We start from the raw sequence: 52,867 nt of genomic DNA on the forward strand, positions 1-52,867 counted from the left end.
GGCCGGTCCCTGCCCGGCCAGGGCGACGTTGAGTTCCACGCCGTTGACGGGGATGCGACGGAGTTCGGGCACGTTCCACCTGTCCAGAGCCGGTAACCATTGGTGACAAGCAAACGGTAGGCGACTACGCTTTCCCGCAGAAGAAGGCACTTTCCCGTCAGGTGGTGAGCTCCAGGTGACTACGGCCAGGCGAGGGAACGTGTTCCAGCCGCAGTGCCCGACGCGCCACCTGCTCGACCGCATCGGCACGAAGTGGACCTCGATGGCGGTCAAGGTGCTGGCCGAAGCGGCACCCGGCGAGCTGCGCTTCAGCCAGCTGCGCCAGCGGATGCCCGGCATCTCGCAGAAGATGCTCTCCGTCACCCTGCGCAGCCTGGTCCGCGACGGCCTGGTTGCTCGACGCGTGGAGCCGACCGTGCCGCCGCGCGTGTTCTACCGGCTCACGGCCCTGGGCCTGTCACTCGACGCGCCCCTGGCGGCCCTGCGCACGTGGGCGGAGGAGCACATGCCGGAGATCGAACGGAACAACCACGCCCACGACGCCCAGGAAGCCGACTGACCGCCGGACGTCGTTGATCATCCTCGTGGTACTTTTCCCCTGGCAGCCCGCACGCGCTTGCCCCGGACGAGATGTGCGCCGTACCCGGCCCGCAAAGACGACGCACTCGAAGGAGCCGTCATGGTCGCGGGCACGTCCCTCATCGATTTCACCGAAGCCACGCCGCGTCCCCGCGCGCTGGACGTCCGCTGGATCCACGGCTCGCCGTCGGCCAAGCACAACACCGACCCCGACATCCAGGTCCACGCCTACGACGAGCACACGTTCATCCTCCGCCAGAACATGGCGATCGACTACGAGGCGCCGTTCCTGTTCCTGCTGTTCGGGAACGAGCGCGCGGTGCTGATCGACACCGGCGCCACCGCGTCCGCCGAGTACTTCCCCCTGCGCCGGGTCGTCGACGAGATCGTTGACGGTTGGCTCGACCAGCACCCCCGCGAGCGGTACCACCTGCTGGTGCTGCACACCCACGCGCACGGCGACCACGTCGCGGGCGACGGCCAGTTCGCCGACCGCCCCGACACCACGCTGGTCGCCGGGGACCTGGCCACCGCCTGGGAGTACTTCGGGTTCGCCGAGGACCCCGACGCCGTGGCGCGGGTCGATCTCGGCGGTCGCGTCCTGGAGTGCCTGGCCACCCCGGGCCACCACGAGGCGGCGGTCACCTTCTACGACCCGTGGACCGGGTTCCTGCTCACCGGCGACACGGTCTACCCGGGCCGCCTCTACATCCAGGACTGGCCGACGTTCGTCCGGACCATCGACCGCCTGATCGACTTCTCCGACCGGCGGCCCGTCACCCACGTGCTCGGCTGCCACATCGAGATGACGAACCGGCCGGGCGTGGACTATCCGATCCGCACCACCTACCAGCCCGACGAGCCCCCGTTGCAGCTGACCACCGGGCACCTGCGCGAGATCCGCGCGGCGCTCAAGGAGATCGGCGACCAGCCCGCCCGCCGCGCCCACCCCCTGTTCATCCTCTGGCCGAACCCGTGAGCCGCACGGACGCCCCCGTGCTGTTCGGCTCGGCCTTCGTCGACGCCCACGATCCGCACAACGGCCTCGGCAACCCCTTCGCCGTCGTCGAAGCCTGCGACGTGGAGCAGCGCCAGGCGCTGGCCGCCCGCACCGGCACCCCCGAGACCGTGTTCGTCGACGCCCTCCGCGAACCGCACGAACCGGACGGCCCCTACGAACTCGACGTCACCGTCCTGACCCCGACCGGCAAGGCGCTCGGCGCGTGCGCGCACGGCTTCATCGGCGCCGTGCACGCGCTCGTCGAGGCCGGGGCCGTCGAGCCGGGCCACGATCTCCTGATCACCACGCCGGTCGGAGGCTCCGCGCGCGCCTCGCTTCCCCGCGCCGGAACGGTCATGCTGCACTTCGTCTCCGCAGAGCCGCGGACCGTGCACGGCCGCGCTCGGGCGCTGGAGGAGATCTTCCACGTGCCGCTGCCGTCCCTGGCCGACGGCCTGCCGGTCCTGTCCGTCGGATCACCCAAACTGACCGTCGAGGTGGAGCCCGACGCCTTCGCCCGGCTGCGACAGGAGTTGGACGGGCTGGACTACAACCGGTTGACGGCCCTGCAACGCGAGCTGGACGTCAACGGAATCCACCTGTTCTGCCGCAACGGCACGTCATCGCTGCCCGAACACGCCGTCCAGGTGAACGCCTACCTCGGCCGGAGCCTGGTCGTGGACCGCGCCACCGGCGTCTCGAACGCGGCCCAGGTCAGCGCCGACCCGCACGTCGCCGAGGGCCAGGAGTTGCAGATCACCCAGTACACCCGGGCCGGACGCTCGGCCGTCCTCACCCTGACGAAAGGGGAGGGCCGCAACGTCCACGTGGGCGGCGCCGCGATCCTGACCTGAGCGCCCCGCCGCGCTCCCTCACGGTGCGTGACCGGAGAGGCGGCGGGGAATGAGTTGATCATGGCTGGGACCCTCGTCGCCGTCGCCGGCGTGATCAGCATCGTGGTGGTCGCCGCGCTCTCCCGGCGCGTGGGCGTCGCCGCGCCGCTCGCCCTGGTGCTGGTCGGGACGGCGCTGGGCTTCCTGCCGGGCGCGCCGACGGTCGAGCTGGCCCCGCACTGGGTCATCACGATCATCCTGCCGCCGCTGCTGTACGCGGCGGCGGTGCAGATGCCCGCCATCGACTTCCGCCGCGACCTCAAGGCCATCGGCGGGCTGGCGTTCCTGCTGGTCGCCGTCACCACGCTGGGCACCGGCTACCTGTTCGCGTGGCTGCTGCCGGGGCTGGGGCTGGCCGCCGCGTTCGCGCTCGGGGCCGTGGTCAGCCCGACCGACGCCGTCGCGGCCACTTCGATCGGCCGCAGGCTCGGCCTGCCCTCGCGGCTGCTGACCATCCTGGAGGGCGAGGGGCTGGTCAACGACGCGTCCGCGCTGGTCCTGCTCGCGTCGGCCACCGCCGCCATGACCAGCACCGTCCATCTGGGGCAGATCGGGCTGGAGTTCGTGTGGGCCGTCGTCGCCGCGACGGTGATCGGCGTGCTGGTCGGGGCGGTCACCGTCCGGATCCGGGGGCGGCTGAACGACGCCGTGCTCACCACCGCCATGTCGTTCGTGGTGCCGTTCCTGGCGTTCCTGCCCGCCGAGGAGCTGGGCGCGTCGGGCGTGCTCGCGGTCGTGGTGTGCGGGCTGGTCAACGGCGACCAGAGCCCCCGTTACCTGCGGGCCACCGACCGCATCGCCGAATCGGTCAACTGGCGGACGGTCGCGTTCCTGCTGGAGAGCGGCCTCTTCCTGGTCATGGGCCTGCAACTGCACACCCTGATCGACCAGTGCGAGGCCGCCGGGCTCAGCGTCGCCTGGGCCGTCGGCATCGGCCTGGCCGCCTCGCTGCTGGCGATCGCCACGCGCATCCTGTTCGTGGTGCCGCTGGTCTCGATGATGCGGCACGACGCCGCCCGCGCCGCCTCCCTCGGGACCAGGTTGCAGGAGGTCCGCGACCGGATCGCCGCCGCCGACATGGAGAACCGCGCGCCCCGCCGCACCCAGCGCTTCCAGCAGCGCCTCACCCGCATGGAGGGCGACATCGCCTTCGTGCTCGCCGAGAACCTCGGCTGGCGCGGCGCGGCGGTCCTGGCCTGGTCGGGCATGCGCGGCGCGATCACCGTCGCCGCCGCCCAGACCCTCCCGGCCGGCACTCCCTACCGGCCGCAACTCCTGCTCATCGCCTTCGTCGTCGCGCTCACCACCCTGCTGCTCCAGGGACTCACCCTGCCCAAGGTGATCCAGGTCCTGCGCGTCCCGGCCGACGACGCCGCCGCCGACCGGGCCGACTACGCCACGCTCCTGGGCGAGATCCAGGCGCAGACTCAGGGCTTCCTGGACCACCCCACCCGCCCCGACGGCACCTCCTACCCTCAGGATGTCGTCGACCGTGTCCGCTCCTACTGGGTCCGCATCCCGCCCGCCGCTTCGGACGACCCGCCGCCGCCCAGCGACGCCCGGGATCCGCACGAGCTCTACCGCGAACTGTCGGCCGACTACCTCCGGGCCCAGCAGACCGAGCTGCTGAACATCCGCGCCACCGGCGCCTACAACTCGCGCATCCTCAGCCAGGCCCAGCACACCCTCGACAGCGCACTCGCCCAGCTCCAGCAGGCCGACGACGCGGCGCACTGAACCCCGGAACGGTCAGCGCCCGGCTTGCGCGGCGGGCCCGTCGAGTCCCAGCCGTTGCCGGAACAGGTCCAGAACCTGGTCGAAGGCGGCACGGGTGGGCTGGCCGGGCTCGTCGATGAGGTGCTCGGTGAGCGGCGAGTGCGGGCGGATCAGCGCGGCGGGGTCGGCCGCATCGTCGTCAAGTTCGACGGCCACGAAGGCGTCGCCCAGGTGCTTGTGCAGGAAGGCGAAGCGGGCGTCGGGCACCAGGATGTCACCGCGAAAGCGCAGGCCGAGCACGGTGAGACCGGCCGCGCAACGCTTCTGCACGGCGGCGAGGTCGTCGCCGGAGATGTCGATCGAGGCGCGCCGGCGCGGGGTGATCGGCAGGGGCAACGACGGCTGGGCCAGGACGGGGGCCAGCAGCCGTTCGTCGGTCGCCATGGCCAGGGCGAACCCGCCGGTGACGCACATGCCGATCGCGCCGACGCCCGGCCCGCCGCACCGCCGGTGCTCGTGGGCGGCGAGTTCGCGCAGCCAGGGGACGACGGGGGAGGTCCGGCCGGTGGCCAGCAGGGAGAACTCGCGGCTGACGCAGATCTGTGCCGCCGCGCGGGCCGTGGTCGTCACGGTGCCGCGCCAGCCGTGCGCGCGGGGGTGGTACTCGCGGCCCGCGACGCCGAACAGGTCGGGCAGCACGACCGTACAGCCGATGTCGCGCACCTGGCGGGCGAACGCCGCCACCTTCGGGCTGATGCCGGGGACCTCGGTCATCACGATCACGGCGGGGCCGGTGCCGGACCGCAGGACGGCGTGGGCGCGCCCGGAGGCGGCGAACTCCTCGCGGGTGAAGTCGTCCAGCGGATCGTCGCCCACGGCGGCCGGTGGGATGTCGCGATCGGGCAGGGTCACGGGGGCTCCCTCGGGGACGGATCTCGCAGCGGCGTGCTCGGGCAGATCCTCCTCTAACGGACGGCCGGTGACCAGCGGCCGACAGGTTGCGCGGTCGTCCCGGTGCCTGGCACCGGGACGACCGCGCAGGCGGCGGATCACGCTTGCGGGCCGGAGCCCCAGAGAGCCGCGTTCTCGCTCGCGTAGGACTTCAGGGAGCGCGCCGGACGTCCGGTGATCCGTTCGACGGTGTCATTCACCAGAGCGTTCGTGCCCTCACGGATCAGCCGGAACAGGCCCAGTTGCCAGGTGATCGACCCCTCGTCCAGACCGGCTTCCCGCAGCCCGTCCGCGAACTGGTCGGCGGAGATGGGGATGTAGCGCAGTTCCCGGCCCGCCGCTTCACCCAAAACCCGCACCACCTGGTCGTACATCAGCGCCTCGGGGCCTGTGAGGATGTAGGTCTCGCCCGCGTGCCCCTCCTCGGTCAGCGCGGCGGCGGCCACTTCCGCGATGTCGCGGGTGTCGACGAAGCCCAGTTCGGCGTCGGCGGCCGGGAGCGCGAGCATGCCGTTCTCGCGGAGGAGCGTCCCGAAGCCCTCGCCGAAGTTCTGCTGGAACCAGTTCGGCCGCAGGATGGTCCACTCCTTGCCCGAGGCGCGCACGTCCGCCTCCCACACGGCCATCGGGATCACGTCGGGCAGCCGGTCGACCCCCAGCACCGACAGCAGCACGACCCGGCTCGCGTGGGGCGCGGCGGCCAGCAGGTCGCGGACGAGGGCGGGCTCGCCGGGCAGGGCGTACGGGCCGACGATGTACAGGCCGTCGATCTCGCGCAGCGCCGGTCCCCAGGTCGCTCGGTCCGCCCAGTCGAAGCGCACCGGCTCGACACCGGCGCTCGCCGGTCCCGGGTTGCGGCTCGCCGCGCGGACCCGGACGCCGCGCGCCACCAGGGCGTCCACCACAGATAGGCCGGTCTTGCCCGTCGCTCCCAGCACCAGAACGGTCATCGTCTCCCTCTTTCGGATCGGGTGTCTGGTGACGAAGCTACGGAACAAAACCAGGACGATGAATGCCTGTCAGTCCGGGATTCATGTCTTAGACTCCGAGAATCGTGGACGTACTTTCCGACGCGCTCGCCGCCATGCGGACGGGCCGCACCCGCGCCGCCCGCACCGACGTCCAGGCTCCGTGGGGCCTGCGTTTCTCAGCGGTCACCGGCACGACCTTCCACGTCGTCCTCCACGGCACCTGCCGCCTGCTGACCGACGGGGCCGAGCCCTTGGAGCTGGGGCCGGGCGACGTCGTCTTTCTGCGTGAAGGCAGCGCGCACGCCCTCGCCGACGCCCCGGACACACCGCTGGTCGACTTCGTCCCCGACCGCTCCGATCCGGACTCACCGATCGGTCACGTCCGCATCGACGGCCCCGGAACGCGCTCCATCCTGCTCTGCGGCGCCTACCAGCTCGACCGCACCCGGCCGCATCCGCTGATGAGGGAGCTGCCGGAGATCGTGCACCTGCCCGCGCGCCCCGACCGGAACGGCGAGCTCGCCCACCTGGTCGGCCTGCTCGCGACCGAACTCGACCAGAACCGGCCCGGCCGCGACGGCATCGTCCCCTCCCTGGTCGACGCGATGCTGCTCTACATCCTGCGCACCTGGGCGGACGAGCGCGCAGCCTCGGCGGGATGGGCGCAGGCGCTCGCCGACGGCGCGATCGGCCAGGCGCTGCGGGACATCCACGCCCGGCCGGGCCACCCCTGGACGGTGGAGCGGCTGGCGGCGCGGAGCGGCCTGTCCCGGTCGGTGTTCGCCCAGCGGTTCACCGCGCTCGTGGGGGAGCCGCCGGTGGCGTACCTGACGTGGTGGCGGATGACCAGCGCGGGCCGCATGCTCCGAGAGTCCGACGCCCCGCTCAGGAACGTGGCCGAGCGGGTCGGCTACACGTCGGAGTTCGCCTTCGCGAAGGCGTTCAAGCGCGCGTACGGCGTCGCGCCCGGCACATACCGCCGCGCCGCGGTGCGGGACGCGCTGGACGTTCCGCGCCAACGAGCGGCGCACGACGCGAGGTGAGGGCGAAGCCGCTACAAACCCTTCATCAGCATGAGCGCGTAGGCGGCGAGGGTGGAGTCGTCGGTGATGCGGCCGTCCTCCACCATCGCGGTGAACTCGGCGCGGGAGATCCACGCCTGCCGCATGTCCTGCTCCTCGATCTCCCGGTCGCGGTCGCCCCGCTCCAGGCCGGTGGCGAGGAAGACGTTGTAGCCCTGGCCGCTGGTGCCGTGCGCGCAGTTCAGGTAGCCGAGATGGCGCAGCTCCCCGGCGCGCAGGCCGGTCTCCTGGGCGAGTTCGAGCCGGGCCAGCTCCTCGGGATCGGCCTGCTGCCCACCCGGCATCGTGCCCTGCGGGAAGTTCCACGTCCGCCGACCGATCGGGTAGCGGTACTCCTCGACCATGTGGAAGCCGTCGCCCTCGGCGGGGATGACGAGCGCGAAGTCGGGCTTGTGGACGACCCCGTAGAGGCCGAGCGAACCGTCCGGACGCTCGATGCGGTCCTCGGTCACGGTCATCCACGGGTTCTCGTAGACGACCTTGCTGTCCAGCTTCCTGATGACGCCGCCGGTGTCGTCCATCCGCTCAGCCGAGCACGAACGGGATCTTGGCGGCCAGCTCGCCCAGCGCGCCGCGCTCGGCGTCCGTCGCGGCCCGGCGCCCGGTCCCGACCAGCAGCGCGTCCGCGTCGGAGAACGACGCTGGGAACGGGGCCCCGGCGATCTCCTCCAGTGACGCGCGGGCGGCCGCGAGGGTCTCGGCGGGCGGTCCGGCGGCCGACGGCAGGTGCATGACCAGGTCGAGGTGGTGCAGCGTCCACTCCATGACGTACGCCGACAGGTAGTCGCCCGCGGTCAGCACCTGGTCGCGGGTGCGGACGCGGGCGTCCCGGTCGGCGAGCACGGCGGCGCGCCCGGCGGCGGAGCCGACATCGTCGAAGTGAAACCTGAGCCACCGGGGCTCGCCGTACGCGGCGGCCAGCCGGGGGACCAGCGCGTCGAGCGGGTCCTCGCCGGTCGGGGGATCGACCAGCTCCCAGTAGGTGACGGCGTTGACGGTCGGCTCGCCGTCGGCGGGCGTGACCAGCGTGATCAGGACGTCCTGGGCGTCGATGACCAGGTGGCACACCAGGTCGCGCACCAGCCAGCCGGTGCAGCCGGACGGCCGCTCCCAGTCCTCGTCGGAGAGTTCGTCGACCGCCGCGCGCAACGCCGCCCAAGAGCGTGAGAACAGATCCACCCCGGCACGGTAGTGCGGCAGCGGAACGGCGGACAAGCACATTTGCGCGGCCGGTGGCGGTACCGCCCGTCCGGGCGGCGGGATGTGCGGCTGGACCCGCGCGTACCCGGCAGCGCTTCGATCCCTGACCGGAACGTGTGACCGCAGGTGGCGAAGTGGTCTGCGTGTGTTGGCCGTCAGGTGAGGGGCCTGCCGCCGGATGGAGCGTTAAGCGGTGGGTGCGAGCGGTGAGGTACCTGGGGTGCGAGGTTCACGGCGAACGTGCCGTGAACGCGCGGCCCAGCGGTGCCCCTGTCGGGGACAGGGGCGGACGAGAGGGCGTGATCGTGGGTTTTCCACGCGCTCGGCAGTCGGACCAGGCGGTCCGGCTCACCGCCCTGGACCGCGTCGTAGGTTGGATGGCCGAGCAGGGGGCCGACGAATCGCACATGCACATCGGCGCGATCATGCGCGTGGACGGCCCGCCCCCATCCCTGGCGTCGTTGCGGGACCACGTCGCGGGACGCATCCAGCACGCTCCGGTGCTCGAATACCGGCTCGGCCACCGTCGCCGCTGGTGGGAACCGGTGTCAGGACTCGGCGTCGACGTCGCCGCGCACGTCGAGGAGATGCCGTTGCGGCCCAGCGCCGACGCGCTGGCGGCCGCCGCAGCGGTCATGCGCCGCCCTCTGCCGCCGGATCGGCCGTTGTGGGCGCTGACCCTGGTGCACGGCTACGCCAGTGACCAGTACCTGCTGTGCTACCGGACCCACCACATGTTCCAGGACGGCATGTCGGTCACCGCCACCCTGGAGACCCTGTTCGGCAACCGGCGGCTGGCGCGGCCCGGCAGCAGGCCCATTCCGCGCAAGGCCCCGGGCCCCGCCAAGGCGAAGCCGAAACACCAGCCCTTCGACCTGGGCCTACCGCTACGGCGCTGCGCCCGATGGTCCCCGATCCGGGGCCCGCTGACCCGCCACCGGACGTTGCGCACCTTCGAGCTCGACTCCCGGACGCTGGAAGCCGTCGCCCACAGCACCGGCGCCAGCGTCAACCAGGTGTGCCTGGCCGCTCTCACCGGAGCCCTGCGCGCCTGGACGCCCCGGGACTGGTCCCGGACGGCCCCCGCCAACGACCGGCGCGGGCTGGCGGTGGCGATGCCGGTGAACCTGCGCTCGCCCGACCGCGACGGGGCCCTGGGCAACCATGTCGCGGTGCTGCCGGTGGTCCTGGCCTGCGAGCAGGAGTCGCCGCAGCGGCAGCTTGAGAGCATCGTCGCCCAGACCCAGGCGCGCCGCATCCTGCGCCACCGCGCCCGGGGTCGCGCGCTGGAGCGGTTCATGTCCTATCCGGTGGCGCGGGTCCTGTTCACCCGCTTCACCGATCCCTGCTACCTGGCGATGGTGGTCACGACCGTCCGGGTGGCGCCCGGACTCACCGTCCTGGGGAGTCCGGTCCGCGACTTCCTGCCCTGCCCGCCCCTGGCTCCGGGCCAGCACATCGTCATCGCGCTGACGCAGTACGGGCCCAAGGTCACCGCGTCGCTGCTCGCCGACAACGTCGTCCCCGAACTCGACCGGCTGGAGGCGTGCTGGCACCAGGCCCTCGCGGGCCTGCAACGGTTGACCCCTACGAAGTGACCTGCGCCGCCTGGTCCTGCGGCAGGTGCTCCCGCGCCTCCTCGTAGCCCCCGGTGTGGTCCTGGCCGTCCAGGGTGTAGACGGAGTGCAGCACGCCGGTGGTGAAGGCGGTGGACGACAGCAGGCGCAGCGGCAGCGGCTCGCCCTCCTCGAACAGGCGCATGCCCTTGCGGACCGCGATCGGGTGGACCAGCAGGTGCAGCTCGTCCAGCAGGCCCGCGGCGAGCAGGGCGCGCACGACCGACACCGAACCGCTCATCCCGATGTCGCCGCCCGGCTCGTTCTTCAGGGCGGTGACGGCCTCGACCAGGTCGCCGCGCAGCTGCTCGGAGTTGCGCCAGGTGAAGCCGAGCTCCTGGTTCGAGACCACGATCTTGCGGGCGTCGCCGAGCTTCTTGGCGAACACCGCGTCGGCATCGCCCGCGGCCTCGCGGTCCGGCCACGCACCGGCGAAGCTGTCGTAGGTCTTGCGGCCGAGCAGCAACGTGTCGGCCGCGCCGAGCTGGGCGTCGACGGCCGCGCCCATCTCGTCGTTGAAGTACGGGAAGTGCCAGTCCTGCGGGTCCTCCACGACTCCGTCGAGGGAGATGAACAGACCAGCGGTGATCTTCCGCATCGGATGCTCCTGATGTAGTGAAAAGGCGTCGTCTCACCTGATACGACCATGGCCGGGCCCGAAAATCATCGCAGGCCGATCATGTCGACGGTTGTGGACCGGCACCGCCTCGTCAGGGCTCGATGAGGCCGGTGCGGATCGCGTAGCGCACCAGTTGCAGCCGGTCCTTCATGCCGAGCTTGGCCAGCAGGTTGGCGCGGTGCCGGTCGACGGTCTTGACGCTGATCACCAGGATGTCGGCGATCTCCCGGGAGGAGTGGCCCTCGGCGACCAGCTTCAGGATCTCCTCCTCGCGCGGGGTCAGCACGGCGTCGGCGGGCCGCTCGGTCCGCGCCTGGTCCAGGTAGGTGCGGATCAGCGTGCTCACCGCGCCCGGGTACAGGAACGGCTCGCCGCGCATCGCCGCCCGGCACGCCTGGATCAGGTCGCGGTCGGCGAGCGACTTCAGGACGTACCCGGCGGCCCCGGCCTTGAGCGCCTCGAACAGGTACTGCTCGTTGTCGTGCATGGTGAGGAAGAGGATGCGCAGGTCAGGCCGCCGCTGGGACAACTCGCGGGCGGCCTGGAGGCCGGTCATGCGCGGCATCGCCACGTCCAGCACCACCAGGTCGGCCTCGACGGCGTCGGCCCCGTGCAGCAACGCGATCGCCTCCGCGCCGTCGGCGGCCTCGGCGACCACGGTCAGGTCGGGCTCGCCCTCCAGGATGAGCCGGACGCCGCGGCGCACCAGGGCGTGGTCGTCGGCCAGCAGGATGCGGGTCGGAGCGGTGGTCATGGGAAGTCCTTAGCAGGCCCGGTCGGCACGTACAGGGTGAGACGGGTGCCCCGGCCGGGTTCGGAGTGCAGCTGGAGGGTGCCGCCGACCAGCAGGGCACGTTCGCGCATGCCGCGGATCCCGGCCTCCTCGCCCGCGCCGTCCATGCCCTTGCCGTCGTCCTCGACGCTCAGCAGCACGCCGTCCCCCGACGGGGCCAGGGTGAGGTCGGCGACGGTCGCGCCCGAATGGCGGACGACGTTGGTCAGCGCCTCCTGCGCGACCCGGTACAACACCAGCTCGGTCTGCGGGGCCAGCGGCGGCAGGCCCGGATGCAGCCGCCGCCGCACCCGCAGGGTGGTGTGGGTGTCGAACTGGGTGGCCAGCGAGGTCAGCGCGCTGGTCAGCCCCAGGTCCTCCAGCACGTCGGGGCGCAGGCGGCGGGCGATGCGGCGGACCTCCTCCACGCTCTCGCGGGCGATCTCCTGGGTGTAGCCCAGCTCCCGGCGCAGCGGCTCGGGGGCCTGGTCGGTGAGGCGTTTCAGGTCCAGCAGCAGCGCGGTCAGGCTCTGCCCCAGCTCGTCGTGCAGCTCCCGGGAGATGCGGCGGCGCTCGGCCTCCTGCGCCGACAGGGCGCGGGCGCTGCTGGTGCCGCGCTCGGTCTCCAGCCGCTGGAGCATGTGGTTGAAGGTGTCGATGAGCGTGGCGACCTCGCCGCTGCCGGTCACCGGCAGCCGCTGGCCGGGCCGCAGCAGGTCGACGGTGGTCATCATGCGGTTCAGCCGGTCCAGCGGGCCCAGCCCCCAGCGCAGCAGGAGGGCGTTGGCGGTCAGCATCACCGCCAGCCCCGCCACCAGCACCAGCGCCTCGGTCAGCCGGATCGGCACCGACACCGTCCACGGTCCCACCATCAGCAGCACGGTGGCCACCGCCCCCACCAGCGTGTTCAGCCAGAACACCCGCCAGAACAGCCCCACCGGCCGTGCGCCCCCTCGGTCCATGGTCATCGGGCCGGTCGTCGTCGGTCCGCGTGCTGGACGCGTGCCCGCTGGCACTGGATCCGTCCGCCTTCCAAGGTAGGTGCCCTCCCCGAGTCCATGGTGCAGGCGTACGGCCGCCGGGGGCGATCGAGGACGATCCTCATGTTCGCGCCCGAAAGCCCCGGTGGGGCCGCCGCGCCTACAGGTTCGGGAGCCGGTAAATGGGTGCTGCTGCCGATGGTGGCTCCTTCTGCCGACGCCCATAGTTGAACGTACGACCCCGATTTCACGCGCGTCCTGGCGGAAGCGGGCGCGGAGCCCGCGAGGGGCTCGCCGGGGGGCGGAGGGAGTGTTGCGCGATGAAGGCGAGCGGTGCGGCACGGCGTACGGCCGGCGTTGACCGGCCGGGCGGCCCCGGGCCGGACGGCGTTCCGCCGGGCGGGGCGCCGCGCGCCCGCGAGCGGCTGGAGCGGCGGCGCCACCTGCTGACGGTCCGTCTGATCATCGCCGAGGGCGCGGCCGACGCGGCCGCCCTGGCCCGGTACGCCGGGCTCCGGCGCGCCGTGGCCGACAACGAGGCCGCGCTGTCCCGGCTGGCGGCGGGCACCTACGGCCTGTGCGCCGACTGCGCCGAGCCGATCCTGCCGGACCGCTTGGAGATCATGCCCGAGGCCCGCCGCTGCGTGCCGTGCGAGCTGCGGCGGCCGTCCCCGGCGGCGGCGCGGCGCTGAGCCGTCCCACCGGGCCGCCCGCCCGCCGCGCCCCGGGCCCGCGTACCGGCGCCCGGGGCGATCGTTTCGAGCGAGGAGTCGTCGATGCTGCTTGACCGGACAGTGCTGCCCAGGGTCGGGGTGGCGTACGCCTTCACCACCGCCGGCGGCCAGCGGGCCGCCGTCGTGGCGCACCGCGACGGGCGCCGCGACCTGGTGGTCTACCATCCCCGCGACCCCCGGCAGGTGCTGCTGTCGGTGGCGCTGACCGGGACCGAGCCCCGGACCGTCGCCGAACTGCTGGGCCTGCCGACGGTGATCGACCATCTACCGGACCCGGCCGCCGTACCGCCCCAGGCCCGCGCGGCGGCCGCGAACGGATCTTCCGACCCGGCGCGGGGCACGGCGGGCACGCAGGTGGTGCGCATCCCCGTCACCGCCGGTTCGCCGTGGTACGGCCGCCGCTTGGACGACATCGGCGCGGGCACGGGCGCGACCATCGTGGCCGTGCTGCGCGACGACCGGACCCTTGCCGCGCCCCCGCCGGACCTCGGCCTCCGGCACGGCGACGCCGTGGTGGCCACGGGCACCCCCGAGGCGATCGCCCGGCTGCGGAAGCCGCTCGTCCGCCCCTGAACGAGAGGTGCAACCTGATGGACCACGACCTGATCACCCACGCGGACCTGCCGCTCACCGGCTGGACCGCCCGTCTCCACTACGACGGCGACCGCCCCGACCGCTTGGTGGTGGGACCCCTCGGCGGGTCGCCGCTGACCCACTCCCTGCTCGCCGCCACCGGCTCCGACCGGGGGCAGTCGGTGCTGGGCGCGCACCATGTCCGCCTCGCCCGCCCCTTCGGCCCGTCGGCGGTCGGCACCGTCACCCTCGCCTACGGCGTGCTGGGGAACGCCCCGGTCGAGGTGGTCCTCCTGCGCCACCGCCACTGGCGTCCCGCCCGCGTGCAGCGGGTGCGGCCCGTGGTGCTGGCCGACCGCGTCTGGTGGGTCGAGCAGGCGGGGCACTACGACGAGGTCCGCGCCACCGTCTCCGGCCGCACCACCGTCCGCCTCGTGTGAGACAGGCCCGTGCCCGTCACTCGCATGACGGGCACGGGCCTGTTCGGGTTGGGCGACGCCGCCGGGCCCGTGGGCCCCGGGGATCCTTCGTACGGGGTGAAAGATCGCCGGCGGTCCCGGCGGCGTCAGAGGACCTCCCGGCAAGGAGGATCAGGAGGTCCGGCTCAGGAGGCGCAGGTGCGCGCCTCGGGACGGGGCGGCGTACCGCGCCAGCGCGGCGGCCAGCTCGCCCGCCGACGGCACGGGCGCGGTCACGTGGACCTCCAGCCCGTACCCGGCGGCGGTCTCGGCGGTCTGCCGCCCGATCGCCGCGATCACCGTGGCCGGCGGCGGGGGCCCGGTCAGCTCCAGCAGGTGGCGGACCGTCGAGGACGAGGTGAACGCCACCGCGTCGCACGCGCCGCCCGCGATCGCCGCGACGACGCCCGCCGACGGCGGGGCCGCCGCCACCGTGCGGTAGGCGACGACCGGATCGCACCGCCAGCCGCGCCGCTCCAGCCCGTGGACGAGGGTGTCGCGGGCGAGGTCGGAACGCGGCAGCAGCACCCGTCCCGGCGGCTCGGCCGGCCAGCACTCCAGCAGCCCTTCGGCGGACTGCTCGCCGGAGGGCACCAGGTCGGCGCGCACGCCCAGGCGCGCCAGCGCCGCCGCCGTGCGGTCACCGACCGCCGCCACCCGCGCGACGCTCAGCGCCTGCGCGGGCAGGCCGCAGGCGGACAACCGCCGGTGGACCGCGCGCACCGCGTTGACGGAGGTGAACACCGTCCACCCGTAGTCGCCGCGCCGCAGCCCGGCGATCGCCCGGTCGAGCGGCGCCGCGTCGGCGGGCGGCTCGATGGCGATCACCGGTATCCGCCAGGGCACCGCGCCGAACCGCCGCAACCACCAGGACAACTCCTGCCCCTGGTGGGCGGCGCGGGGGACCAGCACCCGCCAGCCGTCGAGCCGTCCGGACGCGTCCCGCACGCCGGGGTCAGCGGAACGCACGGTCGTGCCGCCCCTGGCAGCGGACGCAGTAGCGCACGTACGGCAGGATCTCCAGCCGTCCGGCCGGGATGTCCTTGGCGCACCCCTCGCACCTGCCGTAGGTGCCGTCCTGGAGGCGTCCCAACGCGCCGTCGATCTCCGCCAGGCTCTGCCGCAGGTTCTCCGCGCGCGTCCGGTCGGACTCCTCCACCTGCTCCACCGGGACCTGTCCCACCGCCTGCTCCAGCGCGGCCAGCTGCGCGGCGCGGGCACCCCGCTCCTGCTCCAGGCGTCGCCGCGCGTCCCGCACCGCGGCGTCCACGCTGGAAACGCCGCGCTCCACGTTCGTGGTCATCGGTCCTCGGCCCCTTTCCGGCAGAACCTCACAAGGCCCGGTCCCCTCCGTTCCGGGGACCGATCTCCACCATGGGCGATCGGCGGCGGGAAACCCATCGGGTCTGACACCCATTTCCCCGGGGGAGGACGGTGTAGAGAGGGGCGGAACGGACTTACGGCAGAGCGCCGCCGACCCCTCCGCCCGCGACGGCCGCCGCCCGGCGGGCGGGGCGGTGCCCAGGTCGGCCGGGGCCGGGCGGGGGCCGGTGCCCGGTCAGGACAGGGAGCGCGGCCTGGCGTCCCGGCCGTTCTCGCTGCCGGAGAGGAACTGGTCCCGCGTGCCGGTGATGGTCAGCAGCCGGTGCACCGCGGGCGGGACGGCGGTCAGCCGCAGCGGGAGCCGGTGCCCGCGGGCGCGGTTGCGGAGGGTGACCAGCACGCCCAGGCCGTAGGCGTCGATGAAGGTGATGCCGCTGGTGTCGATGTCGAGCCGCTCGACGGTGCCGACACCGTTGCCGTTGCTCCGCTGGCGGGCCAGCTGGGCGAGCACGCTGTCCAGGCAGCCCAGGAGCTGCTGGGCGGTGGCGAAGTCCAGGTCCCCGGCCACGGCGATCGTCAGGGCGGTGTCGACGTACCGGGTCGACAGCTTCAGAGAGTCGTCCATGAGGTGGTTCCCGTGCGCTGGTGATCGGAAGGGGTCACCGGCGGCCTGCGGCGCGACCGCCCCGGCGCTCGGCGCCGGAGGCGGGGGCGTTGCGGGCCACCGGACCGGTCTCCGGCGTGGCGCGAGGTCTGGACGACACGAGAGATCGCGATACGGCTGTTCACTTGTGGTGCGCTTCTGTGCGCAAACAGCAATGTAGGGGATGGGGAGGGTGCGTGCTGGAAAAGTGCCGCACCCGGTACGACGTCGCCGGAAAGCCCGCCTGCCTTGCCGTGTTTTGCCGGAAGCGGGCACGGCGGGGACGCGGGGTCGCGTCCGCCTCCGTCCAGGTGATCGAGGGGCCGTGCGGGCGGGCCGGTCTCAGCCGGTGGCGTCGGCCCGCCGCTCCGGAGGCCGCCCGCCGTTCCACTGGAGCCGCCACTCCACGATGTCCGCGGCGATCTGCTCCACCGGCCGTCCGCACTGCCGGGCGTACCCGGCGAGCCGGCCGTAGGCGTTCCGGATCGGAATGGCCAGCTGCACCGACGTCATCCCCGCCGCCTGGTGCACGACCTCCGGCAACTCGATGATGTCGGTCAGGTCGTCGCCGCCCGGACCCGCCGCCTCCAGCGGTTCGTTCATCCCTCGCTCCTCGCGCAACCGGCGGTCGTTCCGGACCGCCCTCCCTCCGATATTCGCTGCTGGAACCGGGAAGAGTTGGCCCTGAGCATGAAAAATCTTGAGAAGGGGAGCGGGCGGCCGGGCGTTGGCCACGGGCCTCTACGATCGTGCGATGCGGCTCGAACTGGTCACGATCGTGGTGGACGACTACGACGACGCCCTGGACTTCTTCACCCGCGCCCTGGGCTTCGACCTGGTCGAGGACTCGCCGTCGCGGACCAACGACGGCCGCCCGAAACGGTGGGTCGTCGTCCGGCCGCCCGGCGCGCAGACCGGCATCCTGCTCGCCCGCGCCGACGGCCCGAGGCAGGCCGCCGTCGTCGGCGGGCAGGCCGCCGGACGCGTCGGGTTCTTCCTGCGCGTCGACGACTTCGACGCCGCCCACGAGCGCATGGCGGCGGCCGGCGTCGAGTTCGTCACCTCGCCCCGCAGCGAGCCCTACGGCCGCGTCGCGGTGTTCCTCGACATCGCGGGCAACCGGTGGGACCTGCTCGGCCCGGCCTGAGCGGCGCGTGACGTCAGCGGTGGCCCAGCACGTTGACCACCCGGCCGTTGGGATCGCGGACGAAGAACCGGCGCACGCCCCACTCCTCGTCCTGCAGGGGGTGCACGATCTCCGCGCCGCTCTCCCGCACGGCCGCGTAGACGGCGTCCACGTCGTCCACCTCGACGCTCATGTCCGGCACGACCGGCGCGGTCCGGTCCTCGGTGATGAAACTGACCTGCGCCGTCGGGCTGGACGGGGCGGCCAGCGTCATGATCCAGCCGAGGTCCATGGCCTCCTCGAAGCCCAGCAGCCCGTAGAACTCCCGGCTCTCCGGCAGGGCCCCGGACCGGATGTTGGGCACGACACGGCGAACGACCATCGACAACTCCAAACGTGAAAGTGCGTGTTCCTGTGGTCTAGCGGCCGGGATAGGACCCGAAGCTCCAGAGGTTGCCCTCCGGGTCGCGCACGCTGAAGGTGCGGTTCCCGTAGCCCTCGTCCTGGAGCTCCCGTACGACCTTCGCCCCCGCCGCGGTCGCGCGGGCGAAGACGGCGTCCGGGTCGTCGGTCACCACGTAGATCGAGCCGCCGCCGGACGGCTGGGCGCACGCGTCGGCCGCGGCGAGCGCGCCGATCATGACCCCGCCCGCGCCGGACGGCCAGCCCAGCTCCACGTGCAGGGCGTCGTCCTCGGCGTGGCGGAACCGCTCCACGAACCCGAACGCGTCGACGAGGAACTTGATCGAGATCTCCGCGTCGTGGAAGGAGAGGCAGGGCCATACCGAAGGACGGTCAACACCGTTGTTCTGCGTCATGTGACCCATCGTCGTCAGGAGCCACACCCACGTCTTGGACGGATGGGAACTCCGCCAGCCACTGCGTCGCGGTGAGGCCCCCGAGGGCGCGGAAGTCCCGCGCCAGGTGGGCCTGATCCGCGTAGCCGCACCCGACGGCGGTGTCGATCAGCGACGGCCGCGCCGGGGAGCGCAGCAGGCGGCGGGCGCGCTCGAAGCGGATCACCCGGGCCGCGGCCTTCGGCGTCAGGCCGATCTCGTGCTGGAACCGGTTGTTGAGGTGCCGACGGCTCCAGCCCACCTCTTGGGCGAGCGCGCCGATCTGTAGGTTCCCGAAGGTCTCGACCAGCCGCCGCCACGCCTGCGCCACCTCGGCCGGTGGCTCGCGGCGGCCGTCATCGACGAGCCCGGACAATGTGGTGTCCAGCAGCCGGAACCGGTGCCGCCACGTCGGCGCGGCGGCCAGCCGTTCGACCAGCTCACCGGCCCGATCGCCGAGCAGGTCCGGCAGGCCGACCACGTCCCCGGCCAGCTCCCCGGCGGGCAGTCCCAGCAGGGCCCGCGCGCCCCGCCAGGTCACGTCCAGTTGCAGGCCGTGCTGAAAACCGTCGTGCGTCATCATGACTGGTGCGTCGTGCAGCCCACCGGCGGCGGACACCAGGGACGCGGGCCGGGGCCCGACGAAGTCGACCGTGCCGGACAGGCAGACGATGAGCGTCAGATGCGTGGACGGCAGCCCGTGGTGCACCCCCGGCGCGCCGGACCAGCGATACCCCGCGTACCCGGACACCAGCCCGCGCAGCGCCGGTGCCGCTCGCGTCCGCCTGTACTCGGCCATGTATCCAGGCTAGGCCGGGTGACGGACAGAACCGTCACTCATCCCGTGGTGGTGCTCAGGCGGTAGTCGCGCAAGGGCCGGGCGTTCCTGGCCTGGAGGCGGCGTTCCACCACACCGGCGGCTTTGAGCAGGGCAAGGCGGGTGAAGGCGACCGCGACGCCGTCCCCGTCCTGCTCCAGGGCGCGGATCGCGTCGCCGAACAGGACCTCCACGTCCGGGGTCGCCTCGTGCAGCAGCGCGACCAGGTCACCGCGCATGATCTCGACCGCGCCCGGGTCGCGGGTGCCGAGCCGGGCGACCGCGCGGTCGGCGGCGTCGACGAACTTCATGCCGTGCACGTCGGCGGCCAGTTCCCGCACCCGCGCCATGAGCCCCATGCGCTCGACCACCGCGACCGCGTCGTCGCGCACGTCCACCCCGGTGCCGCCGGCGCGCAGGGCGGGCGTGCGTTCCACGACCGTGGGCCGGAAGCCGTGCCGGGCCAGCCAGTGGGCCAAGGACGCCCTGCTGGACGCGGCCGTCGCGCGGCTGCTCGAACCCGTCGTCGGACGCGCCCGCGATCTGCTTGCCCAGACCACGCCCTGCCAGGCCCTGCGCACCTTCCTGCGCGAGCTGATCGACTTCCAGGCCGCCCACCACGCCATCAACGACCAGCTCGGTGGGCTGGACCTGCCCGACACCACCGCCCTGCGCGCCGAACTGGCCGCGGCGATGGAGGAGATGGCCGCGGGCGCGCAGCGCGACGGCGAGGTCCGCGCCGACCTCGACGCCGCCCTCGTCACCACACTGATCGGCCACACCGCCTTGGGCGTCGCTCGTGCCCGGCCGCCTTCGCCCGCGCTGGTCGACGCCTACCTCGCCGTGCTCCTGGACGGCCTCGGCCCGCGCCCCTCCGAGCAGTAGGGCTTTGTTGGGCGGTGTCGTAGGGCAGCCGCACCGCGACCGGCCGGTCTGCGAGTATCCGCCGTACGTCCAGGGCCGCGGATCCTCACGCGGCCGTGGCGCGGCTGGAGCGTCCTTACCCGTCTAGTCAGCGGGGGCCGGTCGCCTCGGTGCGCACCTCGGCGATGCCGCGCCGGTGGTGGGGTGACGCCTCGTCTTCACGCGCCGCCTTGGGGGCGAGGAATGGAGGCCGATCGACTTGTTTCCTGCTGGGCGGGGGCTCTTTTGAGAATCTCTGCGTGGCCTTCGGTGTGTTAATTGGATTGCGACACTCCTGTTTTTTAGAGATCGATTCTGTGGACGCGAAAGTCAAGCCTGACTGTCAAGTCAGACTTCCCGGGATGTCGCCTTGAAGTCGCCGGTCGCGTACTTGTCGGCGAGCGGTGATTTGGAAAGTCGCCCCCCTCGGTTCGCCGACAGGCGGGTCATGGAAGCGGACCTCGAATGAGGTCTTGACAGACGATCATGGCGGACGGATGATCAACTCGTCCAGAACCTCCGAAGGGAGCTCGAAATGCGAAAGACGGCCAATCGGGTCCTGTCCGTCACGGCCGCGGCGACCATGGCGGTCACGGCGCCCGCCGCGTTTTCCGTTCCGAGCGCGGCGGCGAGCCAGCAGGGCGCCGCGATCACGGCCTCCTGCTCGAACTGGACGCCGCACGTCAGGCGGGTCATCGTCGGCTCGGCCGCGGTGCACACCAGCTACTCGGGGTCGTCCCCGGTGATAGCCAAGTGGAAGTACCGGCAGCTTTTCCGCATCGACAAGCGCTGCGTGAACAGCGCCGGCAACCTGTGGTGGCACTCGGACTGCTGTACCGGAATTAAGGGCTACATCTGGAACGACTATACGGAACTCGCCGAATGGAACTAGCCGGGTACGCTCGGCGATTTGCGGCTGTAGGCGGCAGTGGCAAATCGATGGGCGAGTCATAGAGCGATGGCCGGTAATTCGCCGTCGTTCGCATCCTGTGCCCGCCCTATCTGTGGGAACGGCCCTCGACCAGCGCAAGCGTGGTCGGGGGCCATCCGCATTTCAGGAGCGCCCGACGGCGGGTGAGGCGGCGCCCCGCGCTGGAACGCAGTGTGATCCACCGGATGCGGCGGGGCGAAAATCGATCGTTTTCCCGGTCGCCGACGTGAAACGGTTTCCGTATGCCGCAACCGGTTTTGCGCACTGGGCGTCTGCCACCGGTGCCGCCGGCCGACCGGCATCTCGGTCTGGAGGTTCACCTCGACTCCGGCCCCGAGATGCCGCGCTGTCTCGACGCGAGGACGCGCAGGCGGCGGCACCCGACGTCAGTCCGGCAGTAGTGCCGCTGCGGCCTCGGCCGCCAGGTCCTCTGCGGCGGCGGGGATCGTTCCCGTCGCGCGCAGGTGGCGGCGGACGATCGCGTAAGGGACGTCGACGACGGCCAGAAGCAGGCGCTCGTCGGAGCCGAGGGCGTCGGCGAGCCGGGCGTTGGCGGCCCGGAGCCGGTCGCGGGCCTCGGGCGGCCACCCGGCCTCGCCGAAGTCCGTGCCGCCGTAGAGGAGGATGCGGGCCTCGGCGGGATGGGTGCGGCACCAGGCGACCACGTGGCGGGCGGCGTGCTCGGGGGAGTGGCGCAGCGCGTCGAGCACCCCTTCCTGGAAACGCTCCAGGGTGCGTAGCCACAGTGCCGCCGTCAGCGCGGCCGCGCTCGGGAAGCGGTGGTAGACCGAACCGCTCGGCGCCCCGGCCGCGCGCGCCACGGCGGTGACGGTGACGCCGCCGGGGCCGTGCTCGGCGGCCAGCGCGACGGCGGCGTCGAGGAGGGTGTCCTCGTCGTGGCGGGGTGGTCGTCCCATGGGAGCCAAGGGTAGGGTCTCCCATAATAGAGAGTCGTCTCTAAAACGAGGAGGGGCCATGGGCCTGCCATCCGGCCAGCGGGCCGCCGCGCACGTCCCGTTCGGGCTGCCCGAGTTCGCGGTGCGGCCCGAGGTGCCCGACCGGCCCGCCGTCACCGTCACGGGCCTCGTGCGGCGGCCCGCCCAGCTCGCGGCCGCCGAGCTGACCGGGCTCGCCGAACGGGTGGAGCGCCGGGCCGACCTGCACTGCGTCACGACCTGGAGCGCACCGGACCTGCGCTGGTCCGGCGCGCCGTTCGCGGCGGTGCACGAGGCCCTGGCCGAACGCGTCGGAGTGCGCGGCGCGCGCTGGGTGGCGTTCACCGGGCTCGACGGCTTCCGCGCGACGCTGGCGCTGGAGGACGCGCTCGCGCCGGACGTGCTGCTGGCCGACCGGCTCGACGGTGCGTCCCTGGACGGCGACTCCGGCGCGCCGCTGCGGCTGGTCGCCCCGGCGCACTACGGCTACAAGAACGTCAAGCACGTCTGCCTGATCGAGTACCGCCGGGACTACGACGCCGGATCGAGCGGCTGGAAGGGGCACCCGCGCGGGCGGGTCGCGCTGGAGGAGCGCAGCCGGTTTCTGCCGGGCCGGGTGTGGCGGCCGGTCTGGCGGGCGCTGCTGCCCCGGGCGCGCGCCGCCTACGAGACGAGACGCGCCCGGAACTGACCGCCGGAGGACTGGTCAGCGCGCTCGGACGTCGATGGCCGCCCACCGGTCGGCCAGCAGGCGGACACGTCCCTTGCCCTTCGGAGGCACGTAGGCGAGCACCTCGTACCGCTCCACGGTCGTGAGCGCACGCTGCTCCTTGGACCGCCCGATGAACGGCTTCAGCAGGTCTCCCCAGCTGCGGTGACTCCAGGTCATCGGATTGCCCGCCCCGCTCTTGCGGTAGCGCCGGTGGTCCTCCACCGCCGACCAGACCAGCGCGCCGCCGGACTTGGTGCGGACCGCGTACACCGGCTGCTGCGAAGCGGCGTAGCCGCCGGTGAGGTCCCAGCCGCTGCGCTTCATCGCGGCGCGGTCCGTGCGCGGGCTGCCCGCCCTGGACCTGACCCACGTGGGCAGGACGAAGCCCTTGGCCTGCGGTGTGCGCACCCCTCGGTTGAGCACCTGCGCGAGGGCGACCGGGACCTGGTCGGGAGACAGCGCGAGAGACGGGTCCTGGACGGGAACGACCTCGGGGTTGTCCGCGACGTCGATCCCCGGCCCCAGCGGCCCCTGCGTGGGCTTGGTGGCGAGGGGCGTGTAGGCCGCGCGCCAGGGCTGGCCGGGGCCCTGCTGGACGAAGACGACGATGTCGCGGGTGACGGGCTTGACGCGGTCGGTCAGCGCGGCGAAGAACCAGCGGGGATGGCCGGAGAACAGGGGAGAGGCCCCGAGCACCTGCCCGTACTGCACCGAGGCGATCCGGGTCTTGTTGGTCCTGAAGACCCGGTACTTGGCGGTCTCCATTTGCAGTGACGACTGGGTGAACGACGTCGCGGCCAGTTTCGGGTCGAGCCGCTTGCGCGCGAGGTTGGACTGGAGCGCGAAACGGGCCAGCACCGACGTGACCTCGGCCTCGGCCAGCGCGGGGATCGGCGCGGCGGGCGGCGCCGTCTTCGCCGGTTCCCGTCGCTTGGCGTCCGCCTTGTCGTTCGGCGGGAACTCGCAGGCGCCCAGGACGGCGATGCCCAGGCAGGTGAGCGTCGCCACGGAAAGCAGGCGGATCGGCGTGGACGGGGAATCGGTCGGCACAGAGGCTCCCAGGATGGCCGGGCCGTACGGCCCGAAGCACGGTCGGTCTCATCCGCACAGCGCCACAGTGATCACAACTGTCACAGGGCCCCGCCCCGACCGTCCTGACCGACGGTCGGCCCGCACCAGGGGCGTCCCGCTGATCCACCGCTCGCAGGCCCTAACCTTGATCCGTGTCTGAGCCGCCGCCCCGGATCGAACTACACCCGCTCACCCGCTCCGACCAGGACGAGTTCTGCTCGCTCGTGCAGGCCAGCGCCGGGCTGCACCGGCCATGGATGCAGCTGCCCGCGACCGCGCGGGAGTTCCGGGCCTGGATGCGCCGCTTCGACGACGGCACCAACCTGGGCTTCCTGGTCCGCGTCCGCGAGACCGGCGCGGCCGCCGGCATGGTCAACATCAACTCGATCATCCGGGGCCGCTACCAGGGCGCCTCCCTCGGCTACGCGGCCTTCACCCCGTCCGCCGGGCGGGGGTACATGACCGAAGGGCTCGTCGCCACCCTGCGGTACGCCTTCAACGATCTGCGGCTCCACCGGCTCGAAGCCAACATCCAGTCGGCGAACGAGGCGTCCCTGGCCCTGGTCCGGCGGCTGGGCTTCCACTACGAAGGGCTGTCGCCCGGCTACCTCTACATCGACGGGGCCTGGCGGGACCACGAACGTTGGGCCATCACCGCCCCCGCCCCCTGGACGCCCGACCCGTCCCTGCCCGAGATCTGAGCCGCACGACGCCGAAGGCGTCCTGTGCGGCGCGTCATCCGTCGGGCTGCTCCCGGGGTGCGGCCACGCCGGAGAAGAGGTTGGCGAGCAGCCGGTCGGCGAAGTCGGTGTCCAGGGGCTGGGCCGGCATGAGCAGGCGGTGGTAGCAGGCTCCCCAGAGCTGGTCGACGATCGTTTCCAGGTCGGCGTCCGCGCGGAGCTGGCCCGCGCACTGGGCGGCGGCGAGGCGGTCCACGGCGAGCCGTCGGCGCTTGCGGACGTACTGCGTTGAGAGTGCCTCTGCCAGGTCCGGGTCGCTCTGCGCGGCCCCGAAGATCCCCGCGATGACGGGGCCGTTGCGGCGCAGCAGGTCCACGAAGCTGTGCAGCTGCGCGGTCAGGTCGCGCCGGATGTCGCCGGTGTCGGGAAAGGCCAAGGTCTCCTCGAAGACGGTGAAGTACGCCTCGAACGCCAGGCTGCCCGGCGACGACCACCACTTGTAGAGGGTCATCCTGCTCACGCCCGCGCTAGCGGCGATCTTCGCGAAGGTCATGCCGGGCATGCCCTCGGCGAGCAGCAGCTCGGCCGCCGCCGCCAGAACGGCCCGGCGCACGTCCTCGGCGGGACGGCGGCCCCGGCCCGGCTTGAGGGCGGGCGGCGCGGGAGGGTCGGCTCGGCTCATATGTGTACTCCTTGTCCACTAATGCTCACCGTACCGTGCCGGTGGCAGCGGGATATGGACAATCGGTCCACAAAGTATTAATGTACAAGTTGTCCACATCAAGGAGGGAGCCCTCATGGCCACCGAAGGACACCACCCCGCCCGCGCCGCGATCGTGCTCGGCGGTTCCGGCGGCATCGGCGGCGCGGTCGCGCAGCGGCTCGCCGCCGACGGCACGGCCGTCGCCGTCCACTACGCGGGCAGTCGCGAGAAGGCCGAGCGGGTCGTGGAATCGATCACCGCCGCCGGTGGCACGGCCTTCGCCGCGCCCGGCGACGTCGCCGACCCGGCGGAGATGGCGCGGCTCTTCGACCTGACCGAGGAACGTTTCGGCGGTATCGACGTGGTCGTCAACACCGCCGGGATCATGCTGCTGTCGCCCCTGGCCGAGATGGACATCGACGACTTCGACCGCATGCACCGGGTCAACGTCCGGGGCACGTTCGCCGTCTCGCAGCTCGCCGCCCGCCGGTTGCGGCCCGGCGGCGCGCTGATCAACTTCTCGACGTCCGTCACGCGGTTGCAGCAGCCGTCCTACGCCGCCTACGCCGCGACCAAGGGCGCGGTCGAGGCCATGACGCTGATCCTCGCCCGCGAGCTGCGCGGGCGCGACGTCACCGTCAACGCCGTGGCGCCCGGCCCCACGGCCACGCCGCTCTTCCTGGCGGGCAAGAGCGAGCAGCTGGTCGAGCAGATCGCCTCCGCCGCGCCGCTGGAACGCCTCGGCACCCCCGACGACATCGCCGAGGCCGTCGCGTTCCTGGCCGGGCCCGGTGGCCGCTGGGTCAACGGCCAGGTCCTGTTCAGCAACGGCGGCATCGCCTGACCAAGCTCAGGTGCAACGCCACGCGGTCTTGCGGTCACGTCCGGAGCGTCGTCCGGGCGGGCCGGGGCGGGATGTGATCGGGTACGGCCCGTCGAGAGGAGAGCCCGATGCGGCACGCGCTGTACCTTCCGCCCTTCGGTGAGCTGGCCGACCCCGCCGTGCTCGCCGACCTGGCGGCGCGGGCGGAGGAGGCCGGGTTCGACGGGGTGTTCCTGTGGGATCACCTCGTGCGGCCGGACCGGCCCGACCTCGCCGTCTGTGACGCGTGGATCGCGCTGGCGGCCATCGCCGCGCGCACCGGACGCGTCACGATCGGCACCAGGGTCACCCCGCTGTCGCGCCGCAGGCCGCAGGAGGTGGCGCGCCAGGCCGTCGCGATCGACCAGCTCAGCGCGGGACGCTTCGTCCTGGGCGTGGGGCTCGGCGGCGACAACGGCGGCGAGCTGTCCAGGCTGGGCGAGGTCGACGACGCGCGCACGCGCGCCGAGATGCTCGACGAGGGCCTGGACGTCATCTGCCGGATGTGGTCGGGCGCACCGGTGGACCACCGGGGACGCCACTACCGCGTCGAGGGGCTGCGGTTCCTGCCGCGCCCGGTCCAGCGCCCGCGCATCCCGATCTGGGTCGCCGCCCAGTCGGTCAAGCCGGGTCCGCTGCGGCGGGCCGCCCGGTTCGACGGCCTGTGCCCGGAGACCACGCCCGACGGGCTGCGTGAGATGCTCGCCGAGATCGAACGTCGCCGGGGCGGACTCGACGGCTTCGAGGTGGCGGTGGGCGGCCCTCCGGGCGACGACCCCGAGCCCTACCGGCAGGCCGGTGCCACCTGGTGGCTGGTTCAGTTCCCCGAGATCACCAGCGTTGCCGAGGTGGCCGCCGTCATCGCCGCAGGCGTGGCACCGTCCTAGGGAGCGTGGTCGCGGCCCAGGAGCTGGCGGGCGAGCACCAGGCGGGTGGCCCCGGCGGTGCCGTCGCCCAGCTCGGTGCCGATCAGGTCGCGGAGGCGGCGGGCGAGCGGCAGGTCCTCGGACCAGGCTTGGTGGCCGAAGGTGAGCAGGGCTTGGTGGGCGGCGTCCACGGCGGCTTTCGGGGCCCACCACTTGGCCATGTTCGCCTCCTTGCGGTGGTCGAGGCCCGCGTCCTTGCGCCACAGTGCCTCGTACGCGACGAGGCGGGCCATGTGCAGGGCGGTCGCGTGCTCGACCAGCGGGAACGCGACGCCCTGGTACATCCCGATCGGGCGGCCGAACGTCTCCCGGACGCGGGCATGGTCGAACGCCTCGCGCAGGGAGGCCGACGCCGCGCCCACGGCCATCAGCGCGATCAGGGCCCGCGAGTAGTCGAACCCGCGCATCACCTGGATGAACCCCAGGCCGGGCCCGCCGATGACGTTGTCCTGCTCCACGGCCACGCCGTCGAACGTCAGGGTGGAGCGGCCACCGGAACGGCTGCCCAGGTCGTGTAGTGGGGTGCGGGTGATTCCGGGCGCGTCCAGCGGCGTGAAGAAGGCGGTGACGCCTCGCGCGCCTGCGCCGCCTGTCCGGGCGAACACCAGGCCGTGCGTCGCGTACGCGCCGAGCATGGTGGACGTTTTCACGCCGTGCAGCGTCCAGCCGCTTCCGGATTCGTCCGCCCGCATCTCCACGTTCGCCGCGTCCGTCCCGTGGTCGGGCTCGGTCAGGCACAGCGCCAGCACGGATTCCCCGGCGGCGACGGCGGGCAACCAGCGTCGGCACTGCTCGGCGGTCGCGTTGTTGTCCAGGATCGCCCCGATCAGCGCCGCGTTCAGCACGGCGTAGCAGGGTGTCAGGTCGCCCGCCGCCAGCTCTTCCAGCGCGATGCCGAGGCTCACCGAGTCCGCGCCGCGCCCGCCGTAGGCCGTGGGCACGCCCAGGGCGAACAACTCCTGCGCGGCCAGTTCGGCGAACAGGCCGTCGCGGAAGCGGCCCGTGCGGTCGGCCTCGGCGGCGAGCGGGGCCATCCGGTCGGCGGTGAACTCCCGGATCCGCTTGGCCAGGGCCTCCTGGTCGGGGGAGAACGCGAAGTCCATGGGTCTCCTCAGCCTTCGCCGCGCAACCGCTCGCGGAGCACGAACTTCTGGATCTTGCCGGAGGGGGTCTTGGGCAGGGCGTCGGCGAACTCCAGCCGCTCGGGCCAGTACTGCTTGGCCATGCCCAGCCCGGCCAGGTGCGCCTGGACGTCGGCGAGGCTCGGCCGGGAGCCCGTGCAGACCAGCACCGCGCAGGCCCGCTCGCCCAGCCGCTCGTCGGGGTAGCCGACCACCGCGACGTCCCGGACGGCCCCGTGCCGCAGCAGGGCCGCCTCGACCTCCACGACCGGGATCTTCTCCGCGCCGCGCGAGATGAGGTCCTTGACCCGCCCGGCGATGCGGATGCCGCCGTACCCGTCGTCGCGCGCCAGGTCGCCGGTGTCGAACCAGCCGTCCGGCGTCAGCGACGCCGCGTACACCTCGGCCCGGTGGAAGTAGCCGAGGCACTGGCTCGCGCCGCGCACCTGGAGCGCCCCGACGGCCCCCGCGTCACCGCCCGCGACGCGCACCTCCATGCCCGGGACGGGCGTGCCGTCGCTCTCGGCCACGCGCATCGGCGGGTCCTCCGGCCGGGTGATCGTGACGCAGCCGTTCTCGGTCATGCCCCACAGCGCGTAGAGGCGGCAGCCCAGCACCTCCCGGGCCTGCTCGACCACCACCGGCGGGATCGGCGCGCTGCCCGTGGCGAACACGCCGAGCCGCGACAGGTCGCGCGGCGCGCCGCGCTGCGCCTCGATGAGATCGGCCAGGAACGTCGGCGCGCCCATGAAGAAGCTGACGCCCTCCTCCTCCATGATCTGCAACATCGCTTCGGCGTCCCACACGTCCACCTGGACGGACGTCGCGCCGAGCAGCAGCGGCATGAGGAAGTTCCAGGTGAAGCCCGCTTGGTGGGTGGTCGGGGAGCCCATCGCGGTCACCTCGTCGCCGGTCAGGTGCAGGACGTCGGCCTGCGCCTTGTTCATGGCGTAGAGGGTGTTGTGCGAGTGGACGACGCCCTTGGGCTCGCCGGTCGTCCCCGACGTGAAGATCACCTGGAAGGGGTCGTCCGGCCCGGCCGCCGCGTCCGCCGGGACGGGCGTCCAGTCGCCGCCGAGCAGGTCGCGGTCGAAGTCCAGGACGCCGGGCCCGCCGCTCTCGGGCGCGCCGAGCAGCACCCGGTGCCGCAGGCCGGGCACGTCGGCGGCGATCTCGGCCGCCATGTCGCCGTAGGAGAAGCCGCGCCACTCGGCCGCCGCGACGTAGACGGGGCTCCCGGTCAGCCGCAACGCGAACTCGACCTCCCGGCGGCGCATGATCGGCACGATCGGGCCGATGGCCGCGCCGACCCGCGCGCACGCGAGGGTGAGCGCGACGAACCGCCAGTCGTTGGGCAGTTGGGCCGCGACCACGTCGCCGCGTCGCACGCCGAGCCCGGCCAGGCCCGCCGCCAGCCGCTCGACGGTGTCGGCGAGCTCGGCCCACGTCAGCGTCTCGCGCGGGCCGCCGGCGACGTGCCGGGTGACGAGCGCGGTCCGGTCGGGGGTGGCGCGGGCGGCCCGGCGCAGGTCGTCAAGGAAGGTCTCGTCGCGCCACCAGCCGGAGGCGCGCCAGGCGTCGGCGTCTGCTGTCGGAAGGGTCGGCATGCCCGCATCTTGCGAGGCGGCCCGGAGGCGCGGAAACCTCCCGGCGTCGACAACATGTGGACACGTGGGCGGGCCCGCGTAATGAGACCATGGAGACGGATGTCAACGTGGCGTTGAGATCCGTCCTCGTCGTGTGGATGTGCGGAGACCGACGGTGTCCTTAGCTGAGATCGGCTTGAGCTGAACCCGGCAGAGCTGAACCCGGTAGAAGGGACACGCATGTCCATCGACCATGCAGCGCAGCGCGTCGCGTTGGCGGACCCCGTTCTCGACCGCCGCACGCCAGGCGAGGAGTTCGCCTGGGCCGTGGCGGGGGCTCCGCAGGGCACCGACGTCGTCGTGCCGTTCCGGGTCGCGCTTCCGCAGTCGTTCCCGCTGTTCGGCACGCGCCCGCGCTACGCGGTGCGGCATCTGCTGAAGACGGCGACGGTGCCCGACCGCGCCGTCCCGTACGTGCACGAAGCGCCGCCGCCCGGCCCCGCGCAGGCGGGCACGACCTACGCGAGCGTGCCGGAGTCGGGGTTCACGCCGTCCATCCGGTCCGCCGCCCTGACCGACCTGGCGGTCACCGTCCCGCTGCCCAAGGGCCTGGTGGACGAGCCGTCGCTGCTGGCGGCCTTCATCGACTACCGCGTGCTGGTGCGCCTGTCGGCGGTGGAGAACGAGGCGCTGCTGCACGGCACCCCGGACGGCGTGATCGAGGGCCTGCTGACGCTCCCGCAGGCACGTCGCGGCCCCCTGGCCGGTGACCTGGGCGACGTGCTGACGACGGCCGCCGCCGAGGTGGAGACGACGGGCGGCTCGTGCGACGGCGCGGTCGTCCACCCGGCCGTCTACTGGCGGCTCGTCCGCGACGGTCTGCTGGGCCAGCTCAACGCGGCGGGGATCACGGTGTCCCGCACGCGGATGATCGCGGCGAATCAAGTGCTGCTGGGCGACTTCAAGGCCGCCGTCACGCTGCTCGACCCGGGCGTGGGCTCGCTCGTCCTGCGCCAGGGGGCGGGCCCGGACGGCACCGACCTCGTGGAGGCGCGCACGCGCAGCGGCCTGGCCCTGCACCTGCCGCAACACTTCCTCCTGCTGGCCGATGACTGACGCGCCCGTACGCGTCCTGTACATCACGGGATGGCTGCGCACGGGGAGCACCCTGCTCGGCAACGTCCTCAACGAGCTGCCCGACGTGTTCCACGCGGGGGAGCTGCACTACCTGTGGCGCAACGGCGTCCTGCGCACCGGCACCAACACGCTGTGCGGATGCGGCAAGGACCTGGCCGACTGCGCCCTGTGGTCGGCGGTCCTGGCCGGACAGGATCCCGACCTGGCCCGACGCATGGAGACCTGGCAGCAGACGTTGCTGCGCACGCGCCACACCGCGCGCCGCCTGGCCGAGGCCCGGGGTGGCCAGGCCGCCCCCGGTGTGCGCGAAGCCCTGGATCAGATGGTCAATCTCTACGAGACCGTGGCCCGGCACAGCGGGGCCCGCACCATTGTGGACGGCTCGAAGTACCCGGCCGAGCCTGCGGCGCTCCTCGGCCGGCCGGACATCGACCTCCGCATCGTCCACCTCGTCCGCGACCCCCGAGCCATCGCGTACTCCTACCGCAAGAGCAAGGACTACATCGACCCGCGCACGCCGACCGACAGCACCCGCCACTGGACCGGCGCGAACACCGCGTCCGAGCTGGCGGGCCGCGCCGCCGCAGGCCGCTACCTGCGCGTCCGCCACGAGGACCTGGCCGCCGAACCGCGCACGACGCTCGCGCGGGTGATGGCGTTCGCCGGGCTGCCCGGCGACCCGCCCGTGACCGCCGACGGCACCGCCGTCCTCGGCGTCAACCACACCGTCACCGGCAACCCCGACCGGCTGCGGCGCGGCCCGGTCGCGATCCGGCCGGACGGCTCCTGGCGGGACGGGTTGTCGCCGCGCGACGCGGCGGTCGCCACCGCGCTCGCCGGGCCGCTGCTGCGCCGCTACCGCTACCCGCTACGGCCCTGATCGAGAGGCCGCCGGACCCACCGACGACGGCGCGCCGGGCGCGCGAGAGGGAGGAGACACGATGGACCTCGGACTGACCGGGCGGGTCGCCCTGGTGGCGGCGGCGAGCAGCGGGCTGGGGCTCGCCGTCGCCCGCACCCTGGCCGCCGAGGGGGCGCACGTGGCGATCTGCGCCCGCGACCCCGACCGGCTGGCCCGCGCGCACGCGGAGATCGACGCCTGCGGCCCCGGCCGGGTGACCAGCACGTCCGTGGACCTGACCGACGACGACGCGGCCGCCGCGTGGGTGCGGGACACGGCCGCCGAGCTGGGCGCGCTGCACATCGTGGTGACGAACTCCGGCGGGGTTCCGCACGGCCCCGTGGACGCCTTCGACACCGGGACCTACCGCGAAGCGCTCGCCGACAACACCGTCCCGCACGTGGCCGTGGCGCTGGCGGCCCTGCCGTATCTGACCCGGGCGGGCTGGGGCCGCATCGTGATGATCACCTCGGAGGCCGTCCGGCAGCCGCTCGCCGACACGGCGCTGTCGGCGGTGGCGCGGCTGGGCGTGCTCGGCTTCGCGAAGGGGCTGGTGCACTCGCTGGGTGCGCAGGGCGTGACGGTGAACGTGCTGGCCCCGGGCTTCCACCGCACTCCGGCTCTGGACGCGCAGTTCGGCGAGGACGTCGAGCAGGCCGTAGCGGAGGTGGCGAAGGGCCTGCCGCTAGGCCGGGTAGGAAGGGCGGAGGACTTCGGCGCGCTGGCGGCGTTCCTGGCCAGCGAGCAGGCGTCGTTCGTCACCGGGACGGTGTTGCTGGCCGACGGCGGCAACACGCGCGGACTGAGCTGATGGAGCGCCTCCCCCAAGACACATCCCCGGAGACTCCGCCCGCCGCGCCGGGGCCTGCCTGGTGGAAGGTGTTCGCGGGGCTGCTCGTCGCTCTGTTCACCACGTTCGCCGGGTTCGGGGCGGTCGTGCCCGTGCTGCCTCGGCTCGTGGTGGGGGACTACGGCGGGTCGCCGTTCGTCGTCGGGGCCGCGTTCACGTGTACGGCCGTGGTCGCGTTGCTCGCTCGGCCTTACGGCGGGCAGCTCGCGCAGCGGTTCGGGTGTCGGCGGGTGATGGTGGCAGGGTCGGCCATTGCCGTGGTTGTTGGGGTGCTCTACACGTTGCCGTTAGGGCTGCCCGGGTTGTTCGCCGCTCGGCTCGTGATGGGGGTCGGTGAGGCGCTGCTGTTCACCGCCGGGTCCGTGTGGACGGTGCAGCTCGCGCCCGAGCACCGTCGTGGCCAGGTCGTCGGTTGGTATGGGCTGGCCATGTGGAGCGGGTTCATGGCCGGACCCGTCCTCGGCGAAGTGCTCTACCGGACTGGCTCGTACGCCGCCGTGTGGGCCGCCGCTATCGCCCTGCCCGTGGTCGCGCTGCTCGTGTTGTCCCGGCTGCCGCGTGACGAGGAGATCGGTGCGGCCGTCTCCCGCCGCCTGCTGCCGCCCGCCGCGATCCTGCCCGGCCTCTCGCTCGGCGCGGGCGCGTTCGGCTACGCCGTGCTCGTCAGCTTCGGCGCGCTGGCGCTGGCCGATCGCGGCATCCCCAACGGGCCGGTGCTGCTCAGCGTGTTCAGCGCCGCGTACGTGGGGGTGCGGCTGCTGGCCGGGCGGCTGCCCGACCGCGTCGGCCCGGTCACGGTGATCGTGGTGTCCAGCGTGTGCGAGGCGGCGGGGCTGCTGCTCATCGGCTTCGCGCCGTCGTGGTGGGTCACCGCGCTGGGCGCGCTGGTCGCGGGCGGCGGGTTCACGCTGCTCTACCCGTCGCTGGCGCTGATCACGATCGACCGCGCGCCCGAGTCGGAGCGGGGCGCGGCGCTCGGCGCGGTCAGCTCCTTCTTCGACGTGGCGGTGGGCATCGCGGGGTTCGTCGGCGGCGCGGTGGCCGAGCTGAGCTACTCCGCGACGTTCGCGCTGGCCGCGCTGCTGGTGCTGGGCTCGTTGCCGCTGGTGCCGCTCGCCGCGCGCAGGGTCAGGCCGGAGAGTTGAGCCAGTCGCGGACGGCCGCCGCCAGCACCGTCCGGGCGTGCCGGTACTCGGCGGCGTCGAGCCGTTCGTGCGGGGTGTGGTCGAGGCGGGCGTCGCCGGGGCCGTAGGCGACCATCGGCACGTCCGTCCACGTCGTGGCCAGGGTGTTCATGTCGCTGCTGCCCTTCTTCGCCAGGTGCCGGGGCGTGCTGCCCGCCGCGCGCAGCGCCCGCGTGAACGCGCGGACCAGGCCGGTCGAGCGCGGCGTCGCGACGCCCGGCGTGCAGCGCAGGAACTCGACGGTCACCGGTGCTTCGACGGACGCGCGGACGGCGGCGCGCAGGTCCGTGGTGGCGGTGCGCGGTGGCACCCGCACGTCGATCACCGCCTCTCCGGCTTGTACGTCGCCCCGGTTGCGGGCGTCCACGCCGAGCACCGCCACCAGCGCGTCCGGGCTGAGCAGGGCCACTGCGGACCGGACGGCCGCCGCCGCGTCCACCAGCCGGTCTGCGGCGGTGCGCACGCCCCGTCCGGCGGTGTGCGCGGTGGGCTCGCGCACCGCCAAGCGGATCTTGCACAGGCCGTAGTAGCCGACGGTCAGCGCGTGCGCTCCGCTCGGCTCGCCGACCACGACCGCGTCGGCAGGGTAGTGGTCACGGACGTGGAACGCGCCGTTGGAGGTGGTCTCCTCCTGCACCGCGCCGACCACGCGAACCTGGGCGTCGGCGGGGACGTCCAGCTCGGCGAGCGTCTGGAGGTAGGCGACCAGGCTCGCCTTCGCGTCCACGCTGCCGCGCCCGGTCAGGACCTCGCCGTGCCAGCGCGCGGGCCAGCGGTGCGGGACGGTGTCGAGGTGCCCGAGCAGCAGCAGCCGCCGGGGGCCTGTCCCGCGTGTCGCTACCAGGTTGCCCACCGCGTCCACGGTTGCGTCCAAGCCCTGTTCGACGCACCACGCGGCGAGGAAATCGGCCACGTCTCGCTCGTCGCCCGACACCGAGGAGATCTGGACGGCTCGGGAGAGCAGTTCGAGGTCGGCGGCGGCTGCTGCGGTCCGCCACAGCCGCGTCCCGGCCAGGGGCGACAGTGTGTCTTGGGCGCATACGACCACGTCAGCGGCTAGGTCGCCCAGATCCACGTCTTTCGTGCCGGGGGCGAGCCGCACGTGGTCGGCGGCGAGGTCGCGGGCGAGGGCCAGCACGTCGGCGACGGTCTTCACCTCGGCCGTCACGACGTCGGCATGGTCCAGCAGGACGCCGAGCGCGCCGGCGTCCTGCCCGGTCAGCACCGCCAGGCCGCGAGCGCGCAGCGCGTCCGCCGGGGCCGGGCGGCCGACGGCCAGCACCCGGCCGCGTGCGGCGAGTTCGGCGAGGTCGTCCAGCACGCCGGGGCCCGGCACGGGCGGCAGTTGCACCACGGTCAGGGGGCGGTAAGCGGGCACGGCCATGCGGCTCCCTGCTCTCCGGGGATCGTCGCTCGGGCCATGCTCACACGCGCCCCGCCGGGCCTCCGTCAGCCGCGCGTCGACCCCGGCGGCCCGGCCGCGTCCACCCGGCCGCCCCTCCGCGTCCACCCCGGTTCGACGCCTGGCCGACGCCCGCTTCGGCACCGGTCTCCCTACGATCGCAGCGCGTGCCGCCCGGCCGCCCCGCCCCGAAGGGACAACCATGATCAGCTGCCCGGAGTGCGAGGGCGCGGTGGCCCTCGCCGAACCGCCCCACCTCAACGAGATCGTCGCCTGCCCCGAGTGCGCCGGCGAGCTGGAGGTCGTCGGCGTGGACCCGGTCGCGCTCGCCCCCGCGCCGGAGGTCGAGGAGGACTGGGGCGAGTGAGCGGCCCGGTCGTCGTGCTCGCCTCGCGGGTGCGGACGGAGGAGAAACGTGTCCTGGCGGCGCTGCGGGACCGCGGCGTGGACTGCGCGCACGCGGACACGCGCACGCTGTCCGGGACGCCGGCCGGGCCCGCCGGGGACCGGCCGCTGGTGCTCAACCGCGAGATCGGGCAGGCGCGCGCCGCGTACGCCGCCACGCTGCTGGAGGCGCAGGGGTCCGTCGTCGTGAACGCCGCCGCCGCCACCGAGGTCTGCGGCGACAAGTGGCGCACCGCGCTGGCCCTGCGCCAGGCGGGCCTGCCCATCCCGCGCACACACCTCGCGCTGACGCCGGAGGCGGCGCTCACCGCGCTCGACGAGCTGGGCTACCCCGCCGTCGTCAAGCCGCTGGTCGGCTCGTGGGGGCGGCTGGTCACCCGCGTGTCGGACCGTGCCATGGCCGCCGCCGTCCTGGAGCACGTCGCCGCGCTGCCCTCGCCTCGCGCGCACATCGTCCTCGCGCAGGAGCTCATCGACGGCGGCCGCAACATCCGGATCGTGGTGGTCGGCGGCGAAGCGCTCGGCGCGACCTGGCACCGGGCGGGGGAGTGGCGGGCCAACGTCGCGCGCGGCGCGTCCGCCCAGCGGCTCGCGCCGCGTCCCGACCACGCCAAGCTCGCGGTCCGGGCGGCCGACGCGACCGGCGCGGAGATCGCCGGGGTGGACCTGATCGAGGACGCCGAGGGCCGCGTCCACGTGCTGGAGGTCAACCACGGCGTGGAGTTCACCGGATTCCAGGAGGCCACCGGCGTGGACGTCGCCGGACGCATCGCCGACCACCTGGTCGCGCGGAGGTCCGATGCCTGAGCGCGTGCGCGCCGGGGTCGTCGGGGCCTCCGGTTACATCGGCGGGGAGTTGCTGCGGCTGCTGCTCGGGCATCCGCACGTCGAGGTGGCGACGGCGACGTCCACGCGGTTGGCCGGACGCCGCGTGGACACGGCCCACCCCAACCTGCGCGGCGTCACCGACCTCGCGTTTGTCTCGCCGGAGTCATTGGAGCCGGTGGACGTGCTGTTCCTGGCGACGCCGCACAAGCAGACGATGGCGCGGATGCCGGAGTTTCTGGGCCTGGCCGGGCAGGTGGTGGACCTGTCGGCCGACTTCCGGCTCCGCGACCCCGCCGCCTTCGCCCGCTACTACGGCGAGCCGCACACCGCGCCCGGCCTGCTCGACGGCTTCGCCTGCGGCCTGCCCGAGCTGCACCGCAAGGAGCTGGCCGACGCCGACCGGATCAGCGTGCCCGGCTGCATGGCGACCGCCGCGATCCTGGCCCTGGCCCCGGCCGTCGAGCTGATCGAGCCGGACGTGATCGTGGACGCCCGCACCGGTTCCAGCGGCTCGGGGGCCACCGCCGGGCCCGCCAACACCCACGCCGAACGCAGCGGCGCGCTCCGGGTGTTCGCGCCTACCGGGCACCGGCACGAAGCGGAGATCGCCCAGGCCACCGGGCTGTCGGTGCGAATGACCGCGACCGGCGTCGAGGCGGTGCGCGGCGTGCAGGTGCTCTGCCACGTCCGCCTGGTCGAGGGTGTCGGGGAGCGGGACCTGTGGCGCGCCTATCGGGAGCGGTACGCCGTGGAGCCGTTCGTGCGGCTGGTGGCGCAGCGGCGCGGCCCGCACCGGCTGCCCGATCCGAAGATCCTCTCGGGCTCCAACTTCTGCGATGTCGGGTTCGCGACGGACGGCCAGGGCCGCGCCACGCTCGTCGCCGCGCTGGACAACCTCGTCAAGGGCGGCGCGGGCGGCGCGGTGCAGTCCTTCAACGTGCGCCGGGGCTGGCCGGAGCGGACCGGCCTGGCCTTCCCCGGCCTGCACCCCGTCTGATGCCCGCGCAGCGCCCTCTTGTGGTGAAGGTCGGCGGCCACGCGGCGGTGGACCCGGACGCCGTGTGCGCCGACGTGGCCGAGACCGTCCGCGCCGGGCGTCCCGTGGTGCTCGTGCACGGCGGCTCCGCCGACATCGACCGGCTCGGCGCGCGGCTCGGCGTGCCCGCGCGGCGGCTCACCGCGCCGGACGGCATCACCACCCGGCACACCGACGCGGCGACGCTGGAGGTGGTGCAACTCGCGCTCGCCGGGCTGGTCCGGCCGCGCCTGGTGGCCTGCCTGCTCGCGCACGGCGTCCGCGCGGTCGGGCTCAGCGGCGTGGACGGCGGGCTGCTGCGCGCTCGCCGCAAGGCCGCGCACCGGGCGTGGGAGGACGGGCGGCGCGTCGTCGTCCGCGACGTGCACAGCGGCCGGATCACCGGCGTGGACGCCGCGCTGCTGCACACGCTGCTCGCGGCGGGGGCGCTGCCGGTCGTAGGGCCGCCCGCGCTGGCGGAGGACGGCCGCCCGGTCAACGCCGACGCCGACCGAGTGGCGGCTGCCGTCGCCGCCGCCGTGGGCGCCGGAACGTTGGTGCTGCTCACCGGAGCGCCCGGCGTCCTGGCCGACCCGACGGACGAGACATCCGTGCTCGCCACCTGCGCGGTGCCGCCGGACGGCCCGCCCCCGCACCGGGACGGCGGCATGGGCCTCAAGCTCGTCGCCGCCCGCGAAGCGCTCACCGCCGGAGTCCCCGAGGTGCTGGTCGCGGACGGACGTCGCGCCCAGCCGCTCACCCGAGCCCTGGCAGGCGAGGCGACCCGCATCGAACTGGCCGCGAACACCAAAGAAGGAGGCAACGGGTGAGGGAGCCGGTCGAGGCGACGGAACTGGATGCGCACTGCGCGCGCGTGCGCGAACGGATCGTCGAGATGTGCGCCGGGGCTGAGGGCGGCCATCTAGGCGGCTCGATGTCGCTGGTGGAAATCCTCGTGTCGCTGTATTTCGCGGTGCTGCGCATCGACCCTGCCGATCCGGCCGCGCCCGACCGGGACCGGCTCGTGCTGAGTAAGGGGCACGCGGGCATCGGCCTGTATGCAGTGCTGGCGGAACGGGGGTTCTTCCCGGCCGAGGACCTCGCCGGGTATGCCGAGCCGGGTAGTGCGTTCTCCGCGCATCCGACGCCCGCGATCCCCGGCGTCGAGGTGCCGTCGGGTTCGCTCGGGCACGGCCTGCCGCTCGGCGTCGGGTTCGCGCTGGCCGCGAGGTTGTCGGGATCGGCGCGGCGTTGCTTTGTGGTGCTCGGCGACGGCGAGTTGCAGGAAGGGTCGGTGTGGGAGGCCGCGATGGCCGCCGCGTCCCTACGGCTGGACGGGCTGACCGCCGTCGTCGATCGCAACGGCCTCCAGATCACCGGCGGCACCGAGGACGTCATCGAGCTGGAACCGCTGGCCGACCGGTGGCGGACATTCGGCTGGACGGTGCACGAGGTGGACGGCCACGATCTCGGCGCGCTGGTGGACGTGCTCGGCAAACCCGGGCCGCCGGGCCGCCCGGCGGTGGTCCTGGCCCGTACGGTCAAAGGCCGGGGCCTGCCGTTCGTGGAAGGCCAGGTGCGCAGCCACTACGCCCGCCTCGGTGATCGGCAGCGGCGACGCGCCCAAGCCGTCCTCCGGGCGACGCGTCGGACGTCCGGGCAGGAGGGCCGGTGAGCGCGCGGGCGTGCCGGGACGCCTACCGGGACTTGGTGCCGGAGCTGCTGGCCGCCGACGCCCGCGCGGTGTGCCTGGACAGCGACACCGGGCTGTTCGCGGGGATCGACTTCGGCGGGACGGCCGCACGCTACGTCAACCTCGGCATCGCCGAGCAGAACCTGATGGGCGTGGCGGCCGGGCTCGCGCAGTCCGGGTTCGTCCCGTACGTCAACACGATGGCGGCGTTCGCGGCGACCCGCGCGCTGGAGGCCGTCAAGATCGACATCGCGCTGTGCGGGTTGCCGGTACGGATCATGGCGACCCATGACGGCCTCGCCGCCGGGCACCTCGGCCCCACCCACCACTCCCTGGAGGACCTCGCGGTGATGCGGCTGCTACCAGGGATGACGGTGCTCGTGCCGCACGCCGCGTCGGCCGCCGAGGAGCTGATCCGCCAGTGCGCGGACGTGCCCGGCCCCGTCTACATGCGGCTGGGGCGCAAGGCCGCGCCGGAACCGCCGCCCGGCCTGGAGCCGCTGCGGCTCGGCCGGGCCCAGCCGTTGCGGGACGGCGGGGACGTCACGATCGCCGCCACCGGTCCGTACCCGGTGCTGGCGGCTTTGGGCGCGGCCGACCTGCTGGCGGCGGACGGCGTGCAGGCGCGCGTGCTGAACGTCCACACGGTGCGGCCCTTGGACGTCCAGGCCATCCTGAACGGCTCCCCGGTCGTCACCGTTGAGGAGCACTGGGCGTCCGGTGGGCTCGGCTCGGCCGTCGCCGAAGCGGCGGCCGAACTGCCGGACGGCCCGCGCGTCCTCCGCGTCGCGGTGCCGGATGCGTTCGTGCCCGGCGCGGGCGACCAGGCGTATCTGGTCGCCCGCGCCGGCATCACGCCGGAGGCCGTCGCCGACCGCGCCCGCCGGGCGCTGGGGATCAGTGCGACATGAGCCCGGACCGGTAGGCGAACGACACGAGCTGCGCCCGGTCCTTGAGGTCGAGCTTGGCGCGCAGCCGGTGCAGGTGGGTGCGGACGGTGCTGACGCCGATGAACAGCTCGCCCGCCACCTCCTCCGTCGAGCGGCCCTGCGCGACGAGCAGCAACACCTGCCGTTCGCGCGGGGTCAGCGCGGCGACGGCCGGGCGCAGCAGCTCGCGCGGGTACACCTCGCGCTGGCGGAACCAGTCGACCAGCCGCTCGGTGATCGCGGGGGAGAGCATCGTCTGCCCGCGCGCCGCCGCCCGGATCGTGGCGACGACCTCCTCCCGGGTGGCGTCCTGGGCGAGCAGGCCGTTGGCCCCGGCGCGCAACACCTCGGTCACCGTCTCGTCGTTGTGGGTCATGGTGAACACCACCACCCGCGGCTCGGGGTCCAGGCCCTCCGCGCGCAGCCGCCGGATCAGCTCCAGGCCGGACACGCCGCGCGGCTGGAGCCCGGTGATGACCACGTCGGGACGCCGGGTCCGGGCGAGCATGATCGCGTGGATGCCGCTCTCGGTGGTGTCCAGCACCTCCACGTCCTGCTGGGCCTCCAGTATGGTGTGCAGCCCGTCCCGGACGAGCGGGAGCGCGTCGCACACCAGCACCCTCAGCGGCATATCCGCCGGTTCTCGGTGATCAATTCAGCGTCCCTCCGCAACCGGGCGAAAAGTCCTATTTGTCAAATGATGTCATGGCCGACAAGGGAACGTCACGCCTTTCCCGGGCCCTTTCTCAGCCCTTTATCGCGTTCAAAAGTAACTGGACTTTGATCATGTGTCCGGGTGCGCGAGGACGACGGCCGGAAGCTCGACCACCGGACCCTGGAAGAGCTGCGCTTTCGCGCGGTGCGCTGGGTGGTGGAAGAAGGAGCGCGGCCCGGCGATGTGGCGGAGCGGCTGGGACTGCGGCGCTCCACGGTGTACGGCTGGCTGGCCGCCTATCGGGAGGGCGGCGCGGGCGCGCTGCGGGCCCGTCCCGTGCCGGGACGGCCGCCGAAACTGATGTGGGAGCAGATGCACGAGGTGCTGGTCCGGCTGGCCGGGCAGGGGCCGCGCGAGCAGGGCTTAGATGGCGAGTTGTGGACGCGGACCGCGTTATGCGAATTGTTGCTGCGCGACCTCGGCGTCCAGGTCGCCCCGGTGACGCTGACCCGTCTGCTGGACCGGGCGGGACTGACCGCCGCCCGTCCCCTCGGCACCACCGGCCTGCCGCCTGAGCTGGCCCGTTGGCGGACCGAACGCCTGCCCGCGTTACGGGAGAACGCCCAGGCCGCAGGCGGGACGCTCTACTTCATGGCGCACGCCAGGGGGAACGCTCCAGGGCGGGAGCGGCTGACCATGCTGAGCGCCGCGCCGGGCAAGGGCGCGACGCGGTTCCTGCTGCTCGGCGGGGATGTGGCCGCACCAGACGTGGTGGGCTTCTGCGCGCGCCTGCTCCTGGACGCGCGCGGGCCGGCCGTCGTGGTGCTCGACGACCGGCCCCCGCACCGCACCGGCGACCTCGCCGCCCTCGCCGCCGGGACCGGCGGCGCGCTGCGGCTGGCGTTCCTGCCGAGGGTCACACCTTGGTGACCAGGTGGCGGCCGAGCACCAGGTAGTCCATCTCGGTCTTGAGGAAGCACTCGACGGCGTCCACGGGCGCGCTCACGATGGGCTCCCCGGCGATGTTGAACGAGGTGTTGATCAGGCACGGGACGCCGGTCAGCGCGGTGAACTCGCTGAGCAGGGCGGCCATGAGCGGGTTGCCCTCCGGCGTGACCGTCTGGATGCGCGAGGTCCCGTCCACGTGGGCGGCGCCGGGGATGCCCTCGACGTGCTCGGGCCGCACGGGGAAGACGAACGTCATGTACGGGGACGTCCGCTTCTTCCCCATGGCGAAGACCTCGGGGGCGACGTCCTCCAGCACCACGGGCGCGAACGGCCGGAACGGCTCCCGGTGCTTGATGCGCGTGTTGATGATGTCCTTGATGTCGTCGAACCTGGGGTTGGCGAGGATGCTGCGGTTGCCGAGCGCACGGGGACCGTACTCGGTCCGGCCCTGGTACCAGCCGACGACGACCTTCTCCTGGAGCAGCCGCGCGGTCTCGGCGGGCACGTCCTCCAACTCCCGGACGCGGACGCGGTCGGCGTAGCGGGCGAGGACGGCGGTGATCTCCGCTTCGTCGAACTCCGGGCCCAGGTAGGGCGAGACGGGCGCGGCGATCGTGTCGCCCGCCCCGTGCGCGACGTGGAAGGCCGCGCCGATCGCCACGCCCGGGTCGCTGGCCCCGTAGCTGACCTCGACCTCGTCGTAGCCCGAGCCCTCCAGCAGCTTGGTGTTGTTCACGCAGTTGAGGGCCAGGCCGCCCTCGAACACCAGCCGGGGCAGGTCGCTGCGCTCGCGCAGCGCGGCCACCTGGTGGGCGGTGGCGACCTCGACCAGTTCCTGCGCGGCGCGGGCGACGCGGACGCGGAAGTCGAAGTCCTCGCGGCCGTCTGGGGCCGTCCCGAAGATGCGGTCGAACAGCTCGTAGTAGGCGCGGACGGCGCGCGGATGGAACGGGATCTCGTAGGTGCCGCCGGGGCGCAGGGTCAGGACGTGCTCCAGGAAGGGGTTCCCGGGCGGCGTTCCGGCGGGCTCGGCATATCCCGCCAATCCCATGACTTTGTATTCGTCGTTGTTCGGAGTGAATCCCAAATAGCGGGTGATCACGCCGAAGAGCATGGCCAGGGAGTGGCGGGAGTCAATGCTCGCGTCGTCGAACACGCGCACTTTCCCGTCGCGGACTTCGCCCATGATGCACGACAACCATTCGGCGCGGCCGTCGCTGACGAGGAATGCCGCGTCGCGCCCGCCGGAAACGGCGTACCCGCACATCAGGTGGGAGATGTGGTGCGGCACGGTGTGCAGCCGGGCGTCGTCCGGCCGGAACCCGGTGTGCTCCTCGAAGTCGCCCAGCACGGCCGCCCGGCTGAACATGCCGTCGTAGATGGTGGTGAGACGCCGCAGCCGGTTGAACTTCTGCTCGGCGGTGCCCTCGCCGTCGCTGATCTCGGAGATCATCGCGCCCAGCACCTCGTCGGAGAAGCGCCAGGAGAACGCGAACGCGTCCACGTCGTCCAGCGACAGCCCGGCCTCGTCCAGCACCCAGCGGACGGCGTTGCGGGGGAAGGCGGAGGTCTTCTTCTCCCGGTTGAGGCGCTCCTCCTCGACGGCGGCCACCAGCGTGCCGTCCACCACGAGGGCGGCCCCGGAGTCGTGGCCGAAGAGCATGTGCCGGTCGATCCCGGTGGCGCGGTAGAAGCGCGCGAACAGCTCGGCGCCCTTGCTGAAGCCGTTGAAACCGAGAACGATCACCATGCGCTCCTTCGGCGACGAGACCCGTACCGGCCGCCCGGGGCGGGCACCGGGCGGGCACTGCCACTCAAACCGATCAGGGCGGGCCCCGCGTCCACCCGTCGCCGACGCGAAAGAGCCGCCCGGCTGACCCCGTCCACTCCGCGTTGCCTCGCTACCCTGTTAGCATAATGATAATCGTTCCCATTATGATGGACGCTCCCAACAAGGAGTGGACATGGCACGCAACGAGGTCCGGAGGAAGAAGGTCTGATGGCCAAGAAGAGCAAGGTCGCGGCGAACGAGCGGCGCAGGATGATCGTCGCCCGGCACGCCGAGCGGCGCGCGGAACTGAAGGCGATCATCGCCTCACCGCACACCGGCGCGGAGGCTAGGGAGCAGGCCGCTCGCGAACTGCGGCGCCAGCCGCGGGACGCCAGCGCCACGCGCGTCCGCAACCGGGACGCCGTCGACGGCCGCCCGCGCGGGCACCTGCGGCGGTTCGGGCTGTCGCGCGTCCGGTTCCGGGAGATGGCCCACCGCGGCGAGCTGCCCGGCGTCGTCAAGTCGAGCTGGTAGGAGATTCCGGTGGCCGTTCCGAAACGGAAGATGTCGCGCAGCAACACGCGCAAGCGGCGGGCGCAATGGAAGGCGTCGGCACCAGACCTGGTGCCGATCACGGTCGAGGGGCGTGTCCTGCGGGTCCCACGCCGGCTGGCCCGCGCCTACCAACGAAATCTCGTCCAGGACTGAGTCATCCAGAGTTGCCGGTAGGCAGTGCCCTGACCTGGGGCGGGGCCACGTTGGCCCTGCCAGGGGCGCACGTTAACGCACACGGGCCGACGCGCCTGCACGCGGGCGGGTGTAACGCTTACACCGCCTACCGGCCCTTCGTTAAACCGCCTGCCGGTCGGGCTCGATTCAGGTGGTTAGGCTGCGCTATGTGCGTGGTGGTGGGGAACGGATTCTCTATGTAGTGGCGTGCGCGGCTCCGGCTGCGGCCGATGTTGCGCGGCTGGTGGAACTCGCACAGAGTGACGGCTGGCAGGTATGCGTGATCACGACTCCGCTGGGGCGCCGGTTCGTCGATGTCGATGTGCTGGCCGAGCTCACCGGGGAACGGGTGCGTTCGGACTACCGGATGCCGGGTGAGCCCAATGGGTTGCCCAGTGCCGATGCGGTGGTGGTCGCACCTGCGACGTTCAACACCGTCAACAAGTGGGCGACGGGCATCGCCGATAATTTCGCGGTCGCTCTGCTGTGCGAGCTGATGGGGTTCGGGGTGCCGATCCTGGCCGTGCCCCTACTCAAGGACGCGCTGGCCCGGCACAGGGCTTTCGGCGCGAACGTGGAGGCGTTGAGGGAGATGGGGGTGCGGGTGTTGTTCGATCCGGCTGCGCCCGCACATGCCCGGATGCCAGCCTGGGAACGCATTGTGCAAGAGCTGGGCGAACTGGTCGGAGACGAGTAGAGGCTTCGCGACTGGGGTGGTCAGGTGGAGAGCACACGCAAGGAGATCGGGCAGCGGATCGCTCGCGCACGCCGAAGCCGGGGCCTGTCGCAAATCGTCCTCGCCGGACTGGTCGGACGCTCGGAAAGCCGGCTGAGCCAGGTCGAACGCGGCGTCCGCAACATCGACAGCCACTCGGTTCTCACCCACCTCGCCGAGGTACTGGGCTTGCCGGTGGACGACCTGATCGCGAATGAGACGGGAGGCGGGGTGAAGCGCTACCAGGCGGCCGAGCTGATCCGGAACGCCATGACCCGTTACGACACCCTGCCCGCCATCATCGCCCCCGACAGCGCCCAAGCCCGACCGCCGGACCTGAACTGGCTCAGCCACGAACTACGCGCGGTGAATCGGCTCTACCAGGCGACGCATTACGACGCGGCAGGGCAGCGTCTACCCGGCCTGATCACCGCCGTCGAGCAGGCAGCCCACGCCGTGCCCACCCGCCAACGCCGGACCGCGCACACGTTGCGGGCGCTGATCTACCATTCCGTCGCCACCACGCTGAACCGCGTTGCCGAGACCGAACTGGCGTGGACCGCCGCCGATCGATCGGTCTCGGCCGCACGAGACGCGGACAACCCGTTGCTGGCGGCGGTCAGCGCCTACCGTCTCGGCTACGTCTTCATCCGGATGCGTGAGCCCGAGAAGGCCAAGATCCTCGCGCTCCAGGCCGCCGCCGCCCTGGGACCGGTCCTCACCAAGCCGAATCCGCAACGCCTGTCGTTGTGGGGCGGGCTCCACCTGGTCGCCGTCATCGCCGCCGCCCGCCAGTTCGACCGCGCCGAGGTGGATGCCAACCTTGAGCAAGCGCAGCGTGCAGCCGATGCCCTCGGCAGCGACCGTAACCACTTCTGGACCGCGTTCGGCCCGACCAACGTGCGCATCCACGAGTTGTCAGCAGCTGTGACCTTCGGCGATCCCCGACGTGCTGTCGACGTCGGGGAATCGTTGGACGTGACCCGGCTCGCTCCGGGACTGAGAGGCCGCCGCACGCAAGTCCGTCTCGACCTCGCCCGCGCGTACGGGCAGCAGCGGAAGGACGCCGCTGCGGTGAACGTACTGGTGGAGGCCGAGAACATCTCCCCCGAACTGGTGAGATACGACCCTCGGACTCACGACCTGCTCACAGCGCTGATGAAGCGCGAACACCGCGCCGGCACGCCCCAACTCCGTGGGCTCGCTCACCGCGCGGGGGTTATCTGACCCGCACAAAAGTGCGGGATCTTTACCTTTACTGGAGTACGGGTTCCGTCCCCACCACCTTCCTAGCGTGTTCGTAACGCACTGCATGTCGTTACCGGCGAGGAGGGTGCTGTGGGGTCCTTGGACAGGACGCGTGAGGCCGACACCGAGCGGGTGGGCGATCCGCATGGGGCGGCGTTCACGGCGGCGTTGGCGGGGATGGTGCGGGGGCACAAGCTGACGGTGACCATGCTGTCGGAGACGCGGTTCAAGGTATCGGCGGGGCCGGGGTCGCGGGCGCTGGAGATCGAGGCGCGGCCCCGCCAGGACGACGGGGACCGGTGGTGGTTCTGCTGGAGCGGGACGGTGTGGTTGTGCGAGGCCGACAACCCCACTGACGCGCTGGTGCAGATCAAGGGCGCGTTGCGGCAGGTCGGCGCGGACCGGGGCGTGTCGTGGGTGGCGTCGTGACGCCCTCGCCGTCGCAGATGATCGAGTTGGGAATGTGGCCCGAGCCGTGCCCCCGGCCGGTTTCCGCCCCGGAGGCGGTGCCGGACGCCGGGGAGTTCCTGGCGGTGTTGCGGGCTGAGTTTCCCGGTGTGGGGTTTGTGGCCGATGCGGCGGCCGGGGTGTGGTTCGCGGTGGCGGGCAAGGCTTTGTTCGTGCGGGCGGCGACCGGGATCGAGTTGCGGGAGCGGTTGATCGCTGAAGGGCGGCGGCCTCGGTGAGCGGGTGCCGGGCCGGTCGAACAAGAAGGGCTGACGATGGGCAAGCACGGTAAGAAGGTGACGTGTTCGGCGTGCAAGGGGTCGGGCACCCAGGAGGTCAGCGACAACGGCAAGACCCGCAAGGTGACCTGCGTGGTGTGCAACGGAGCGGGGACGGTGTGACAGATCGGCTCGAATGCCCCGACTGTGGCGGCACCGGCGAGAAGCGGCTGGGGCCGCTGCGGTTCGGTTGCCTGTTCTGTCACGGGCTGGGCTGGGTCGGTGAGGACAACGAGCCTGCCGAACGCGGAGCCGATGAGCAGGACGACGGCGGGTTCGAGCCCGTGTGGGAGACCTCGGCGGCGCAGACCTTCCCAGGGTGCAAGGTGTGTCTGGGCGCGGGGGTGGTGGTGCACGTCGGAGACATCGACCGCCCGTCCAAGGTGGTGGAGTCGCCGTGCCCGGCCTGCGGCGGGGCTGCGGGGCCGGGCTCATCACCGGGGGCGCAGGGTGGCCCGTAGGCGGACGGCAGGCGGCTGGGCCGGGCGCGCCTCGGCTCGGCCCTAGGCCCGGTGTGCGGCGGCGGCCTGGCGCGCTTGCAGCGTCGCCATGGTCGCCGCGTCCAACCGGGCGGGGAGTCCATGCCCTGCCCGGAGGTGGGGGGCTGTGTTCCCGGTCCCGGCCGCCGCTTCCCCCGTTGCGGGCGGCCGGGCCGGGGCGCGGCTTGTGTCGGGCGGGCCGGTGCGTCCCTCGCATCGCACCGGCCCGCCCCTATCCCTGGAACAGCAAAAACGCCCTCAGCCGGGCGGCCGGGGATGCTGTGGCGTGTTCGGGCCGGTGTTACTCGACGGCGGGCTTCTCAACCGGGTCGGCGGTGGTGCACTGGGCGCACCAGTCGGCGGAGGTCTTGGCGGCGCGGTAGGCGGCGGCGTAGGTGGCGTGGTGGGTGTGGGTGTCGTGGGTGACGCGGCGGGTGGCGTAGTTCAGCGGCTTACCGCCGGCCTCGCCCGGCGCGATGGCGTCGGCGGGGGCGTCCACCCCGCGCAGGTCCAGCACTTGAACCCGGTTGCCGGTGCCGCGCCGGGTGCGGTCCTTGTGGATGTAGGGCTGCGGGGCCTTGGGCTTGGCGGCCGGGGCTGGGCGGTGGGCACGGCCTGCTCGGGAGCGGGCGACGCCGTGGCGGGGTTGGCGGCGGTTGCCCTTGCCGGTGGCGGTACGGGCGGCCTGCGGGCGCTTGGTGGTCGCGGCCTTGGTGGTCTTGGCGGGGTGTTGGTGGTGGCCATTGCTTTGCCTTTCGTCGGGTGGTTGGTGCGTGACCACCTTCAGGGCGGACGTCGGGCTGCTCCAAGACGACGCCCATCGGGGAGGGGTTCACCGCGGATCGGTGTCCTCGCCGATGGGGTCGGGTTCAGGGGAAACGCCCGCTTGCAAACGGCCAGGCCATAAGCACAGCCCCCGGTTATCCACAGGGGCGCGGAATCGGCGCGGGCGGCGCTCGGCTTTGACACGATTCGTTGTATGGAACGGACGACGACGATGCCGGGGCCGCCCGAGCCGTACGCGGAACTGCCGCCCGCGGACTGGGCGCCGCCCCGGAGAGCGAGTCCCGGGCGTCGGGCGGCGGGCACGTTCGCGCTCCTGGCGCTGGTCCTGGTCGCCGGGCGGTTGTGGGTAGCGCCGCGGCTTCAGGTGGGCGCGCTCGACGCCTGGGCGACGATCTTCATCGCGATCTGCGTGCAGGCGTTGCCGTTCCTGGTGTTCGGGGTGGCGCTGTCGGCGGCGATCACCGCGTTCGTCCCCGCCCGGGTGTGGACGCGGGTGCTTCCCCGTCGGCCTGCGGCGGCCGTGCCGGTGGCGGGCGCGCTCGGTGCCGTCCTGCCGGGGTGCGAGTGCGCGTCGGTCCCGGTGGCGGGCGGGCTGATGGCGCGCGGGGTCGCGCCGGCGGCGGCGCTGACCTTCCTGCTGGCGGCACCGGCGATCAACCCGATCGTCCTGGTGGCGACCGCGATCGCCTTCCCCGGCCAGCCCGCGATGGTCGCCGGACGGTTCGTGGCCTCGCTGCTGGTGGCGGTGCTGGCCGGATGGGCGTGGTTGTGGTTCGGGCGGGGACGCTGGCTCCGGGTCCCGAGACGGCCCGAGGCCGCCGCCGGGCGGCGGTGGGAGGCGTTCGCGGAGGCGATGCGCCATGACCTGATGCACGCCGGGGGCTTCCTGGTGGTCGGCGGGGCCGCCGCCGCGACCATCAACGTCGTCGTCCCTCGCGAGTGGGTGACGGGGATCGCCGGGGTGCCGGTCCTCTCGGTGCTGACGCTGGCGGTGCTGGCGGTGCTGATGAGCATCTGCTCGGAGGCCGACGCGTTCGTCGCGGCGAGCCTCACCGCGTTCTCGCCCACCGCCAAGCTGGCCTTCCTGGTGGTGGGGCCGATGGTCGACCTCAAGCTCATCGCGTTGCAGACCGGGTTCTTCGGGCGCAGCTTCGCGATCCGGTTCATCCCGCTGACCTTCGTGCTCGCCGTGACGGTGAGCATCATCGTGGGGGAGGCCCTGACGTGAACCGGTATGCGCAGAACCTACTGCTGATCACGCTCGGCCTGGCGATGTTGTGGATCACCATGTCGACCGGCGAGTACGTCAACTACGTGAAGCCGGCCCTGCGCTGGCCGCTGGTGGGCGCCGCGTTCATCGTCGTCGCCCTGGGCGTGACCGGGCTACGCCCCGAACGCCGCACCACCGACCGCGCTGACCGCGCTGACCGCGCTGACCGCGCTGACCGCGCTGACCGCGCTGACCGCGCTGATCGCGTCGGTGTGGCGGAGAGCGGGGCCGATGCTCAGCGGGGCGACCACGGCGACGGACAGGGCGACGGGCACGGATATGAACTCGGGCGCGGCCATGAAGCCAGACCCGGACCCGGACCTGAACTAGGGCACGAACCCAGACATGGGCACGGATCTGGACCCGGGCACGAACTTGGGTACGGGCCCGGACCTGGACACGGGCACGACGCCGGACACGAGCACGAGCCCGAACATGGACATGGACATGGACATGAACCCGGACATGGGCACGGGCACGATCACGGACCCGGGCATGGGCCTCGGGTGGCCTGGCTTCTGTGCCTGCCGGTGCTCGCCCTGTTCGTCATCGCGCCGCCCGCGCTCGGCGCGTTCACGGCCGAGCGCAACGCGGCCGGTGCGGCGGCGCCCAGTGCCCGCCGTCCCGCCACACCGTTGCCGGCCACTCAGGACTCGATGGCTCTGGATGCCTCCAAGGGCCCGGTGGTGATGCCGATCGGCGAGTTCATCGGCCGTGCCTACGACGCCCAGACCGGCATGACGAACGCCATTGCCGGAGTACCGGTCGAGCTGACGGGCTTCGTGGTGCGCAACAAGAAGCAGGACGGCTGGTACCTCACCCGGTTGCAGATGAGCTGCTGCGCCGGGGACGCGATCCCGTTCCAGGTGCTGGTGAAAGGGCTGCCCATGCCGCGGGAGGGCAAATGGGTTCAGGTCGTCGGCACCTGGCGGGAACGGCGGGGCGAGCAGTCCTCCGCCCAGGAGTTGCGTGGCCGTAGCGTGCACCCTGTCCGGAAGCCGAAGAACCCCTACGAGTGAGCCTGTAGAACACGGTGCGCCAGAATGGGCGAGGCACCGGCGCGAAGCGTCCGGCGACCCGCCGCGTCACCAGGCGATGCCGTCAGGCGGCAGGCCGGGTGACGGCGGCGAGTGCGGCAAGCTCGGCGCGTGCGGTGAGCCGTCGCCGGGGCGCTCGGTGCCGGGGCCGTCGACGGCCGGGAAGGCTGGCCAAGGCGGTGTTGTTCCAGCCCGGACAGGGGTGGCGGCAGACAGCATGGGAGGAAAGACGTTGGGCGGCACGCAGGTCAGGAACACCAAGCAGCGCCTGGCGGTGCAGCGGCTCCTGGCGGAGACCCCGGAGTTCCAGAGCGCCCAGACGCTGCACCACCGGCTGCGCACGCAGGGATCGTCGGTCGGCTTGAGCACCATGTACCGGACGCTCCAGTCCCTGGCCGCGGCCGGGGAGATCGACATGACGTACCTGCCGGGCGGCGAGGCCGTGTTCCGCAAGTGCCGCCCCGGTCACCACCACCACCTGGTCTGCCGGTCGTGCGGCACGACGGTGGAGGTGGAGGGTCCGGAGCTGGAGGACTGGGTCGCCAGGGTCGGCACCGGGCACGGCTTCACCGAGACCGAGCACACCGTCGAGATCTTCGGCAAATGCGCGGCGTGCACGGCCGCGAGTACGTGATCCGGGCCGGAGCGTGATCCGGGCCGGTCACGGCTCGGCCCCGGTCAGCCGGAGCAGGGATGCCAGGCGGCCGTCCGGGTCGGCGGTGAGTTCGGCGTAGGTGCCCTGCGCGGTGACGCGGCCGTCCTCCAGGAGCACGATGTGGTCGGCGCGCCGGATCGTCGAGTGGCGGTGCGCGATGACCAGGGTGGCGCGGTTCCGCGCGGCGGCGGCGAGGGTCGCGGCGAGGCGGGCCTCGTTCTCGGGGTCGAGGTTGGCGACGGCCTCGTCCAGCACCAGCACGGGCGCGTCCACGGCGAGGGCGCGGGCGATCGCGACCCGGGCGCGCTGGCCGCCCGACAGCCGCACGCCGCGCTCGCCGGTGACCGTGGCGGGGTCCAGGTCGAGGTGCGCCTCGCGCAGCGCCGGGGCCGGATCGGCCCCGGGTGCGCCGAGGCGCACGTTGTCGGCGATCGTCCCGGCGAACAGGTGCACGTCCTGCGGCACGACGGTGACGTGGGCGGGCAGGTCGGCGATGCGGTCCACGGGGACACCGCCGACCAGCACGCGCCCCGCGTCGGGGTCCCAGTGGCGCAGCAGCAGCGAGACGCAGGTCGTCTTGCCCGCACCGGACGGTCCGACGAGCGCGACGGTCGCGCCGTGCGGGACGGTGAACGACACGCCGCGCAGCACCTCGGGGCCGTCCGGGTCGTAGCGGAAGCGGACGTCGTCGAACACGACCGCCGGGGCGGGCGGCACCGGCCTCGGGGCGGCGGGCGGTGCGACGTGGGCGGGCGCGGCGACCAGGTCGTGGACGCGGCCCGCCGCCGCGCGCAGCGTCCCGTACTCCTTGAGCAGCAGCGCCACCTGCGTCGCGGGCCCGAGGGCGCTCGCGGCCAGCACCATCGCGACCGGCCCGTGTGCGAGGTCCAGGCGTCCGGCGCGGACGAGGGAGACGACCAGCAGCAGCGTCCCCGCCGCCGCGACCGCGACGAGCAGATCGGTGAGGGCGGCCTCCAGCCCGCCCCGCGAGGCGTTGGCGGCCTGCGCGCGGGCGAGCCTGCGGGCGCGGTCGGCCAGCAGTTCGCGGCGGCGGTCCAGCGCGCCGAACGCGGCCAGTTCCCGCAGGCCCTGCACCGTGTCGACGACGTCGGAGGTGAGCCCGGCGGTGGCGGCGCGCAGTTCGTCGCCGTGCGCCCGGGACCGTCGGCGCAACCACAGCGGCAACGTCAGGACGCACAACGCGACCGGCAGCGAGACCAGCAGCAGCGCCGGGTCGAGGAATGCCGTCAGGACGGCACCGGCGGTCAGCACGATCGCGGCGGTCAGCGATTGCGCGAGCGTGTGCGCGAAGAGCCATTCGAGGGTCTCGACGTCGGACAACACGGCGGCCGACAGGTCGCCGGAGCGCCGCGCCCGCCGCCGCGCGGGGGTGGTGCGGGCGACGGCGTCGTAGACCTCGCCGCGCAACCGCGCCAGCACGAGATAGGCCAGGTCGTGGGCGATGTACATCTCCCACCAGGTCGCCAGCGTCGCGACGAGGACCAGCGCCGCGAGCATCCCGGCCACGGTCCCGGCGGCCGTCGTGTCGCCCGCGACGGCGCGGCCCACCAGCCACGCCGAGGTGACGGCGACGCCCAGCGTCGCGAGCTGCCCGAGCAGATGGGAGACGAGGGTCGCGGCGAACGCCCGGCGGTGCGCGCCGACCGAGCGGGCCAGCCACCACATCGGGGAGGTAGTCATCAGGGGGTTTCCTGGAGGGTGAGGAGCCGGTGGTAGGAGCCGCGTGCGGCGGTGAGGGAGGCGTGGTCGCCGGTCTCGGCGACCGTGCCCCGGTCGAGCACGACGATGCGGTCGGCGTCGCGGACGGTGGAGAGCCGGTGCGCGATCAGCAGACAGGTCCGGCCCTGCCGGACGCGGTCCAGCGCCTCTTCGCCCCGCACGTCCACGTGTGAGGTGGCCTCGTCGAGCACCAGGACCGGGGCGTCGGCGAGCAGCGCGCGGGCCAGGGCGAGCCGCTGCCGCTGCCCGCCGGACAGGGTGGCGCCGCGCTCGCCGAGGACGGTGGCGTAGCCGTGGGGGAGCGCGGCGATGAGGTCGTGCGCCCCGGCGGCGCGGGCGGCGGCCTCCACTTCGGGGCCGGTGGCGTCCGGGCGGGCGAGCCGCAGGTTGTCGGCGACGGTGCCATGGAACAGGTAGGTGTCCTGGGCGACGACGGCGACGCCCTG

66 protein-coding genes and 1 riboswitch (2 of these 67 only partly in view) are annotated in these 52,867 nt (G+C 73.0%); of the genes, 38 read left to right on the plus strand and 28 right to left on the minus strand.

The features are described 5' to 3' along the window. Positions 1–72, minus strand: partial view of an alpha/beta fold hydrolase gene (locus tag AH6_RS12595; protein WP_067478759.1) — the start only. Its footprint begins 756 nt before the window's first position; the window shows 72 of its 828 coding nt (coding positions 1–72); it begins with the start codon at positions 70–72; its stop codon lies beyond the left edge, outside the window. 127 nt (positions 73–199) lie between these two features. On the opposite strand from AH6_RS12595, the gene AH6_RS12600 reads away from it, so the two are divergent. From AH6_RS12600 to AH6_RS12615, 4 genes are all read left to right on the plus strand, one after another. Next, complete coding sequence (locus AH6_RS12600; protein WP_245679289.1) at positions 200–559, plus strand: winged helix-turn-helix transcriptional regulator; 360 nt, start codon at positions 200–202, stop codon at positions 557–559. 39 nt (positions 560–598) lie between these two features. Next, positions 599–666: riboswitch (guanidine-III (ykkC-III) riboswitch) on the plus strand. 13 nt (positions 667–679) lie between these two features. Then, positions 680–1,558: an MBL fold metallo-hydrolase gene (locus AH6_RS12605; RefSeq protein ID WP_067478765.1), complete on the plus strand. Its 879-nt coding sequence runs from the start codon at positions 680–682 to the stop codon at positions 1,556–1,558. After that, the gene (locus tag AH6_RS12610; RefSeq protein ID WP_169807841.1) at positions 1,555–2,433 is read left to right on the plus strand and encodes a PhzF family phenazine biosynthesis protein; all 879 of its coding nucleotides are present in this window, start codon (positions 1,555–1,557) and stop codon (positions 2,431–2,433) included. The genes AH6_RS12605 and AH6_RS12610 overlap by 4 nt, the downstream gene beginning before the upstream one ends. Positions 2,434–2,493: 60 nt before the next feature. Next, the gene (locus tag AH6_RS12615) at positions 2,494–4,209 is read left to right on the plus strand and encodes a cation:proton antiporter (protein WP_067478772.1); all 1,716 of its coding nucleotides are present in this window, start codon (positions 2,494–2,496) and stop codon (positions 4,207–4,209) included. A gap of 12 nt (positions 4,210–4,221) precedes the next feature. On the opposite strand, the gene AH6_RS12620 is transcribed toward AH6_RS12615, so the two are convergent. Both AH6_RS12620 and AH6_RS12625 read right to left on the minus strand, forming a co-directional pair. Next, positions 4,222–5,100 carry a dienelactone hydrolase family protein gene (locus AH6_RS12620; RefSeq protein ID WP_245679290.1) on the minus strand — a complete coding sequence of 293 codons (879 nt, stop codon included), beginning with the start codon at positions 5,098–5,100 and terminating at the stop codon, positions 4,222–4,224. 137 nt (positions 5,101–5,237) lie between these two features. Beyond that, the gene (locus AH6_RS12625; RefSeq protein WP_067478775.1) at positions 5,238–6,089 is read right to left on the minus strand and encodes an SDR family oxidoreductase; all 852 of its coding nucleotides are present in this window, start codon (positions 6,087–6,089) and stop codon (positions 5,238–5,240) included. Positions 6,090–6,193: 104 nt separating this feature from the next. Here AH6_RS12625 and AH6_RS12630 point away from each other — a divergent pair, with 104 nt between their 5' ends. Further along, complete coding sequence (locus tag AH6_RS12630; RefSeq protein WP_067478778.1) at positions 6,194–7,153, plus strand: AraC family transcriptional regulator; 960 nt, start codon at positions 6,194–6,196, stop codon at positions 7,151–7,153. Positions 7,154–7,164: 11 nt separating this feature from the next. Here AH6_RS12630 and AH6_RS12635 read toward each other — a convergent pair whose 3' ends face one another. Beyond that, positions 7,165–7,713 (minus strand): NUDIX domain-containing protein, encoded by a 549-nt coding sequence (locus AH6_RS12635; protein WP_067478781.1) that lies wholly within the window; start codon positions 7,711–7,713, stop codon positions 7,165–7,167. 4 nt (positions 7,714–7,717) lie between these two features. Then, positions 7,718–8,371, minus strand: coding sequence for a maleylpyruvate isomerase N-terminal domain-containing protein (locus AH6_RS12640; protein ID WP_067479146.1), 654 nt, complete (start codon positions 8,369–8,371; stop codon positions 7,718–7,720). 398 nt (positions 8,372–8,769) lie between these two features. Between AH6_RS12640 and AH6_RS12645 the strand changes: the two genes are divergently transcribed. Then, entirely contained in the window at positions 8,770–9,990 is a 1,221-nt protein-coding gene (locus tag AH6_RS12645) for a wax ester/triacylglycerol synthase domain-containing protein (RefSeq protein ID WP_157431426.1), read from the plus strand. Here the strand turns inward: AH6_RS12645 and AH6_RS12650 are convergent. The 3 genes from AH6_RS12650 to AH6_RS12660 all read right to left on the minus strand — a co-directional run bounded on the left by AH6_RS12650 (position 9,980) and on the right by AH6_RS12660 (position 12,367). Then, complete coding sequence (locus tag AH6_RS12650) at positions 9,980–10,606, minus strand: dihydrofolate reductase family protein (RefSeq protein ID WP_067478787.1); 627 nt, start codon at positions 10,604–10,606, stop codon at positions 9,980–9,982. The genes AH6_RS12645 and AH6_RS12650 overlap by 11 nt on opposite strands. Before the next feature lie 112 nt (positions 10,607–10,718). Next, positions 10,719–11,381, minus strand: coding sequence for a response regulator (locus AH6_RS12655; RefSeq protein ID WP_067478790.1), 663 nt, complete (start codon positions 11,379–11,381; stop codon positions 10,719–10,721). After that, the gene (locus AH6_RS12660; protein WP_245679291.1) at positions 11,378–12,367 is read right to left on the minus strand and encodes a HAMP domain-containing sensor histidine kinase; all 990 of its coding nucleotides are present in this window, start codon (positions 12,365–12,367) and stop codon (positions 11,378–11,380) included. Before AH6_RS12660 ends, AH6_RS12655 begins: the two co-directional genes overlap by 4 nt. Before the next feature lie 332 nt (positions 12,368–12,699). Here AH6_RS12660 and AH6_RS12665 point away from each other — a divergent pair, with 332 nt between their 5' ends. From AH6_RS12665 to AH6_RS12675, 3 genes are all read left to right on the plus strand, one after another. Further along, a complete protein-coding gene (locus AH6_RS12665) occupies positions 12,700–13,071 on the plus strand; it encodes a TraR/DksA family transcriptional regulator (protein ID WP_083982699.1) in 372 nt (123 codons plus the stop codon). A gap of 84 nt (positions 13,072–13,155) precedes the next feature. Further along, entirely contained in the window at positions 13,156–13,686 is a 531-nt protein-coding gene (locus AH6_RS12670) for a cation:proton antiporter regulatory subunit (RefSeq protein ID WP_067478796.1), read from the plus strand. 17 nt (positions 13,687–13,703) lie between these two features. Then, on the plus strand, positions 13,704–14,126 hold the full coding sequence (locus tag AH6_RS12675) for a hypothetical protein (RefSeq protein WP_067478799.1): 423 nt from the start codon (positions 13,704–13,706) through the stop codon (positions 14,124–14,126). A gap of 150 nt (positions 14,127–14,276) precedes the next feature. Here AH6_RS12675 and AH6_RS12680 read toward each other — a convergent pair whose 3' ends face one another. The 4 genes from AH6_RS12680 to AH6_RS12695 all read right to left on the minus strand — a co-directional run bounded on the left by AH6_RS12680 (position 14,277) and on the right by AH6_RS12695 (position 16,713). After that, the gene (locus AH6_RS12680; protein ID WP_083982701.1) at positions 14,277–15,113 is read right to left on the minus strand and encodes a uroporphyrinogen-III synthase; all 837 of its coding nucleotides are present in this window, start codon (positions 15,111–15,113) and stop codon (positions 14,277–14,279) included. After that, positions 15,100–15,447, minus strand: coding sequence for a TraR/DksA family transcriptional regulator (locus tag AH6_RS12685; protein WP_067478805.1), 348 nt, complete (start codon positions 15,445–15,447; stop codon positions 15,100–15,102). The genes AH6_RS12680 and AH6_RS12685 overlap by 14 nt, the downstream gene beginning before the upstream one ends. A gap of 255 nt (positions 15,448–15,702) precedes the next feature. Continuing rightward, positions 15,703–16,092 carry an STAS domain-containing protein gene (locus AH6_RS12690; protein ID WP_067478809.1) on the minus strand — a complete coding sequence of 130 codons (390 nt, stop codon included), beginning with the start codon at positions 16,090–16,092 and terminating at the stop codon, positions 15,703–15,705. Positions 16,093–16,452: 360 nt separating this feature from the next. Further along, on the minus strand, positions 16,453–16,713 hold the full coding sequence (locus AH6_RS12695) for an ANTAR domain-containing protein (RefSeq protein WP_067478812.1): 261 nt from the start codon (positions 16,711–16,713) through the stop codon (positions 16,453–16,455). 151 nt (positions 16,714–16,864) lie between these two features. On the opposite strand from AH6_RS12695, the gene AH6_RS12700 reads away from it, so the two are divergent. Then, positions 16,865–17,257, plus strand: a complete 393-nt coding sequence (locus AH6_RS12700) for a VOC family protein (RefSeq protein WP_067478814.1) — start codon at positions 16,865–16,867, stop codon at positions 17,255–17,257. A gap of 13 nt (positions 17,258–17,270) precedes the next feature. On the opposite strand, the gene AH6_RS12705 is transcribed toward AH6_RS12700, so the two are convergent. Genes AH6_RS12705 through AH6_RS12720 form a run of 4 tightly spaced genes read right to left on the minus strand, consistent with a single transcriptional unit; the run spans position 17,271 to position 19,326 of the window. Continuing rightward, the gene (locus tag AH6_RS12705) at positions 17,271–17,618 is read right to left on the minus strand and encodes a VOC family protein (protein WP_067478817.1); all 348 of its coding nucleotides are present in this window, start codon (positions 17,616–17,618) and stop codon (positions 17,271–17,273) included. A gap of 37 nt (positions 17,619–17,655) precedes the next feature. Further along, complete coding sequence (locus tag AH6_RS12710; protein ID WP_067478820.1) at positions 17,656–18,054, minus strand: VOC family protein; 399 nt, start codon at positions 18,052–18,054, stop codon at positions 17,656–17,658. After that, positions 18,032–18,871, minus strand: a complete 840-nt coding sequence (locus AH6_RS12715; RefSeq protein ID WP_067478823.1) for an AraC family transcriptional regulator — start codon at positions 18,869–18,871, stop codon at positions 18,032–18,034. Before AH6_RS12715 ends, AH6_RS12710 begins: the two co-directional genes overlap by 23 nt. Before the next feature lie 38 nt (positions 18,872–18,909). Then, positions 18,910–19,326, minus strand: a complete 417-nt coding sequence (locus AH6_RS12720; RefSeq protein WP_157431427.1) for a Rossmann-fold NAD(P)-binding domain-containing protein — start codon at positions 19,324–19,326, stop codon at positions 18,910–18,912. On the opposite strand from AH6_RS12720, the gene AH6_RS12725 reads away from it, so the two are divergent. Together AH6_RS12725 and AH6_RS12730 are read left to right on the plus strand one after the other, a co-directional pair. Beyond that, entirely contained in the window at positions 19,316–19,774 is a 459-nt protein-coding gene (locus AH6_RS12725) for an SbtR family transcriptional regulator (RefSeq protein ID WP_157431428.1), read from the plus strand. The genes AH6_RS12720 and AH6_RS12725 overlap by 11 nt on opposite strands. Before the next feature lie 553 nt (positions 19,775–20,327). Beyond that, complete coding sequence (locus tag AH6_RS12730; protein WP_067478830.1) at positions 20,328–20,684, plus strand: hypothetical protein; 357 nt, start codon at positions 20,328–20,330, stop codon at positions 20,682–20,684. Positions 20,685–21,109: 425 nt separating this feature from the next. Here AH6_RS12730 and AH6_RS12735 read toward each other — a convergent pair whose 3' ends face one another. Continuing rightward, complete coding sequence (locus AH6_RS12735) at positions 21,110–21,640, minus strand: TetR/AcrR family transcriptional regulator (protein WP_067478833.1); 531 nt, start codon at positions 21,638–21,640, stop codon at positions 21,110–21,112. A gap of 58 nt (positions 21,641–21,698) precedes the next feature. Here AH6_RS12735 and AH6_RS12740 point away from each other — a divergent pair, with 58 nt between their 5' ends. Then, on the plus strand, positions 21,699–22,349 hold the full coding sequence (locus AH6_RS12740; RefSeq protein WP_067478836.1) for a molybdopterin-dependent oxidoreductase: 651 nt from the start codon (positions 21,699–21,701) through the stop codon (positions 22,347–22,349). 15 nt (positions 22,350–22,364) lie between these two features. Here the strand turns inward: AH6_RS12740 and AH6_RS12745 are convergent, their stop codons facing one another. Next, positions 22,365–23,420, minus strand: a complete 1,056-nt coding sequence (locus AH6_RS12745) for a DUF8094 domain-containing protein (RefSeq protein WP_067478839.1) — start codon at positions 23,418–23,420, stop codon at positions 22,365–22,367. A gap of 173 nt (positions 23,421–23,593) precedes the next feature. Between AH6_RS12745 and AH6_RS12750 the strand changes: the two genes are divergently transcribed. Continuing rightward, a complete protein-coding gene (locus AH6_RS12750; RefSeq protein WP_067478842.1) occupies positions 23,594–24,142 on the plus strand; it encodes a GNAT family N-acetyltransferase in 549 nt (182 codons plus the stop codon). 34 nt (positions 24,143–24,176) lie between these two features. Here the strand turns inward: AH6_RS12750 and AH6_RS12755 are convergent, their stop codons facing one another. Then, the gene (locus tag AH6_RS12755; RefSeq protein ID WP_067478845.1) at positions 24,177–24,803 is read right to left on the minus strand and encodes a TetR-like C-terminal domain-containing protein; all 627 of its coding nucleotides are present in this window, start codon (positions 24,801–24,803) and stop codon (positions 24,177–24,179) included. A 115-nt stretch (positions 24,804–24,918) separates the two neighbouring features. Here AH6_RS12755 and AH6_RS12760 point away from each other — a divergent pair, with 115 nt between their 5' ends. Together AH6_RS12760 and AH6_RS12765 are read left to right on the plus strand one after the other, a co-directional pair. Further along, on the plus strand, positions 24,919–25,668 hold the full coding sequence (locus tag AH6_RS12760; protein ID WP_067478848.1) for an SDR family oxidoreductase: 750 nt from the start codon (positions 24,919–24,921) through the stop codon (positions 25,666–25,668). A gap of 107 nt (positions 25,669–25,775) precedes the next feature. Beyond that, positions 25,776–26,573 carry an LLM class flavin-dependent oxidoreductase gene (locus tag AH6_RS12765; protein WP_067478851.1) on the plus strand — a complete coding sequence of 266 codons (798 nt, stop codon included), beginning with the start codon at positions 25,776–25,778 and terminating at the stop codon, positions 26,571–26,573. Here AH6_RS12765 and AH6_RS12770 read toward each other — a convergent pair. Beyond that, the gene (locus AH6_RS12770; RefSeq protein ID WP_067478854.1) at positions 26,570–27,715 is read right to left on the minus strand and encodes an acyl-CoA dehydrogenase family protein; all 1,146 of its coding nucleotides are present in this window, start codon (positions 27,713–27,715) and stop codon (positions 26,570–26,572) included. The genes AH6_RS12765 and AH6_RS12770 overlap by 4 nt on opposite strands. A gap of 8 nt (positions 27,716–27,723) precedes the next feature. Beyond that, positions 27,724–29,340, minus strand: coding sequence for an AMP-binding protein (locus tag AH6_RS12775; protein ID WP_067478857.1), 1,617 nt, complete (start codon positions 29,338–29,340; stop codon positions 27,724–27,726). Positions 29,341–29,559: 219 nt separating this feature from the next. Between AH6_RS12775 and AH6_RS12780 the strand changes: the two genes are divergently transcribed. From AH6_RS12780 to AH6_RS12795, 4 genes are all read left to right on the plus strand, one after another. Then, entirely contained in the window at positions 29,560–30,435 is an 876-nt protein-coding gene (locus tag AH6_RS12780; protein ID WP_067478860.1) for a family 3 encapsulin nanocompartment shell protein, read from the plus strand. Then, complete coding sequence (locus tag AH6_RS12785) at positions 30,428–31,336, plus strand: sulfotransferase family protein (protein WP_067478862.1); 909 nt, start codon at positions 30,428–30,430, stop codon at positions 31,334–31,336. The genes AH6_RS12780 and AH6_RS12785 overlap by 8 nt, the downstream gene beginning before the upstream one ends. Positions 31,337–31,397: 61 nt before the next feature. Next, positions 31,398–32,168, plus strand: coding sequence for an SDR family NAD(P)-dependent oxidoreductase (locus AH6_RS12790; RefSeq protein ID WP_067478865.1), 771 nt, complete (start codon positions 31,398–31,400; stop codon positions 32,166–32,168). Next, entirely contained in the window at positions 32,168–33,352 is a 1,185-nt protein-coding gene (locus AH6_RS12795; protein ID WP_083982705.1) for an MFS transporter, read from the plus strand. The genes AH6_RS12790 and AH6_RS12795 overlap by 1 nt, the downstream gene beginning before the upstream one ends. Here the strand turns inward: AH6_RS12795 and AH6_RS12800 are convergent. Next, positions 33,336–34,775 (minus strand): M20/M25/M40 family metallo-hydrolase, encoded by a 1,440-nt coding sequence (locus AH6_RS12800; RefSeq protein ID WP_067478870.1) that lies wholly within the window; start codon positions 34,773–34,775, stop codon positions 33,336–33,338. The two genes, AH6_RS12795 and AH6_RS12800, sit on opposite strands and share 17 nt — an antisense overlap. Before the next feature lie 220 nt (positions 34,776–34,995). On the opposite strand from AH6_RS12800, the gene lysW reads away from it, so the two are divergent. Genes lysW through AH6_RS12830 form a run of 6 tightly spaced genes read left to right on the plus strand, consistent with a single transcriptional unit; the run spans position 34,996 to position 39,645 of the window. Beyond that, a complete protein-coding gene (gene lysW / locus AH6_RS45285; protein ID WP_067478873.1) occupies positions 34,996–35,160 on the plus strand; it encodes a lysine biosynthesis protein LysW in 165 nt (54 codons plus the stop codon). After that, positions 35,157–36,005: a RimK family alpha-L-glutamate ligase gene (locus tag AH6_RS12810; protein WP_218005794.1), complete on the plus strand. Its 849-nt coding sequence runs from the start codon at positions 35,157–35,159 to the stop codon at positions 36,003–36,005. The genes lysW and AH6_RS12810 overlap by 4 nt, the downstream gene beginning before the upstream one ends. After that, positions 35,998–37,023, plus strand: coding sequence for an N-acetyl-gamma-glutamyl-phosphate reductase (gene argC, locus AH6_RS12815; RefSeq protein ID WP_067478877.1), 1,026 nt, complete (start codon positions 35,998–36,000; stop codon positions 37,021–37,023). Before AH6_RS12810 ends, argC begins: the two co-directional genes overlap by 8 nt. After that, complete coding sequence (locus AH6_RS12820; protein ID WP_067478880.1) at positions 37,023–37,871, plus strand: [LysW]-aminoadipate kinase; 849 nt, start codon at positions 37,023–37,025, stop codon at positions 37,869–37,871. Before argC ends, AH6_RS12820 begins: the two co-directional genes overlap by 1 nt. Continuing rightward, a complete protein-coding gene (locus AH6_RS12825) occupies positions 37,868–38,716 on the plus strand; it encodes a transketolase (RefSeq protein ID WP_245679292.1) in 849 nt (282 codons plus the stop codon). Before AH6_RS12820 ends, AH6_RS12825 begins: the two co-directional genes overlap by 4 nt. Then, entirely contained in the window at positions 38,713–39,645 is a 933-nt protein-coding gene (locus AH6_RS12830) for a transketolase family protein (RefSeq protein WP_067478883.1), read from the plus strand. Before AH6_RS12825 ends, AH6_RS12830 begins: the two co-directional genes overlap by 4 nt. Here the strand turns inward: AH6_RS12830 and AH6_RS12835 are convergent. Beyond that, on the minus strand, positions 39,632–40,294 hold the full coding sequence (locus AH6_RS12835; protein ID WP_067478886.1) for a response regulator: 663 nt from the start codon (positions 40,292–40,294) through the stop codon (positions 39,632–39,634). The genes AH6_RS12830 and AH6_RS12835 overlap by 14 nt on opposite strands. Before the next feature lie 165 nt (positions 40,295–40,459). Between AH6_RS12835 and AH6_RS12840 the strand changes: the two genes are divergently transcribed. Further along, a complete protein-coding gene (locus tag AH6_RS12840; protein WP_067478889.1) occupies positions 40,460–41,248 on the plus strand; it encodes a helix-turn-helix domain-containing protein in 789 nt (262 codons plus the stop codon). On the opposite strand, the gene AH6_RS12845 is transcribed toward AH6_RS12840, so the two are convergent. Continuing rightward, positions 41,235–43,016, minus strand: coding sequence for a carbamoyltransferase family protein (locus AH6_RS12845; RefSeq protein WP_218005795.1), 1,782 nt, complete (start codon positions 43,014–43,016; stop codon positions 41,235–41,237). The two genes, AH6_RS12840 and AH6_RS12845, sit on opposite strands and share 14 nt — an antisense overlap. Before the next feature lie 249 nt (positions 43,017–43,265). Between AH6_RS12845 and rpsN the strand changes: the two genes are divergently transcribed. The 8 genes from rpsN to AH6_RS12875 all read left to right on the plus strand — a co-directional run bounded on the left by rpsN (position 43,266) and on the right by AH6_RS12875 (position 46,915). Next, on the plus strand, positions 43,266–43,571 hold the full coding sequence (gene rpsN, locus AH6_RS12850) for a 30S ribosomal protein S14 (RefSeq protein WP_067478892.1): 306 nt from the start codon (positions 43,266–43,268) through the stop codon (positions 43,569–43,571). Between the two features lie 9 nt (positions 43,572–43,580). Beyond that, positions 43,581–43,745: a 50S ribosomal protein L32 gene (rpmF, locus tag AH6_RS42325; RefSeq protein ID WP_083982709.1), complete on the plus strand. Its 165-nt coding sequence runs from the start codon at positions 43,581–43,583 to the stop codon at positions 43,743–43,745. 223 nt (positions 43,746–43,968) lie between these two features. Continuing rightward, entirely contained in the window at positions 43,969–44,463 is a 495-nt protein-coding gene (locus AH6_RS12855; protein ID WP_281180227.1) for a flavoprotein, read from the plus strand. 24 nt (positions 44,464–44,487) lie between these two features. Beyond that, entirely contained in the window at positions 44,488–45,708 is a 1,221-nt protein-coding gene (locus AH6_RS12860; protein WP_083982711.1) for a helix-turn-helix domain-containing protein, read from the plus strand. Between the two features lie 120 nt (positions 45,709–45,828). Then, positions 45,829–46,158, plus strand: coding sequence for a hypothetical protein (locus AH6_RS12865; RefSeq protein ID WP_157431429.1), 330 nt, complete (start codon positions 45,829–45,831; stop codon positions 46,156–46,158). Then, entirely contained in the window at positions 46,155–46,415 is a 261-nt protein-coding gene (locus AH6_RS12870) for a hypothetical protein (RefSeq protein ID WP_157431430.1), read from the plus strand. The genes AH6_RS12865 and AH6_RS12870 overlap by 4 nt, the downstream gene beginning before the upstream one ends. A 36-nt stretch (positions 46,416–46,451) precedes the next feature. Beyond that, positions 46,452–46,577, plus strand: coding sequence for a hypothetical protein (locus tag AH6_RS46580; RefSeq protein ID WP_281180225.1), 126 nt, complete (start codon positions 46,452–46,454; stop codon positions 46,575–46,577). Beyond that, the gene (locus AH6_RS12875) at positions 46,574–46,915 is read left to right on the plus strand and encodes a hypothetical protein (protein WP_067478904.1); all 342 of its coding nucleotides are present in this window, start codon (positions 46,574–46,576) and stop codon (positions 46,913–46,915) included. The genes AH6_RS46580 and AH6_RS12875 overlap by 4 nt, the downstream gene beginning before the upstream one ends. A 319-nt stretch (positions 46,916–47,234) precedes the next feature. Here the strand turns inward: AH6_RS12875 and AH6_RS12880 are convergent, their stop codons facing one another. Beyond that, complete coding sequence (locus AH6_RS12880) at positions 47,235–47,714, minus strand: hypothetical protein (RefSeq protein ID WP_067478907.1); 480 nt, start codon at positions 47,712–47,714, stop codon at positions 47,235–47,237. A gap of 198 nt (positions 47,715–47,912) precedes the next feature. Here AH6_RS12880 and AH6_RS12885 point away from each other — a divergent pair, with 198 nt between their 5' ends. After that, positions 47,913–48,947: a permease gene (locus AH6_RS12885; protein ID WP_067478911.1), complete on the plus strand. Its 1,035-nt coding sequence runs from the start codon at positions 47,913–47,915 to the stop codon at positions 48,945–48,947. Positions 48,948–49,102: 155 nt separating this feature from the next. Here the strand turns inward: AH6_RS12885 and AH6_RS45850 are convergent, their stop codons facing one another. Beyond that, positions 49,103–49,288 carry a hypothetical protein gene (locus AH6_RS45850; RefSeq protein ID WP_067478914.1) on the minus strand — a complete coding sequence of 62 codons (186 nt, stop codon included), beginning with the start codon at positions 49,286–49,288 and terminating at the stop codon, positions 49,103–49,105. On the opposite strand from AH6_RS45850, the gene AH6_RS46585 reads away from it, so the two are divergent. After that, the gene (locus AH6_RS46585; protein ID WP_169807845.1) at positions 49,202–50,008 is read left to right on the plus strand and encodes a TIGR03943 family putative permease subunit; all 807 of its coding nucleotides are present in this window, start codon (positions 49,202–49,204) and stop codon (positions 50,006–50,008) included. The genes AH6_RS45850 and AH6_RS46585 overlap by 87 nt on opposite strands. A gap of 250 nt (positions 50,009–50,258) precedes the next feature. Then, on the plus strand, positions 50,259–50,660 hold the full coding sequence (locus AH6_RS12900; protein ID WP_245679294.1) for a Fur family transcriptional regulator: 402 nt from the start codon (positions 50,259–50,261) through the stop codon (positions 50,658–50,660). Positions 50,661–50,687: 27 nt separating this feature from the next. Here AH6_RS12900 and AH6_RS12905 read toward each other — a convergent pair whose 3' ends face one another. Both AH6_RS12905 and AH6_RS12910 read right to left on the minus strand, forming a co-directional pair. Next, complete coding sequence (locus AH6_RS12905) at positions 50,688–52,382, minus strand: ABC transporter ATP-binding protein (RefSeq protein ID WP_067478923.1); 1,695 nt, start codon at positions 52,380–52,382, stop codon at positions 50,688–50,690. Beyond that, positions 52,382–52,867, minus strand: partial view of an ABC transporter ATP-binding protein/permease gene (locus AH6_RS12910; RefSeq protein ID WP_067478926.1) — the end only. 1,218 nt of this gene lie beyond the right edge of the window; the window shows 486 of its 1,704 coding nt (coding positions 1,219–1,704); its start codon lies beyond the right edge, outside the window; its stop codon occupies positions 52,382–52,384. Before AH6_RS12910 ends, AH6_RS12905 begins: the two co-directional genes overlap by 1 nt.

This window comes from Actinomadura hibisca NBRC 15177, assembly GCF_001552635.1.
Lineage (GTDB): Bacteria > Actinomycetota > Actinomycetes > Streptosporangiales > Streptosporangiaceae > Spirillospora > Spirillospora hibisca.

Excerpts from the sequence above, each read along its gene's own strand:
- lysW (WP_067478873.1), top strand. The coding sequence starts at position 34,996 with ATGATCAGCTGCCCGGAGTGCGAGGGCGCGGTGGCCCTCGCCGAACCG.
- AH6_RS12675 (WP_067478799.1), top strand. The coding sequence starts at position 13,704 with ATGGACCACGACCTGATCACCCACGCGGACCTGCCGCTCACCGGCTGG.
- AH6_RS12770 (WP_067478854.1), bottom strand. The coding sequence starts at position 27,715 with ATGGACTTCGCGTTCTCCCCCGACCAGGAGGCCCTGGCCAAGCGGATC.
- AH6_RS12760 (WP_067478848.1), top strand. The coding sequence starts at position 24,919 with ATGGCCACCGAAGGACACCACCCCGCCCGCGCCGCGATCGTGCTCGGC.
- AH6_RS12695 (WP_067478812.1), bottom strand. The coding sequence starts at position 16,713 with ATGAACGAACCGCTGGAGGCGGCGGGTCCGGGCGGCGACGACCTGACC.
- AH6_RS12645 (WP_157431426.1), top strand. The coding sequence starts at position 8,770 with ATGGCCGAGCAGGGGGCCGACGAATCGCACATGCACATCGGCGCGATC.
- rpsN (WP_067478892.1), top strand. The coding sequence starts at position 43,266 with ATGGCCAAGAAGAGCAAGGTCGCGGCGAACGAGCGGCGCAGGATGATC.
- argC (WP_067478877.1), top strand. The coding sequence starts at position 35,998 with ATGCCTGAGCGCGTGCGCGCCGGGGTCGTCGGGGCCTCCGGTTACATC.
- AH6_RS45850 (WP_067478914.1), bottom strand. The coding sequence starts at position 49,288 with ATGGCCGCGCCCGAGTTCATATCCGTGCCCGTCGCCCTGTCCGTCGCC.
- AH6_RS12670 (WP_067478796.1), top strand. The coding sequence starts at position 13,156 with ATGCTGCTTGACCGGACAGTGCTGCCCAGGGTCGGGGTGGCGTACGCC.
- AH6_RS12820 (WP_067478880.1), top strand. The coding sequence starts at position 37,023 with ATGCCCGCGCAGCGCCCTCTTGTGGTGAAGGTCGGCGGCCACGCGGCG.
- AH6_RS12685 (WP_067478805.1), bottom strand. The coding sequence starts at position 15,447 with ATGACCACGAACGTGGAGCGCGGCGTTTCCAGCGTGGACGCCGCGGTG.
- AH6_RS12905 (WP_067478923.1), bottom strand. The coding sequence starts at position 52,382 with ATGACTACCTCCCCGATGTGGTGGCTGGCCCGCTCGGTCGGCGCGCAC.
- AH6_RS12615 (WP_067478772.1), top strand. The coding sequence starts at position 2,494 with ATGGCTGGGACCCTCGTCGCCGTCGCCGGCGTGATCAGCATCGTGGTG.
- AH6_RS12740 (WP_067478836.1), top strand. The coding sequence starts at position 21,699 with ATGGGCCTGCCATCCGGCCAGCGGGCCGCCGCGCACGTCCCGTTCGGG.
- AH6_RS12795 (WP_083982705.1), top strand. The coding sequence starts at position 32,168 with ATGGAGCGCCTCCCCCAAGACACATCCCCGGAGACTCCGCCCGCCGCG.
- AH6_RS12605 (WP_067478765.1), top strand. The coding sequence starts at position 680 with ATGGTCGCGGGCACGTCCCTCATCGATTTCACCGAAGCCACGCCGCGT.
- AH6_RS12730 (WP_067478830.1), top strand. The coding sequence starts at position 20,328 with ATGCGAAAGACGGCCAATCGGGTCCTGTCCGTCACGGCCGCGGCGACC.
- AH6_RS12665 (WP_083982699.1), top strand. The coding sequence starts at position 12,700 with ATGAAGGCGAGCGGTGCGGCACGGCGTACGGCCGGCGTTGACCGGCCG.
- AH6_RS12780 (WP_067478860.1), top strand. The coding sequence starts at position 29,560 with ATGTCCATCGACCATGCAGCGCAGCGCGTCGCGTTGGCGGACCCCGTT.
- AH6_RS12650 (WP_067478787.1), bottom strand. The coding sequence starts at position 10,606 with ATGCGGAAGATCACCGCTGGTCTGTTCATCTCCCTCGACGGAGTCGTG.
- AH6_RS12655 (WP_067478790.1), bottom strand. The coding sequence starts at position 11,381 with ATGACCACCGCTCCGACCCGCATCCTGCTGGCCGACGACCACGCCCTG.
- AH6_RS12835 (WP_067478886.1), bottom strand. The coding sequence starts at position 40,294 with ATGCCGCTGAGGGTGCTGGTGTGCGACGCGCTCCCGCTCGTCCGGGAC.
- AH6_RS12790 (WP_067478865.1), top strand. The coding sequence starts at position 31,398 with ATGGACCTCGGACTGACCGGGCGGGTCGCCCTGGTGGCGGCGGCGAGC.
- AH6_RS12715 (WP_067478823.1), bottom strand. The coding sequence starts at position 18,871 with ATGGCCGAGTACAGGCGGACGCGAGCGGCACCGGCGCTGCGCGGGCTG.
- AH6_RS46580 (WP_281180225.1), top strand. The coding sequence starts at position 46,452 with ATGGGCAAGCACGGTAAGAAGGTGACGTGTTCGGCGTGCAAGGGGTCG.
- AH6_RS12775 (WP_067478857.1), bottom strand. The coding sequence starts at position 29,340 with ATGCCGACCCTTCCGACAGCAGACGCCGACGCCTGGCGCGCCTCCGGC.
- AH6_RS12845 (WP_218005795.1), bottom strand. The coding sequence starts at position 43,016 with ATGGTGATCGTTCTCGGTTTCAACGGCTTCAGCAAGGGCGCCGAGCTG.
- AH6_RS12690 (WP_067478809.1), bottom strand. The coding sequence starts at position 16,092 with ATGGACGACTCTCTGAAGCTGTCGACCCGGTACGTCGACACCGCCCTG.
- AH6_RS12735 (WP_067478833.1), bottom strand. The coding sequence starts at position 21,640 with ATGGGACGACCACCCCGCCACGACGAGGACACCCTCCTCGACGCCGCC.
- AH6_RS12700 (WP_067478814.1), top strand. The coding sequence starts at position 16,865 with ATGCGGCTCGAACTGGTCACGATCGTGGTGGACGACTACGACGACGCC.
- AH6_RS12705 (WP_067478817.1), bottom strand. The coding sequence starts at position 17,618 with ATGGTCGTTCGCCGTGTCGTGCCCAACATCCGGTCCGGGGCCCTGCCG.
- AH6_RS12800 (WP_067478870.1), bottom strand. The coding sequence starts at position 34,775 with ATGGCCGTGCCCGCTTACCGCCCCCTGACCGTGGTGCAACTGCCGCCC.
- AH6_RS12660 (WP_245679291.1), bottom strand. The coding sequence starts at position 12,367 with ATGACCATGGACCGAGGGGGCGCACGGCCGGTGGGGCTGTTCTGGCGG.
- AH6_RS12625 (WP_067478775.1), bottom strand. The coding sequence starts at position 6,089 with ATGACCGTTCTGGTGCTGGGAGCGACGGGCAAGACCGGCCTATCTGTG.
- AH6_RS12635 (WP_067478781.1), bottom strand. The coding sequence starts at position 7,713 with ATGGACGACACCGGCGGCGTCATCAGGAAGCTGGACAGCAAGGTCGTC.
- AH6_RS12710 (WP_067478820.1), bottom strand. The coding sequence starts at position 18,054 with ATGACGCAGAACAACGGTGTTGACCGTCCTTCGGTATGGCCCTGCCTC.
- AH6_RS12765 (WP_067478851.1), top strand. The coding sequence starts at position 25,776 with ATGCGGCACGCGCTGTACCTTCCGCCCTTCGGTGAGCTGGCCGACCCC.
- AH6_RS12755 (WP_067478845.1), bottom strand. The coding sequence starts at position 24,803 with ATGAGCCGAGCCGACCCTCCCGCGCCGCCCGCCCTCAAGCCGGGCCGG.
- AH6_RS12785 (WP_067478862.1), top strand. The coding sequence starts at position 30,428 with ATGACTGACGCGCCCGTACGCGTCCTGTACATCACGGGATGGCTGCGC.
- AH6_RS12885 (WP_067478911.1), top strand. The coding sequence starts at position 47,913 with ATGGAACGGACGACGACGATGCCGGGGCCGCCCGAGCCGTACGCGGAA.